Source organism: Streptomyces sp. NPDC052101, from assembly GCF_040680235.1.
Classification (GTDB): Bacteria; Actinomycetota; Actinomycetes; order Streptomycetales; family Streptomycetaceae; genus Streptomyces.
Genome location: NZ_JBFAWH010000003.1, coordinates 109,837 through 164,964 on the forward strand (window position 1 = coordinate 109,837; position 55,128 = coordinate 164,964).

The 55,128-nt window shown below is 70.9% G+C and carries 55 protein-coding genes, 1 tRNA gene, 1 pseudogene and 1 riboswitch (2 of these 58 cut by a window edge); of the genes and pseudogenes, 25 read left to right on the forward strand and 32 right to left on the reverse strand.

Annotation, left to right across the window (positions count from 1 at the left end):
• Both rlmB and AB0L75_RS07725 read left to right on the forward strand, forming a co-directional pair.
• Positions 1–447, forward strand: partial view of a 23S rRNA (guanosine(2251)-2'-O)-methyltransferase RlmB gene (gene rlmB / locus AB0L75_RS07720; protein WP_365176743.1) — the final stretch only. Its footprint begins 495 nt before the window's first position; 447 of the gene's 942 nt are visible here — the last part of the coding sequence; its start codon lies beyond the left edge, outside the window; it ends in the stop codon at positions 445–447.
• Positions 448–576: 129 nt separating this feature from the next.
• Positions 577–2,247: a DoxX family membrane protein gene (locus AB0L75_RS07725; protein ID WP_365176746.1), complete on the forward strand. Its 1,671-nt coding sequence runs from the start codon at positions 577–579 to the stop codon at positions 2,245–2,247.
• Between the two features lie 81 nt (positions 2,248–2,328).
• On the opposite strand, the gene AB0L75_RS07730 is transcribed toward AB0L75_RS07725, so the two are convergent.
• The 3 genes from AB0L75_RS07730 to msiK all read right to left on the reverse strand — a co-directional run bounded on the left by AB0L75_RS07730 (position 2,329) and on the right by msiK (position 4,977).
• Positions 2,329–3,060: a nucleotidyltransferase family protein gene (locus tag AB0L75_RS07730; protein ID WP_365176749.1), complete on the reverse strand. Its 732-nt coding sequence runs from the start codon at positions 3,058–3,060 to the stop codon at positions 2,329–2,331.
• 109 nt (positions 3,061–3,169) lie between these two features.
• Positions 3,170–3,631, reverse strand: coding sequence for a hypothetical protein (locus AB0L75_RS07735; RefSeq protein WP_365176752.1), 462 nt, complete (start codon positions 3,629–3,631; stop codon positions 3,170–3,172).
• 209 nt (positions 3,632–3,840) lie between these two features.
• A complete protein-coding gene (gene msiK / locus AB0L75_RS07740) occupies positions 3,841–4,977 on the reverse strand; it encodes a diacetylchitobiose ABC transporter ATP-binding protein MsiK (protein ID WP_365176755.1) in 1,137 nt (378 codons plus the stop codon).
• A 205-nt stretch (positions 4,978–5,182) separates the two neighbouring features.
• On the opposite strand from msiK, the gene AB0L75_RS07745 reads away from it, so the two are divergent.
• Positions 5,183–5,256 (forward strand) — tRNA-Thr (locus tag AB0L75_RS07745).
• A gap of 78 nt (positions 5,257–5,334) precedes the next feature.
• Here AB0L75_RS07745 and AB0L75_RS07750 read toward each other — a convergent pair.
• From AB0L75_RS07750 to AB0L75_RS07795, 10 genes are all read right to left on the reverse strand, one after another.
• Entirely contained in the window at positions 5,335–6,474 is a 1,140-nt protein-coding gene (locus AB0L75_RS07750) for a site-specific integrase (protein ID WP_365176759.1), read from the reverse strand.
• Positions 6,474–6,674 (reverse strand): helix-turn-helix domain-containing protein, encoded by a 201-nt coding sequence (locus AB0L75_RS07755; RefSeq protein WP_365176762.1) that lies wholly within the window; start codon positions 6,672–6,674, stop codon positions 6,474–6,476. The genes AB0L75_RS07750 and AB0L75_RS07755 overlap by 1 nt, the downstream gene beginning before the upstream one ends.
• 490 nt (positions 6,675–7,164) lie before the next feature.
• A complete protein-coding gene (locus AB0L75_RS07760) occupies positions 7,165–8,640 on the reverse strand; it encodes an ATP-binding protein (protein WP_365176765.1) in 1,476 nt (491 codons plus the stop codon).
• 2 nt (positions 8,641–8,642) lie between these two features.
• A complete protein-coding gene (locus tag AB0L75_RS07765; RefSeq protein WP_365176768.1) occupies positions 8,643–9,497 on the reverse strand; it encodes a bifunctional DNA primase/polymerase in 855 nt (284 codons plus the stop codon).
• A 93-nt stretch (positions 9,498–9,590) separates the two neighbouring features.
• Entirely contained in the window at positions 9,591–11,435 is a 1,845-nt protein-coding gene (locus tag AB0L75_RS07770) for an ATP-binding protein (RefSeq protein WP_365176771.1), read from the reverse strand.
• 320 nt (positions 11,436–11,755) lie between these two features.
• On the reverse strand, positions 11,756–12,127 hold the full coding sequence (locus AB0L75_RS07775; protein WP_365176774.1) for a DUF6251 family protein: 372 nt from the start codon (positions 12,125–12,127) through the stop codon (positions 11,756–11,758).
• Positions 12,097–12,468: an RRQRL motif-containing zinc-binding protein gene (locus AB0L75_RS07780; RefSeq protein WP_365176777.1), complete on the reverse strand. Its 372-nt coding sequence runs from the start codon at positions 12,466–12,468 to the stop codon at positions 12,097–12,099. The genes AB0L75_RS07775 and AB0L75_RS07780 overlap by 31 nt, the downstream gene beginning before the upstream one ends.
• Positions 12,468–13,478, reverse strand: a complete 1,011-nt coding sequence (locus tag AB0L75_RS07785; RefSeq protein ID WP_365176780.1) for a DUF2637 domain-containing protein — start codon at positions 13,476–13,478, stop codon at positions 12,468–12,470. Before AB0L75_RS07785 ends, AB0L75_RS07780 begins: the two co-directional genes overlap by 1 nt.
• Positions 13,475–14,005: a hypothetical protein gene (locus AB0L75_RS07790; protein ID WP_365176783.1), complete on the reverse strand. Its 531-nt coding sequence runs from the start codon at positions 14,003–14,005 to the stop codon at positions 13,475–13,477. The genes AB0L75_RS07785 and AB0L75_RS07790 overlap by 4 nt, the downstream gene beginning before the upstream one ends.
• Positions 14,002–14,265 carry a DUF6284 family protein gene (locus AB0L75_RS07795; RefSeq protein ID WP_365176786.1) on the reverse strand — a complete coding sequence of 88 codons (264 nt, stop codon included), beginning with the start codon at positions 14,263–14,265 and terminating at the stop codon, positions 14,002–14,004. The genes AB0L75_RS07790 and AB0L75_RS07795 overlap by 4 nt, the downstream gene beginning before the upstream one ends.
• 476 nt (positions 14,266–14,741) lie before the next feature.
• Between AB0L75_RS07795 and AB0L75_RS07800 the strand changes: the two genes are divergently transcribed.
• Together AB0L75_RS07800 and AB0L75_RS07805 are read left to right on the forward strand one after the other, a co-directional pair.
• A complete protein-coding gene (locus tag AB0L75_RS07800) occupies positions 14,742–15,515 on the forward strand; it encodes a GntR family transcriptional regulator (protein WP_365176789.1) in 774 nt (257 codons plus the stop codon).
• Positions 15,512–16,072: a GNAT family N-acetyltransferase gene (locus AB0L75_RS07805; protein WP_365176792.1), complete on the forward strand. Its 561-nt coding sequence runs from the start codon at positions 15,512–15,514 to the stop codon at positions 16,070–16,072. Before AB0L75_RS07800 ends, AB0L75_RS07805 begins: the two co-directional genes overlap by 4 nt.
• A 203-nt stretch (positions 16,073–16,275) precedes the next feature.
• Here the strand turns inward: AB0L75_RS07805 and AB0L75_RS07810 are convergent, their stop codons facing one another.
• Complete coding sequence (locus AB0L75_RS07810) at positions 16,276–17,682, reverse strand: FAD-binding oxidoreductase (RefSeq protein ID WP_365176795.1); 1,407 nt, start codon at positions 17,680–17,682, stop codon at positions 16,276–16,278.
• Positions 17,683–17,692: 10 nt separating this feature from the next.
• Positions 17,693–18,346, reverse strand: coding sequence for a rhomboid-like protein (locus AB0L75_RS07815; protein ID WP_365176798.1), 654 nt, complete (start codon positions 18,344–18,346; stop codon positions 17,693–17,695).
• A gap of 34 nt (positions 18,347–18,380) precedes the next feature.
• Between AB0L75_RS07815 and AB0L75_RS07820 the strand changes: the two genes are divergently transcribed.
• Together AB0L75_RS07820 and AB0L75_RS07825 are read left to right on the forward strand one after the other, a co-directional pair.
• Complete coding sequence (locus AB0L75_RS07820) at positions 18,381–19,259, forward strand: aminoglycoside phosphotransferase family protein (protein ID WP_365176801.1); 879 nt, start codon at positions 18,381–18,383, stop codon at positions 19,257–19,259.
• Positions 19,260–19,268: 9 nt separating this feature from the next.
• Positions 19,269–19,748 (forward strand): GNAT family N-acetyltransferase, encoded by a 480-nt coding sequence (locus AB0L75_RS07825; RefSeq protein WP_365176804.1) that lies wholly within the window; start codon positions 19,269–19,271, stop codon positions 19,746–19,748.
• A 32-nt stretch (positions 19,749–19,780) separates the two neighbouring features.
• Here the strand turns inward: AB0L75_RS07825 and AB0L75_RS07830 are convergent, their stop codons facing one another.
• Positions 19,781–20,752, reverse strand: coding sequence for a zinc-binding dehydrogenase (locus AB0L75_RS07830; RefSeq protein ID WP_365178036.1), 972 nt, complete (start codon positions 20,750–20,752; stop codon positions 19,781–19,783).
• 63 nt (positions 20,753–20,815) lie between these two features.
• Entirely contained in the window at positions 20,816–21,976 is a 1,161-nt protein-coding gene (locus AB0L75_RS07835) for an FAD-dependent oxidoreductase (RefSeq protein ID WP_365176807.1), read from the reverse strand.
• 146 nt (positions 21,977–22,122) lie between these two features.
• Here AB0L75_RS07835 and AB0L75_RS07840 point away from each other — a divergent pair, with 146 nt between their 5' ends.
• Positions 22,123–22,815 carry a pentapeptide repeat-containing protein gene (locus AB0L75_RS07840; RefSeq protein WP_365176810.1) on the forward strand — a complete coding sequence of 231 codons (693 nt, stop codon included), beginning with the start codon at positions 22,123–22,125 and terminating at the stop codon, positions 22,813–22,815.
• Between the two features lie 3 nt (positions 22,816–22,818).
• On the opposite strand, the gene AB0L75_RS07845 is transcribed toward AB0L75_RS07840, so the two are convergent.
• Positions 22,819–23,319, reverse strand: a complete 501-nt coding sequence (locus tag AB0L75_RS07845) for a hypothetical protein (protein ID WP_365176813.1) — start codon at positions 23,317–23,319, stop codon at positions 22,819–22,821.
• Between the two features lie 53 nt (positions 23,320–23,372).
• Between AB0L75_RS07845 and AB0L75_RS07850 the strand changes: the two genes are divergently transcribed.
• Complete coding sequence (locus AB0L75_RS07850; RefSeq protein WP_365176816.1) at positions 23,373–24,761, forward strand: M1 family metallopeptidase; 1,389 nt, start codon at positions 23,373–23,375, stop codon at positions 24,759–24,761.
• A gap of 71 nt (positions 24,762–24,832) precedes the next feature.
• Here AB0L75_RS07850 and AB0L75_RS07855 read toward each other — a convergent pair whose 3' ends face one another.
• Together AB0L75_RS07855 and AB0L75_RS07860 are read right to left on the reverse strand one after the other, a co-directional pair.
• Entirely contained in the window at positions 24,833–25,789 is a 957-nt protein-coding gene (locus AB0L75_RS07855; protein WP_365176819.1) for a bifunctional GNAT family N-acetyltransferase/NUDIX hydrolase, read from the reverse strand.
• 194 nt (positions 25,790–25,983) lie between these two features.
• Positions 25,984–26,559, reverse strand: a complete 576-nt coding sequence (locus AB0L75_RS07860) for a TerD family protein (RefSeq protein WP_365176821.1) — start codon at positions 26,557–26,559, stop codon at positions 25,984–25,986.
• A 156-nt stretch (positions 26,560–26,715) separates the two neighbouring features.
• Between AB0L75_RS07860 and arfB the strand changes: the two genes are divergently transcribed.
• Together arfB and AB0L75_RS07870 are read left to right on the forward strand one after the other, a co-directional pair.
• The gene (gene arfB / locus AB0L75_RS07865) at positions 26,716–27,153 is read left to right on the forward strand and encodes an alternative ribosome rescue aminoacyl-tRNA hydrolase ArfB (protein ID WP_365176824.1); all 438 of its coding nucleotides are present in this window, start codon (positions 26,716–26,718) and stop codon (positions 27,151–27,153) included.
• 144 nt (positions 27,154–27,297) lie between these two features.
• A complete protein-coding gene (locus AB0L75_RS07870) occupies positions 27,298–28,167 on the forward strand; it encodes a sigma-70 family RNA polymerase sigma factor (protein ID WP_365176827.1) in 870 nt (289 codons plus the stop codon).
• 43 nt (positions 28,168–28,210) lie between these two features.
• Here the strand turns inward: AB0L75_RS07870 and AB0L75_RS07875 are convergent, their stop codons facing one another.
• Complete coding sequence (locus AB0L75_RS07875) at positions 28,211–28,729, reverse strand: flavin reductase family protein (RefSeq protein ID WP_365176830.1); 519 nt, start codon at positions 28,727–28,729, stop codon at positions 28,211–28,213.
• Between the two features lie 1,280 nt (positions 28,730–30,009).
• On the opposite strand from AB0L75_RS07875, the gene cdgB reads away from it, so the two are divergent.
• Both cdgB and AB0L75_RS07885 read left to right on the forward strand, forming a co-directional pair.
• Positions 30,010–31,665, forward strand: a complete 1,656-nt coding sequence (gene cdgB / locus AB0L75_RS07880) for a diguanylate cyclase CdgB (RefSeq protein WP_365176833.1) — start codon at positions 30,010–30,012, stop codon at positions 31,663–31,665.
• A gap of 117 nt (positions 31,666–31,782) precedes the next feature.
• Positions 31,783–32,715 (forward strand): carbohydrate-binding protein, encoded by a 933-nt coding sequence (locus AB0L75_RS07885; protein WP_365176836.1) that lies wholly within the window; start codon positions 31,783–31,785, stop codon positions 32,713–32,715.
• Here the strand turns inward: AB0L75_RS07885 and AB0L75_RS07890 are convergent.
• The 3 genes from AB0L75_RS07890 to AB0L75_RS07900 all read right to left on the reverse strand — a co-directional run bounded on the left by AB0L75_RS07890 (position 32,712) and on the right by AB0L75_RS07900 (position 35,883).
• A complete protein-coding gene (locus AB0L75_RS07890) occupies positions 32,712–33,641 on the reverse strand; it encodes a 1-phosphofructokinase family hexose kinase (protein WP_365176839.1) in 930 nt (309 codons plus the stop codon). The genes AB0L75_RS07885 and AB0L75_RS07890 overlap by 4 nt on opposite strands.
• Positions 33,642–33,763: 122 nt before the next feature.
• Positions 33,764–34,909: an N-acetylglucosamine-6-phosphate deacetylase gene (nagA, locus tag AB0L75_RS07895; protein WP_365176842.1), complete on the reverse strand. Its 1,146-nt coding sequence runs from the start codon at positions 34,907–34,909 to the stop codon at positions 33,764–33,766.
• Positions 34,909–35,883 carry an ROK family protein gene (locus AB0L75_RS07900; protein ID WP_365178039.1) on the reverse strand — a complete coding sequence of 325 codons (975 nt, stop codon included), beginning with the start codon at positions 35,881–35,883 and terminating at the stop codon, positions 34,909–34,911. The genes nagA and AB0L75_RS07900 overlap by 1 nt, the downstream gene beginning before the upstream one ends.
• A gap of 141 nt (positions 35,884–36,024) precedes the next feature.
• On the opposite strand from AB0L75_RS07900, the gene AB0L75_RS07905 reads away from it, so the two are divergent.
• From AB0L75_RS07905 to otsB, 3 genes are all read left to right on the forward strand, one after another.
• On the forward strand, positions 36,025–37,281 hold the full coding sequence (locus tag AB0L75_RS07905; RefSeq protein WP_365176845.1) for an extracellular solute-binding protein: 1,257 nt from the start codon (positions 36,025–36,027) through the stop codon (positions 37,279–37,281).
• 35 nt (positions 37,282–37,316) lie between these two features.
• Positions 37,317–37,541, forward strand: a complete 225-nt coding sequence (locus tag AB0L75_RS07910) for a DUF3263 domain-containing protein (protein WP_365176848.1) — start codon at positions 37,317–37,319, stop codon at positions 37,539–37,541.
• Between the two features lie 88 nt (positions 37,542–37,629).
• On the forward strand, positions 37,630–38,463 hold the full coding sequence (otsB, locus tag AB0L75_RS07915; RefSeq protein ID WP_365176851.1) for a trehalose-phosphatase: 834 nt from the start codon (positions 37,630–37,632) through the stop codon (positions 38,461–38,463).
• Here otsB and AB0L75_RS07920 read toward each other — a convergent pair.
• Together AB0L75_RS07920 and AB0L75_RS07925 are read right to left on the reverse strand one after the other, a co-directional pair.
• The gene (locus AB0L75_RS07920) at positions 38,451–39,908 is read right to left on the reverse strand and encodes a trehalose-6-phosphate synthase (protein WP_365176854.1); all 1,458 of its coding nucleotides are present in this window, start codon (positions 39,906–39,908) and stop codon (positions 38,451–38,453) included. The two genes, otsB and AB0L75_RS07920, sit on opposite strands and share 13 nt — an antisense overlap.
• Before the next feature lie 93 nt (positions 39,909–40,001).
• The gene (locus AB0L75_RS07925; RefSeq protein WP_365176857.1) at positions 40,002–40,946 is read right to left on the reverse strand and encodes a glucosyl-3-phosphoglycerate synthase; all 945 of its coding nucleotides are present in this window, start codon (positions 40,944–40,946) and stop codon (positions 40,002–40,004) included.
• A 128-nt stretch (positions 40,947–41,074) separates the two neighbouring features.
• A riboswitch (SAM riboswitch) is annotated at positions 41,075–41,239 on the forward strand.
• Positions 41,240–41,256: 17 nt separating this feature from the next.
• Between AB0L75_RS07925 and thrC the strand changes: the two genes are divergently transcribed.
• From thrC to groL, 4 genes are all read left to right on the forward strand, one after another.
• Positions 41,257–42,540: a threonine synthase gene (gene thrC / locus AB0L75_RS07930; protein ID WP_365176860.1), complete on the forward strand. Its 1,284-nt coding sequence runs from the start codon at positions 41,257–41,259 to the stop codon at positions 42,538–42,540.
• Positions 42,541–42,598: 58 nt separating this feature from the next.
• On the forward strand, positions 42,599–42,874 hold the full coding sequence (locus tag AB0L75_RS07935) for a MoaD/ThiS family protein (RefSeq protein WP_365176863.1): 276 nt from the start codon (positions 42,599–42,601) through the stop codon (positions 42,872–42,874).
• 432 nt (positions 42,875–43,306) lie between these two features.
• Positions 43,307–43,513, forward strand: coding sequence for a cold-shock protein (locus tag AB0L75_RS07940; protein WP_019057200.1), 207 nt, complete (start codon positions 43,307–43,309; stop codon positions 43,511–43,513).
• Positions 43,514–43,847: 334 nt separating this feature from the next.
• The gene (gene groL / locus AB0L75_RS07945) at positions 43,848–45,470 is read left to right on the forward strand and encodes a chaperonin GroEL (RefSeq protein WP_365176867.1); all 1,623 of its coding nucleotides are present in this window, start codon (positions 43,848–43,850) and stop codon (positions 45,468–45,470) included.
• Positions 45,471–45,560: 90 nt separating this feature from the next.
• On the opposite strand, the gene AB0L75_RS07950 is transcribed toward groL, so the two are convergent.
• Genes AB0L75_RS07950 through AB0L75_RS07965 form a run of 4 tightly spaced genes read right to left on the reverse strand, consistent with a single transcriptional unit; the run spans position 45,561 to position 47,810 of the window.
• A complete protein-coding gene (locus AB0L75_RS07950; RefSeq protein WP_365178042.1) occupies positions 45,561–45,998 on the reverse strand; it encodes a Uma2 family endonuclease in 438 nt (145 codons plus the stop codon).
• The gene (locus tag AB0L75_RS07955) at positions 45,980–46,201 is read right to left on the reverse strand and encodes a hypothetical protein (protein ID WP_365176870.1); all 222 of its coding nucleotides are present in this window, start codon (positions 46,199–46,201) and stop codon (positions 45,980–45,982) included. Before AB0L75_RS07955 ends, AB0L75_RS07950 begins: the two co-directional genes overlap by 19 nt.
• Before the next feature lie 50 nt (positions 46,202–46,251).
• Positions 46,252–46,929, reverse strand: a complete 678-nt coding sequence (locus AB0L75_RS07960; protein WP_365176873.1) for a Uma2 family endonuclease — start codon at positions 46,927–46,929, stop codon at positions 46,252–46,254.
• Between the two features lie 59 nt (positions 46,930–46,988).
• On the reverse strand, positions 46,989–47,810 hold the full coding sequence (locus AB0L75_RS07965; protein WP_365176876.1) for a hypothetical protein: 822 nt from the start codon (positions 47,808–47,810) through the stop codon (positions 46,989–46,991).
• A 413-nt stretch (positions 47,811–48,223) separates the two neighbouring features.
• On the opposite strand from AB0L75_RS07965, the gene AB0L75_RS07970 reads away from it, so the two are divergent.
• Entirely contained in the window at positions 48,224–48,496 is a 273-nt protein-coding gene (locus tag AB0L75_RS07970; protein ID WP_365176879.1) for an SH3 domain-containing protein, read from the forward strand.
• 93 nt (positions 48,497–48,589) lie between these two features.
• Here AB0L75_RS07970 and AB0L75_RS07975 read toward each other — a convergent pair whose 3' ends face one another.
• Positions 48,590–49,243, reverse strand: coding sequence for a hypothetical protein (locus AB0L75_RS07975; protein WP_365176882.1), 654 nt, complete (start codon positions 49,241–49,243; stop codon positions 48,590–48,592).
• Positions 49,233–49,769: a SigE family RNA polymerase sigma factor gene (locus AB0L75_RS07980; protein ID WP_365176885.1), complete on the reverse strand. Its 537-nt coding sequence runs from the start codon at positions 49,767–49,769 to the stop codon at positions 49,233–49,235. Before AB0L75_RS07980 ends, AB0L75_RS07975 begins: the two co-directional genes overlap by 11 nt.
• Before the next feature lie 113 nt (positions 49,770–49,882).
• Between AB0L75_RS07980 and AB0L75_RS07985 the strand changes: the two genes are divergently transcribed.
• The 4 genes and pseudogenes from AB0L75_RS07985 to AB0L75_RS08000 form a co-directional block, all read left to right on the forward strand.
• Positions 49,883–50,941 (forward strand): sigma factor-like helix-turn-helix DNA-binding protein, encoded by a 1,059-nt coding sequence (locus tag AB0L75_RS07985; RefSeq protein WP_365176887.1) that lies wholly within the window; start codon positions 49,883–49,885, stop codon positions 50,939–50,941.
• Positions 50,938–52,611: a transglycosylase domain-containing protein gene (locus tag AB0L75_RS07990; protein WP_365176890.1), complete on the forward strand. Its 1,674-nt coding sequence runs from the start codon at positions 50,938–50,940 to the stop codon at positions 52,609–52,611. Before AB0L75_RS07985 ends, AB0L75_RS07990 begins: the two co-directional genes overlap by 4 nt.
• 181 nt (positions 52,612–52,792) lie before the next feature.
• Positions 52,793–53,917: an NADH:flavin oxidoreductase gene (locus tag AB0L75_RS07995; protein WP_365176893.1), complete on the forward strand. Its 1,125-nt coding sequence runs from the start codon at positions 52,793–52,795 to the stop codon at positions 53,915–53,917.
• A 73-nt stretch (positions 53,918–53,990) separates the two neighbouring features.
• Positions 53,991–55,128: pseudogene (locus AB0L75_RS08000) on the forward strand (carboxylesterase family protein) (it continues 429 nt past the right edge of the window).

Genomic DNA, 55,128 nt, shown 5'->3' on the forward strand with positions numbered 1-55,128 from the left:
ATCGTCGCGCTGGACGGCGTCACCGACCCGCGCAACCTCGGCGCCGTCGTCCGCTCCGTCTCCGCCTTCGGCGGGCACGGCGTGGTCGTGCCCGAGCGCCGCTCGGCCGGTATGACCGCCGGTGCCTGGAAGACCTCCGCCGGTACGGCCGCCCGCACCCCGGTCGCCCGCGCCACCAACCTCACCCGCGCCCTGGAGGCGTACAAGAAGGCCGGCATCACGGTCGTCGGCCTGGCCGCCGACGGCGAGGCCGAACTCGGCGACCTGGAAGCCCTGGGGGGCCCGGTCGTCATCGTGGTCGGCAGCGAGGGCAAGGGCCTGTCCCGGCTGGTCGGCGAGACCTGCGACGTCCGCGTGCGGATCCCGATGCCGGGTGGCGCGGAGTCGCTGAACGCCGGTGTGGCGGCGGGGATCGTGCTCTATGAGGCGGCGCGCAGGCGCAGCTGAACACCCGTCCGGAACTTCACCCTTACGGGGTAATTCTGGCGCCCATGTGGCGTTCGAGGCCGCTTTGACGGGGTCCGGACACATCCGCCCCGGTCAAAGCAGTGTCCTAACTCCACGTCACTCGGTTAGATGAGTGTGGACACCAGAACACCCCGCACACCCACGGGGGACCGCTCGTCGGGATTCCAGTCAGGGTCCGACGACGCTCCCGCGCTGAGCATGGTGAAGGTGCCGAGCGATCCGGCGCAGGTCATCGTCAACCACCCCAGTTTCCGCGTGCAGCTGGGCCCGTCGGCGAAACGCACCCAATCCCCGCGGATCGCCCGGCATCTGAGCGCCGCCCCGGAAACCGCCCGGATGCCCGTCGTGGGCACGGCGACCCGGCAGGGCGCCGCCCGCCGCCGCCCCGTCGTGTGGAGCGGCAAGTCCGCCCCCGACGACACCGGCGCCCACCGCCTCCTCCAGGCCGTGCGGGGCAGCAGCGTCCGCCACGCCGACGAGCCCGAGCCAGGCGCCACCCAGGTCATCCCACGCGTCGAGACCGGCTACGGCGACACCTACGACGGACTCGACCACACGGTCGAGGCCCCGATCGTGGGCCACCAGCGCACCGCCCCCGACGACACCGACAGCACCCGTCTGCTGCCCCCCATGCGCACGGCGGCCGGCGCCTACGACGAACCCCCCTACCCGGACCCCGGCTTCGAGTCGTACGACGACTACGACGACTACGACGAGTACGCCGACTCCGGTGACCCCGACGCCCCGCGTCCCACCCGCCGCCACGGCGACGACCCGGCCCGGCACGCCTACTACCCCGGCCGCCGGATGAACCTCGGCGTCGTCCTCCTCCCCCTGCGCGTCTTCCTCGGCTTCATCTCGATCTACGCCGGCATGGGCAAGCTGTGCGACCCCGTCTACTTCGACGGCGGCAAGCGTGGCTCGATGGTCAAGTGGCTCAACACCCTGCACCCGTGGGACGTCGCCGAGCCGCTGCGCCAGTTCGCCCTGCACCACCCCGTCGGCTCCGGCCTGGTCATCGCCTTCCTGCAGGTGGTCGTCGGCGTCCTCACGGTCCTCGGCTGCTGGCAGCGCGTGGCCGCCGTGGTCGGCGCCCTGCTCTCCGCCGCCCTGATCGTCACCGTCAGCTGGAAGACGGTCCCCGCCTACGACGCCCCCGACATCATCTACCTCGCCGCCTGGTCCCCGCTGGTCATCGCCGGTGCCCCCGTCTACTCCGTGGACGGCCGCCTCGCCGCCAGCGCCTGGCGGCGCCTCGGCCCCCGCGCCGACATCTGGGACCTGCGCCGCTTCGTCCTGCGCCGCGGTGCCTTGATCACGATCGTCACGGTCGGCCTCACCCTGCTCGTCGGCTCCCTGCTCGGCGGCGCCGTACGCGACTCCAGCCGCGTCGTCGTCCCCGGCCCCGGCGAGGCCCCCCGCAACGACGTCCCCGGCTCCCCGCTGCCGCAGGGACCCGGCCGGCGGCACCAGCACAGCCCCTCGGCCTCCGGCTCGCCCACGGGCGGCGCCACCGCCGGTGCCAGCCCGTCCGGCGCGGCGGCGACCCCCGGTGCCACCCGGTCCGCCGGTGGTACGACCACCACCCCCAGCCAGACCCAGGGCACCATGGGCCAGATCCCGCCCCGTCAGTCCTCCCCGACCGGCGGCGCCCCGAGCACCTCGGCCGGCCCGACGAGCAGCGGCGGTGCTTCGAGTGGCGGCGGCTCGTCCACGGGCGGCTCCGGCGGTTCGTCCTCCTCCGGCCAGACCGGCCTGGTGGGCGGCCTGCTGGGCTGACGCGACGAGACACGAGAGGGCCCCGTACCAGTGGTGGTACGGGGCCCTTTTCGATGGCCGGGAGCGGACCTGCCCGGCCGGCTACCGTCCCAAGGCCGCCAGTTCCTTGGCCGCCTCCGTCAGATCCTTCGCCGTGTCGATGGCCCGCCAATAGGCGCCCTGGGGAATCGGGAACCCGAACAGCCTGCGCTCACGGGCCAGCCCGGGAAACGTCGTCCGCTCATGGTCCCCCCGCTCGGGGAGCATCCCGGCGAACTCGGGCGAGAAGACGTACACACCGGCGTTGATCTCGAAGGTCGACGGGGGAGCCTCGATGAAGTCGGTGATGTGCCCGAACCCGTCGCTCTTCACCGCGCCCCACGGGATCCGCGGCCGGGCCAGGGCCAGCGTCGCGACGGCGTCCCGCTCGGTGTGGAAGTCGGCCATGTCCCGCAGGGAGAAACGGGTCCAGATGTCGCCGTTGGTGGCGTACCAGGGCTGGTCGGGGCGGGGGAGGTGCGCGGCCGCGTACTTGAGGCCGCCGCCCCGGCCGAGGGGCTCGGTCTCCACGACGGTGCTGACCGAGACGGGCAGGTCGGTGGAGTCCAGCCACTTCTGCAGGACGTCGGCGAGATGGCCGCAGGAGACCACCACGTCGGTCACGCCCTCCTCGGCGAGCCAGGTGAGCTGGTGGCCGATGATCGGAGTGCCCGTACCGGGGATCTCGACCATCGGCTTGGGCCGGTCGTCGGTGTAGGGGCGCAGCCGGGAGCCCTGGCCACCGGCCAGGACCACGGCCTGAGTGGGGCGCGACGCGGCGTTGGGATGGGTCATGACCGCACTGTACGCGGCGCCCCGTGCCCCGACGCACCGCGGCGCCGGCGGGCTCGCCGGCCGCAGGTGGACGTCACCTGTGGCCGACGAGCCCGCCGGAGACGAACCGTCAGCTGTGCGCGGCGAGCACGCCGGAGGCGAACGACGTGTCGCACACCGGGCGGGCGAAGGACTGGGCGCGGGAGGCGCCGTACACGCGCACCGCGGCCTGGCCCAGGGCGCGGGCGATGGAGGAGCAGTGCCGGGCCAGCGAGGGGCGTCCGTTGACCGCCTGCTGGAGGTGGGTGAGGACGATCCCCGGGTTCTTCTGCTGGAGTTCGCCCATCAGCTGGTCGCGGAGCACGTCCTGTGGGGCGCGGGAGGTCTTCTTGGCGGACACCGCCGCCGAGGAGACGTCCGAGGCGGCCAGCAGCGAGCTGGAGGGGCTTCCCGTCCAGTTGACCCGGGTGACCGCGAGGGTCCCCGAGAGCACCAGGACGACGGGCAGGACGAGAGCGAGAGTGCGGCCGATCCGGCGGGCGGGGCCGCCCCGGTGGCCGCGTCGTGTTTGCGGGATGGTGGAGTGCTTCACGCGTGTGAGGGTAGCGCGGGGTGATGATTTGGCGACATTTAGTCACCCCTTCGGGGGATGAAAAGGCACATCTTTCTGGGTAAGGGGTTGACGGGCCGCGCCCGAAATGATCGCTGTGCCGGGATATATCCAAGGGTGGACGGCACACGAAAGGGGCCCCGCGGCGCTCGGCGGGACCCCTTTCGTCAACCTCGGCGCAAACGCGCTGCTCAGTCGGAGAGACGCTCACCCGTGGACGTCGAGAACACGTGGATCTCGCCCGGCCGCGGCACCACGTGCAGCGTGGAGCCCTTCTCCGGCACCTGGCGGCCGTTGACGCGGACGACCAGGTCCTTGACCTCGTCGCCGACCTCGGCGGTGCCGTAGACGTAGCCGTCGGCGCCCAGCTCCTCGACCACGTTCACCGAGACGGCGAGACCGGCCGGGGCGTCCGCGCTGTCCTTGGAGAGGGACGCGCCGGCGCCGCCGCCCAGCTCGACCACGTCGAAGTGCTCGGGCCGGACACCGACGGTCACCGTGCGGTCACCCTTGTCGGAGGCGGCCTTCAGGGCCTCCCGGTTGACCGGGACGACGCTGTTGCCGAACTTCACACCGCCGTCGGTGATCGGCACCTCGACCAGGTTCATGGCCGGGGAGCCGATGAAGCCGGCGACGAAGAGGTTCGCGGGCTTGTCGTACATGTTCCGCGGCGAGTCCACCTGCTGGAGCAGGCCGTCCTTGAGGACCGCCACACGGTCGCCCATCGTCATGGCCTCGACCTGGTCGTGGGTGACGTAGACGGTGGTGATGCCGAGACGGCGCTGCAGCGAGGCGATCTGCGTACGGGTGCTGACCCGGAGCTTGGCGTCCAGGTTGGACAGCGGCTCGTCCATGAGGAAGACCTGCGGCTCACGCACGATGGCGCGGCCCATCGCGACCCGCTGGCGCTGACCGCCGGAGAGCGCCTTCGGCTTGCGGTCCAGGTACTCGGTCAGGTCGAGGATCTTCGCGGCCTCCTCGACCTTCTGCCGGATCTCCGCCTTGTTGACGCCGGCGATCTTGAGCGCGAAGCCCATGTTGTCGGCGACCGTCATGTGCGGGTACAGCGCGTAGTTCTGGAACACCATGGCGATGTCCCGGTCCTTCGGCGGCAGGTGGGTGACGTCGCGGTCACCGATGCGGATGGCTCCGCCGTTGACGTCCTCCAGGCCCGCGAGCATCCGCAGCGAGGTGGACTTTCCGCAGCCCGACGGGCCGACCAGGACGAGGAACTCGCCGTCCTCGATCGCGATGTCGAGCGCGTCGACGGCGGGCTTGGTGGAACCCGGGTAGATCCGGGTCGCCTTGTCGAACGTGACAGTGGCCATGGTGATGGGCCCCCTTCTACCGGCAGGAACGTGCCGGACGATCCGTTGTAGGAAGGTGGTTGTGTAGTCCACGCGAGTGAACTGGTTCAGGACCGTACCTGGCGTTCACTCGGTCTGTCAGTACCCGGGCGACTATGAACTTCGCGGAAATTTTCGACAGGGACCGGCTCAGACCTGGGTACACTGCACGGGCGCCCATACGCAGGCCTCCTTAGCTCAGCTGGTCAGAGCGCCGCTCTTGTAAAGCGAAGGTCGTCGGTTCGAATCCGACAGGGGGCTCTTGGCTCTACCTGCGTCAACGCCCTCACGATCCATGATCGTGAGGGCGTTGACGGTAGTTCTTGACGGCAGTTCCCTCTACCGGCGTCGCCTGAGCAGGCGATCCATGTGGCCCATGGCGTCTCGCCGGTCGCCATCGCTCACGTGGGTGTAGACGTTCATCGTCACCGCGATCTGCGAGTGCCCCAGGATCTCCATCACGGTCCTGGGCGCGACCCCGGCCGCGAACAACAGTGACGCGCATCCGTGGCGGGTGTCGTGCAAGCGGATCTGCGGTAGGCCAGCGGAGGACGCGATCCGGAGGAACGACCGGTACAGGTTCCGAGGCTCGATCGGCCGACCGCTGCGCGTGGTGAACACGTGATCGCTCTCGTGCCAGTCGGCACCAGCAGTCGCGCGCCGGTCCGCCTGCCGGAGACGCTGCCACCGGAGCGGCGCCACGCACATCAGGGGAATCGGGATCAGCCGTGCTCTCCGGTTCTTGGTCGTGTCGAGGTACAGCTCTGATCCGCCGCGATGAAGAGTGGTCCGCACGGTGAGCGTGCGCCGGTCGAGGTCCACGTCCTTCCACTGCAACCCGAGGATTTCGCCACGCCGCAGGCCCAGTGCGACAGCGAGGACGAACGCCGCGTACAGCGGGTCGGTCCGCGCGGCTTCCAGGAACGTCAGAGTCTCGTCCAGCGACCAGGGGTGCAACTGGCGCGGCTCGACTCTGGGGGCGGGGACCAACTGGACGACGTTGCGGCTGATCATCTCCTCACGGCAGGCGGCTGCCAGAGCCGTACGCAGCACGCGGTGCGACTCCTTCGCCGTTGCCGCAGACGATTGTTTCGTGACTTCTGAGAGCATCCGGCGGACGTTCGCCGTAGTCAGAGACTCCAGTCGACGGCTGCCAAGCAGGGGTACGAGGTAGAGCCTCACGTGCATCTCGTACTTGATGTAGGTGGTGCGCTTCCGGTTGGGCTTGATGTGCTCCTCCAACCAGTACGGCAGCCACTCCGAGAGCTTCGCCGACCGGGAAGGCGTAGGGATTCCCTGGCGGTCACGGCGAACGAGTTCCTGGCGCTTCTCGTCGCACTCGTCCCAGGTCGAGCCATAGACCGTCTTGCGCTTACGGGTGCCGTCGGGCTGAGGGACGTAGACGCGGGCTTCGAAGCGCCCGTCTTTCCGCTGCCAGATGCTGCCAGCGCCGTTGGGGTTCCTCTTCCGCTGAGTCATCAGGCTGCGTTCTCCTCAAGTCGGTCCTGCATGTAGTGGCGTACGGCGTCGACCGGGATGCGGCGCGCGCGGCCGGATGTGTAGCTCGGGAGCTGCTTGGAGCGGATGAGGTCGTAGACCTTGCTGCGGCTGAGCCTCAGAGCGGTCATGACCTCCGGGACGGTGAGTGCTTGCGGGTCGCTCGGGACGACGGTCAGCACGTTGAGACCTCCGAGAGAGGGCGGGGCCTACGAATGGGGCTGCTTCAAGGGCTCTTCAGGCCTGCGTGTGTCCGAGGTTCGGATTCCTGCGTCATCGCGTCACGCACGTCATGTGCGGCTCTGAACTGCGGTTATGTGGTGACGCGGGCCGCTCGGGGCGTGTCACAGGGCGGGGCGGGGTTCTGTCACCTGTGACGCGGGTGACGCGGGATGACGCAGGTGTCAGCTGTCTGCGTCACGGATCTAGCCCCAGGTCAGGGGCCGTTTTGTGGTCCGTGGTGACGTGGGTGACGCAGCGTCTCTTCTCTTAGGACAATGAGGGGGGTGGTGTCTGTGGTGGTGCGGTGCGGCTCAGGACGTGAAGAAGGAGCCGCCTTGCGGCGCGCCTTGTGCAGCGGCGGCAAGCCGCCGGAACAGCAAGAGGAGCACCGGTCGGGCGGGGGGTGGTGCTCCTCTTGCTTGTTTCGCCGCGGCGCCGTGGTGGCGCGGGTCAGAACGCTGCTTCCTGCTCGTGCGGGGGTGGGACCGGGGGTCGGGTCATTACGATGTAGCGGGCAGAGCTGGTGCGACCCCAGTCGATGAGGACGCCGCGGGCGGCGAGGGTCGGCTGTAGCCGCTTGAGCCGGTCGGAGAGGACCTTGCCGGTGGTGGGCCAGCCCTTGGGCAGGGGACGGCATTCCTCGCCGCTGTAGAGGCTGGTGAGGCAGTGCAGCCACTCGGAGGACGACATGCGGACTTCCGCGCCCGTGTCGAGTCCGGCCGCGTGCTTCAGGACCGTCTGAGCCAGCAGGTCTCCTTCGATGACGTCGTCGTTGAGGTCGTCGAGGCTGGCCCGGTAGGCCTTGAGTGCGCCGAAGCCGGTAGCCGTATCGAGCTGCGCGCACAGGTGCGCGAAGTCGGCCATTCGCAGGTCGGTGGGGGTGTCCGCCTGCGCGGCCCGCACTTTCACTGTCAGGTCCAGCAGGGAGCCGAGAACGACCGGCAGGATCTCCGCGTACTCAGCCCACAGCTCCGCCTCGGTGCGCCGGACCTGGGGCCGCACGAGGCGGAGCGGGAGGAGTCGTTCGGCGAGGTCGGGGCGGATGACGCCGACGTCGATTCCGGTCAGGAGCATGGGGCGCCGGTAGCGGGAGCGGACGACGTCGCCGTCGGTGAAGAGCGCGCGCTTGATGCTCTCGGCGCCGGTGACGATGCAGCACATGAGGTCGGACAGGTCCGGGGGCAGGTGAGAGAGGTTGTCCAGGGCGGTGACCCATCCCGCGGCGACAGCCGTGATCATGTTCTCCTCGTCCTTCGGCGCCCGGCGCAGGTCACCGCTCATCCCTTCGATGATCCGCACCAGCATCCGGCCGCCGGTGGACTTGCCCGCCCCCTGCGGCCCCGTGAGGAACGGGGCGGGCACGGGCACGGACGGTTCCAGGCAGCCGATGAGCCACGCGAGGGCCAGGCACTCAGTCTCGGCGCTGGCGAAGTTGCACAGGCGGAGCAGGAGATCGATGCCCTTGCCTTCGGTGTCCTTGGCTGGCAGCGGCAGTTCGCCGGTGAGCTGGGTGCGCCGCCAGCAGACTTCCTGCGGGTCGGGGGTGAGGATGTCCCAGCCGGTGGGGTGGATACGGACGCACTGGCCATCGTCGCGGCCCAGGTCCAGCCAGGTCGCACCGTCGAAACCGGGCGCAACGCGGATGTGGGTGGGCTGTACGTCCTCGGTCAGCGCGAGTGCTTCGATCAAGTCCAACGCCTCCTTGAGTGCCGTGCCGTTGAACACACCGACCCCGTCCCTGAACAGGCCCACCATGAGTTCCTGACGGTGGCTGCCAGTCGTGCCCTGGGAGCGGATGGGCCGGGCGACAGGGTGGCCGTTCTTCTGCGCGTAGACGGTGCCGTCGATGGTGCGGAAGTACCGGAAGTGCGCCTGTGCGTAGTCGGTGATGATCTGGCGGGCCGGAGTCTTCTCGTCCTCGGACATCGCTACATCCCCAGTGCAGTGCGGGCGTTGGTCCACGCGTCGGTGCAGTGCCGGGCGGTTTCGCCCTTGGCCTGCGCGGCGGTGAACAGGCGCTGCACGTGGGCGTCGGTGAGGCAGCCGCACCGGCCGTGCGTGGACAGCACGGCGAGGAACGTCCGGTAGACGGTCGCGTGGACCCCGCTGGAGGCCTCGGCGATGCGCTGTTCGGCCATGGCGATGCCACGGTCCAGGTAAGTGGGCGTGCGGTGAGGGCACTGCCCGCCTGTAGTCCGCACGGGCACAGTGATGGTCGCAGGTCGGACTGCGAGGGGCTCCTTCACGACCAGCGCGCGCACGACGTCCGGCAGCTGCGCAATGGTGCCGGTGCCGGGACCGAGCCACCGGGCGTACTGCATGGACGACTTGATGTCCACGCCGGGTCGTACGGCGTTGGCGGACTGCATGGCGCCCTTGTAGAGCCAGTGCTCGCCCCGCGTCGTCGGGACGGTCCGGGTAGCGGGCAGGCTCGCGTGGGCCCACGCGATGGCAGCCGGGTTGTCGAGGTCTACGACGGTGAGGTCGGCGCCGCCGGGGTGGTAAGCCACAGCTGCCGCGTCGCGCCACGCCTGCCGCCATGTGGGTGCGTTGATGACGTTCGGGTCGGTGGTGGCTGCGGCCCAGCCGTGGCAGGGGTTCGGGCAGGTGCAGGGTCCGGGGGTCTTCATGTTCGGTCGGCCACCGCAGAGGTTCTTGGCGCAGGCCGGGCAGTTCCCGAACGGGACCTTCCCCACTCGTAACGGCAGTACGGGCACCCCGGAGGCTGCCAAGGAGAGAGCGGTAGCCAGGTGGTCTCGCCGAATGTCGGTCGGTTGGGTCATGCTGGAGTTCTCCAGTTCGCTATGGACGTGCTGGATTGGCGGCGGCCCCGGTTCTTGGCGGAAGGGGGCCGCCGTTGTCGTTCGCTGGAGTGCTCAGGCTGCTTGCTGGCCGGGCAGGAGCCTGCCGTCGGCGGTCCTGTGCAGGGTCCCGCTGGCGGTGAGGGTCTTGATCTCGCGGGAGACGGTGCCTTTGTTGAGGCCGGTCGTGTCGGCCACGTCCTTGGCCGTCCGAGCCCCGTACTGCACGGCGGCGAGCACCTTGTCCCGGTTGGTCGCCGCCCCGGACGCTGCGGGCGTCTCCTTGACCAGGCGCAGCGGCGTGCTCGGCGACGAGCCGCCGGGGGGCTGCGCAGGGGACCAGATGGACTTGGGCAGGGCGCGAACGCCCGCGTCGTCCAGAGTCCAGGTGCGCAGCATGCGCGGCCCGTAGCCCTTGAGGTAGCCGTGTCCCCGGTACTCACGCCCGTCGGGGATCTGGTGCGGCGCGTAGTGCGCGCAGTCGTCCAGCGCCACCTGTGCCTGTGTCGTGCCGGCCACCCGCAGCGAGAACCGAGTGAGGAGGTTCGGTGCGATCAGCTTGTGGACCCCCGGCGCGGACCCGTCGGTGAGCGGGTACTGGGTGGCCCACCACAGGACGACACCGCGCGAGCGGCCCAGCGAGGACAGCTCGATTAGGCGTTGCAGCCGGTCCTTGTCCTTCATGATCAGGGCCAGGATCACTTGCCCCTCGTCCACGACGACGGTGAGCTGACTGCCGTCCCACACGCTGATCCCGCGCTTCTTCATGTCGGCCTTGCGGCGGGTCATCTCCGCGTGCGCCTCGTCCACGCCGTCCGTGATGTCGTCGCGTTCCACGGCGACGCGGCAGACCGGCTCCCAGATGTTGGCCTCTTCGCCCTTGCCGTCGATCAGCAGCAGGTCACCGCGCAGGTGGGCGGTCGCCATCAGCGGACGGAACGACCAGGACTTGCCGGTGCCGGACGCGCCGGACACCAGCAGCCGCTCATCGAACGGGATCAGGACCTCATCCCCGGTCTCGGTGTCCAGACCGAGGCTCATGGCGAGCGGATCGGACGGGATGCGCTCCGGAGTCCACAACGAGGAGACGCCCGCGGCTGCCGACCGGGTCGCCAGGCTCAGGACCGCCCACCCGCCGCGCGAGGCGGACGTGATCCGTATGCGCAGCGCGGTGCGGGCCCCGAGCAGCGCACGAACCGAGTCGACCTTGTCCGTAAGCGTCTTGACCGTCCACGTCCCGTCAAGGCGGATCTCACAGCGGATGCCGCCTGGCTCCATGGCCGGGGGCGTGGTGACCGTGCCCGACAGGCCACGGTCGGGGGCGTGCTCCACCCAGTACGACGGGTCAAGACGCTCCATGAGCTGACGCTCTTCCACCGAGACCGACTCATCCACCGGCACACGCAGCCTGCGCCGCCCGAGCGCGAGGGTTGCCACGTTCGCCCCGATGAGCACGACCGACGTGGCAGCGGGCCACAGCGTCAGGTGCGAGGTGGACATGACCACGGACGTGACGACGCTGGGCACCGAGTGCAGCGAGTGCGCCTGAATCGCCCGAGCCTTCAGGGTGCTGGGGTAGTTCACCCGCGCGGCCTTGAGCTTGGCGCGGGTGTCCCGCTCGTGCCGCGCGGCTGCCTTGCTCGCCACCCGCGCCGCGCGGCGACCGGCCGCGAACGGATTGTTCGACGCGGCGCGCGCGGTGAGCTTCTGCGACTTGGCCGTGGAGAGCGTGGAGCGCGCGGCGTTGTGCTCCTTCTGCGCGGCCATGAGCGCCTTCAAGTGCTCCGGGGTGCGCAGCTTGTCCCTTCGGTCCGCCTCAAGATCCCAGCGGGCCGCGAACGGAACACAGACAGGCGTGAGTGAATCCAACGCGCTGTTGGTGGTGTTGACGGTGGTCGACCATGCTTGCTTCCAGTCCACGAGAGGGTCCTCCAAGACCGTGGATGAGGGCCGGTGCGCCGTCGCGTGGCGTCACCGGCCCGCCCGAGTTGCAGGGGGGGCAGGGCTGTCGGTTGCGTCGACAGCACCGGTTGACCCCCCGCAACCACCTGTGACCTGCGAAGTTGCAGAGTTGAGCGATGGGGAGGGGTAGGGCCCTACGCGCACGCGCGCGTAGAGCGGTCGAAAACAGGGCCGTGCAACCCCCTCGCGGGGCCTTCAACGGCCGTTCACGGCCCAGGGGGTCTGGACCCACATGCGCGGAGGGTCGGACGCCCTGCGGGCCGCCTACGGATTCCGGATCAACGCCCCTTGCGGCTGGGCCTCTTGGCGGCGCCCTTACCGCCGCTCCCGCCGACCGACCGGACCACGGTGACCACACCCCAGGCCAGAACGGCGGCCAGGAAGGCGAGGATCGCAAGGTTGGCGGCGATGGCAGTGAGGACACCGACCAGGAGCGGGCCGAAGTAGACACCGGCCGCGACCGTCCCGGCGCCGACACCGGAACCGAGCGCGATGCGCTGCACCGTGCGGTCCGGCGCGGCCTGGTGGATGTGGACGACCTGCGGGCCGGTGGGCTGCGCGGCCGGGAGGTCGGCGGGGTCGGCGTAGACATGACGACCGTCGGGGAGCTGGACCACGGTCAACTGACGCTGTGCAGGGAGGCGTTCCATGGCGCACCCTCCGGGGCGTTGTCGGGGAAAGCGCAGGTCGAGCACATGCCGAGCGACGACGGGATGACGTACCCCGCGTCCCGGCGGCACTCGGGGCAGGTGCGGCGGGCAGCGTTGGCCCTGGCCAGGGCCGCCCACCGAGCCGTCGTCATCGGTCGGACCGGCTTCGCGCGGTCGATGCGGTAGAGGTAGGCGACCAGCGGACCCCGCCTGCGCCGGGGCCGCTCCACCTGAGCCGCAACCCCCTGACCACCCGGACGCAGCCCGAGGGCGCGGAGCTGGCGGTAGGTGGCGTAGCCGTCCGGGGCGAGCCGCCACCGGTAGACGGGCAGAGCTGCCATCACTGACCCGCAATCGCGAGTTCAGCGCAACGGCCCGAGTCAGGCTCGCGGTGTTCGGCGTAGCGCTGGGAGACCCAGCCGACCGACCAGCCGCACAGCTCCGCCGCCTGACGCACCGGCATACCCGACTCGAACGCGGCGGCCACGATCCGGCGCGCCTCGTCCTCCGGCAGCTTGCTGTCCGCCGGGCCGCGCTCCAACAACGCGGCACGTTCACGGGCCGCGCGCTCCTCGCGTTCACGGCGTTCACGCTCCGCCATTTCGGCGCGCTCGCGCTGCTCGGCTTCGGCCCGCTGCCGGGCCTGCTGTTCAAGCCTCAGCCGCTCTTGTTCACGCTGTTCACGCTCGCGTTCACGGCGTTCACGGATCTCCCGCTCAGCAGCCTCCGCCCGCTGTCGGTCCTCACGCTCCTCGCGCCGCTGCCGCTCCTCCCGCTCAGCCGCCTCACGGGCCAAGCAGGCTTCGTGTTCACGCTGTTCACGCGTCAGCATGGCGGCGTGCTCGCGTTCCTCCCGAGCCTCCGCACGGGCCTGCGCGGCACGCTCGCGGGCCGCCTGCTCCCGCTGTTCCCGTTCGGCTTTCCGCTCGGCTTCCAGGGCGGCCACGGCGTGGGCGATGGCCCGCCGGTAGGCGAGGCTGGTCTCCGCCGTGACGATCAGCAGCAGCGGCGCCACCGCGTGGACAGCCACCCCGACCAGGTCTTTCCTCAGTGCGGAGTCGGCCGTGTTGAGCACGAGCGTCATGAGGCCGGTCATCCAGCGCAGCGTGATGGGCCACCGGCCGCCGTGCCCACCGAGACGGGCCAGCACGTCATCGAGCTTGACCACGATGACGACCGCCGCGTCCACCACGAGCGGCAGGATCGGAGCCGTCCACGCCCACCGGTCGGCGGTGTGGTCGGCCATGAGCGGGGTGACCGTGAGGACGCTGTAGAGCATCGCGCCGAATACGATCAGCCACGTTCCGACGTTCAGCGCCTTCTCCGCTGAACGAACGTGAACAGCGTTCACGCCGCACCTCCGACCGGCTCCGCAACCGGCGTCAGACCACTGCGGAACCCACGCGAGGCGGGGTCGTACGTGAACGTCGCCAGCACCCATTCAGCATCGGCCCAGAACCGCTGTGCGGGACCCCAGGTGCGGTCAGCCGGAACCCCGTGCGTGGCGGTGTCGGCGTACGCGTCCTCACGGCTGCGGTAGACCATACGGACCTCGCCGTAGTGCAGCAGCACGAACACCGCCGCAGCCGGACGACGCGCCTGCAACAGTTCCTCACGCAGCCGACGGATCTCGATGTCCTTCAGCAGAAGCTCTTGCTGCGACGCGGACAACTCCTCCATGGCGCGCAAAAGCATCACGCCCACCTCGCAGGTGTTCGCCTCCGCACGCTCCGCGCGGTCGGTGACGACGTACAGCTCCCGCACGTGCTCGCCGAACGCCTCGTTCGCGGCCCCGCTGGTCTGCCGGGCGTGCTCGCAGGCGGCGCGGGCGTCGCGCTCAAGCCGCTCGATGCGGTTCTGAGTGACGATGCGGATCACGCGGCACCGCCCCTCTGCCCGGACCGGCCGTTGACGTGGTCGCGGTGCGCGGCGAGCACACGCCGACGGGCCCGGCGGATGCGCTGCTCGTCCAGCTCACACGGCGTGCGGTCGATGACGATGATCTGAGCGTCCAGCAACTCCAGCTCGGCGCGGATGACGGGCATCTCCGCGTCGATGGCGTCCAGCTCCGCGTCCGTGGGCTCCATCCACGGCTCGAACGCGGTAACAGCGTCCTGAACAGTCACGATGTGGCTCATTGGGTCTGGTTCCTCTCAGACAGGAACGGCCCGAACAGCGGCCCCGGTGTTCCAGCACCGGGGCCGCGCGCCGTTGAAGTCGGTAGATCCGGCTCCCCTCAGCGCTGCTCGTACGAGACGAGCAGCGGAGGCAACCGGCCGCAGCCATTGAGCTGCGAAAAGGTCGAGTTGCGCTGTACTCGCACGCAGGAACAGAACCCGCGTACGCCGCCCTCTTGCTCGCAGAGGTGGGGCGGCCTTCCTCATCAGCTCTCTGTTGAGTTCTCAAGCCACGGACGCTTCCTTCGTACTCACCCCTGCGGGGGCTTTCCTCCGGGCGCTGTCAGCGCAGGCGGACACACTTAGTGGTGTTGCACCACCTGCTCAGCTTGTTGGTACAAGCTGATGTAGTGATGCTGCACCCACGGACAGTGAGTCGTCAAGCCTTTGGGGGCTGCATGTACCAACAAGTTGCGCGAGTGCGTCATGATGAGGGCATGAACAAGCAGCCGAAGTACCGGCAAGTCGCCGATGTCCTGCGCCGAGAGATCGCCAACGGCATCTTTCCGCCGGGGGCGCGGCTGCCCTCCGAGAACGACCTTCAACAGCGGTTCGACGCGTCCAGGAACACCGTCCGAAACGGGCTAAGCCTGCTGGTCGGTGAGGGTCTGATCTCGTCGAGTCAGGGGCTCGGCTACGAGGTCAGGTCTCATGAGGTGTTCAAGCTGAACGCGTCCAAGTTCGAGAACCTGAACTTCCCGCAGAACGGCGACGCGTACAACACCGACGTCACCAACGCGGGGCGTCGGCCGCACCAGACGTTCCGCGTCGAGATGCTGCCAGCGCCAGAAGAGATCGCCGATCGGCTGAAGGTCACGGCAGGTACGAAGGCGGTATTGCGGTTTTGTCATCGCTATGTGGACGACGTTCCTTGGTCCACTCAGGCCACCTACTATCCGGCGTGGCTGGTCGACAAGTCACCGCGTCTGGCTGAGCCAGGAGACATCGAGGAGGGCACCACGCGGTACCTCGCTGCTCGGGGAATCGAGCAAGTGGGGTACTTCGACGAGATCGACGCGCGGATGCCGACCCCGGAGGAGGCGCGCCTGTTGGAGATAGGGGCGGGGGTACCGGTGCTTCTCTGGACGCGTACGGGCTACTCGGCGGACCGCCCCATCCGATGCACCATCACAACCTTCCGGGGCGACCTTAACCAGATGAACTACGAGATCGGCGACCTGTCCGCGCGAAGCGAGAACGAGCCCCAGTGAGAATCGTCCCAGCTCAACCCCAGGATGTATCCAAGCTGCTGGCCTTCCGAGAGGAGGCAGCAGCTTGGCTTTCCCAGCTCGGTACCGATCAATGGCAACGGCCATATCCGGCGGACAAGCTGTTGGAGACGATCGAGGGGGGGACCGTCTTCATGGTGAAAGACGACGACGCTACCGCGGGAACCATCACTCTCACGCCTGAGGCAGAGGCTGGGCTCTGGACAGATCAGGAACTGACTGAACCTTCCCTGTTCATCAACAAGCTGACGGTGGCCCGTACGCATGCTGGCGAGAACGTCGGCGGGCGCCTGCTCGATTGGGCCGGAGACCGGGCCTACCGTGCGGGGGCCAAGTGGCTCCGCCTGGATGCGTGGACCACGAACGGGGGCTTGCAGGCGTACTACCTTCGTCAGGGGTTCGAGCATGTACGGACGGTCATCGAAGGGGTCGCGGTGAACGGCGGTCCACGGGTCTCGGGGTGGCTCGCCCAGCGTCCCGCGCGTCCGGCGGAACACGGACTCACGGACGAAACCGCAGCTCCGAGCCCCCTAGCCTGACGGCATTCTTTGACGGCAACACCGGTGCACGTTGCCGTACCGGACGAACCTTCCGTGGACTACGCAGTCAAGGTGGGAGAGTCGCGCGCCTGGCTGGTGTGCCGTTGGGGTGAACTTGTAAAGCGAAGGTCGTCGGTTCGAATCCGACAGGGGGCTCCAGCCGCAAGCGGCCCCGGACTCCGTGTCCGGGGCCGTTTCGCGTCTCAGTGCCTTCCCGCCACCCGGTCCGCGACCTTCGCAAGGCGCGAGGACTCAGTGCCGGGCCGGAGGCGTTCTCGCTGGTCGGCCGTGCGGTAGGTGGCGTACATGCCGTGGACGCCGAGCCAGCGGAAGGGTTCCGGTTCCCATCTGCGGACCTTGTGGTCGACCCAGGGCAGGTCGGTCAGCTCGGTGCGGCCGCCCTGTCCGGAGTCCTGCTGGACGAGGTCGCGCAGGGTGCGGGCGGCCAGGTTGGCGGTGGCGACGCCGGAGCCCACATAGCCGCCGGCCCAGCCGAGGCCGGTGGAGCGGTCGAGGCTCGCCGTGGCGCACCAGTCGCGGGGGACGCCGAGGACGCCCGACCAGGCGTGCTCCACCCGCACCCCGGCCAGGGACGGGAAGAAGCGGGTGAGTATCTCGTGCAGGGCCTCGATGGTCGCCTGCTGGGTGCGGCCGTCGTTGTCCGTTCTCGACCCGAAGCGGTAGGGCACGCCGCGGCCGCCGAGGGCGATACGGCCGTCGGCGGTGCGCTGGGCGTACATATAGGCGTGGGCCATGTCGCCGAGGGTCTCGCGGCCTTCCCAGCCGATCGCCGCCCACTGTTCCTCGGTGAGCGGCTCGGTGGCGATCATCGAGGAGTTCATGGGGAGCCAGGTGCGCCGCTGGCCCTTCAGAGCGGCGGTGAAGCCCTCCGTGCAGCGCAGGACGTAGGGGGCGCGGACGGTGCCGTAGGGGGTGACGGCGTGCTTGGGGCGGATCTCGGTCACCGGGGTCGACTCGTGGATCACCACGCCCAGGGCCTCGACGGCGGTCGCGAGGCCCTTGACGAGTTTGACCGGGTGGAGGCGGGCGCCGTGCGGGGTCCAGGTGGAGCCGACCGCGTCGGCGATCCGGATGCGCGCGGCGGTCTCCCGGGCGCCGTACAGTTCCCGGTCCTTCTCGCCGTACGACAGCTCGTGCTCGTGGAAGGCCTTGAGGCGGGCCAGCTGGGCGGGTGTGGTGGCCACTTCGAGGACGCCGCCCTTGTGCACATCTGCGTCGATGCCCTCGGTCTCGGCGGCCGTGATCACCTCGGTGACGGTGTCGTTCATGGCCTTCTGCAGCCGTACGGCGGCCTCGTGGCCGTGCAGCTTCGCGTACCGGTCGCGGCCGGCGATGCCGTTGTAGAGCCAGCCGCCGTTGCGGCCGGAGGCGCCGTAGCCGCAGAACTTCTGCTCCAGAACGGTGATGCGCAGGAAGGGGGCGGCCTTCTTCAGGTAGTACGCCGTCCACAGGCCGGTGTAGCCGCCGCCGACGATGACGACGTCGGCGGTCGCGTCGCCGGGCAGGGGTTCCCGTACGGCCGGCAGGCCGTCGTCCGCGTACCAGTAGGAGATCCCGCCGTTGACGACAGCGGTTGCCGAGCTGCTCATGGCCGGGACGTTAACCCCTGAGGGTGGCCAGTGTCTCCTTCGGATTCCATGCTTTTCCGCGGCCTCTGGCCAGCGGATAGCAGGCGAGGCCGATGAGTACGGAGAGGAAGTGGCCGAGGTCGGTGAAGGTCGGTCCCTCGGTCAGCGGCAGTCCGAAGAAGAGCAGTACGGCCAGCAGGTAGGCGTATCGCCAGGGCGGGGTGATCCGGTAGGTGAGTACGCCGATGACTCCGGCCAGTGCGTAACTCACGCCGATGTCAAGGGTGTTGATGGTGGAGTGGTGGGCCATGCCGTCGCGGATCGCCATCAGGAGGGCCAGTTCGCTGAGGAGTGAGGCCAGGATGTGTGCGAGTCCGCACACCGCGAGCCAGCGGGCCGTGCCGAGCCAGCGTTCGGCCGGTGCGTGGAAAACGCTGTAGAGCACGGCGTAGGGGAGCCAGTGGCCGTTGTCGATCCACATCGCGCTGGCGACGAGGACGCGTACCGGGTTGCGTGACAGCTCATGGATGTTGGTCGAGCGCTGGCGCAGGAAGTGCTGCTCGAACTCCGGCGACATCTGGTGCAGCGCGACGGTCGTCACGAAGAGGACCGCCAGCCATACGTAGGTGCCGGGGGCGCTGCGGATGTACGCCCACACGGCGCTGAGGCCCCGGTTTTTTCGCATGAACCGATTCACGCACGCCGGTATCGTCCGGTGTGTGATTGACATTCCCGGCGACCTCGCCGAGGCGCAGGAGAGGTACAACGGCGCGGCGGGCCGGGCCTTCGTCGCCGGGCTGCCGGATCTCGCGGCCGCCTTCCTGGACCGCTGGCGGTTGCGGCTGGACGGGCCGGCCATGAACGGGGTCAGCGCGCTGGTCCTGCCGGTGGTCCGTGCCGACGGCGGCCCCGCCGTGCTCAAGCTCCAGCTGCCGGACGAGGAGAGCGAGGGCGAGCCCGTCGCGTTGCGGGTGTGGGACGGTGCCGGAGCCGTGCGGCTCCTGGACCATGACCCGGCGACGGGCACGATGCTTCTGGAGCGGCTGGACGCGTCCCGGATGCTGTCCGCCGTGCCGGACACCCGTGCGGCCGTCGTGGTGATCGCGCGGCTGCTGGCCGGGCTGACGTCCCGCGCGGCGCCGCCGGGCATGCGCCGGCTCGGTGACATCGCCGGGGCCATGCTGGAGCGGACTCCTCGGACGCTGGAGCGCATCGCCGACCCGGTGGTCCGTCGTCTGGTCGCGGACTGCGCGGCCGCGGTGCGGGAGGTCGTGGCCGAGCCCGGTGACCGGTTGCTGCACTGGGACCTGCATTTCGAGAACGTTCTCGCGGCCGGGCGTGCCGACTGGCTGGCCATCGATCCCAAGCCGCTGGCCGGCGACCCCGGTTTCGAGCTGTGGCCGGCGCTGTACAACCGTTTCGATGCGGCCGAGGTCCGCCCGCGCTTCGACGCCATGACGGAGGTCCTCGGTCTGGACCGGGAGCGGGCCCGGGCCTGGACGCTGGGCCGGTTTCTGCAGAACGCGTTGTGGGACGTGGAGGACGGCCTGCCGGTCGAGGAACGGCAGTTGGAGATCGCCCGCCGGCTGCGCGGTTAGCCTCGGCGCATGATTCGTACCGCGACACTTGCCGACATCCCCGTCATCCACGCCCTGATCCGTGAGCTGGCCGAGTACGAGAAGGAGCCCGAGCAGGCACGGGCGAGCGAGGACCAGTTGCGGGAGGCGTTGTTCGGGGCGCGGCCGGCCGCTTTCGCGCACATGGCGGTGGACGACGGCAGCGGTGAGCCCGTCGGGTTCGCGCTGTGGTTCCTGAACTTCTCGACGTGGCGCGGGGTGCACGGGATCTATCTGGAGGATCTGTACGTCCGGCCGAGCGCGCGCGGCGGCGGCCACGGGCGCGCGCTGCTGACGGAGCTGGCGCGGATCTGTGCGGAGCGGGGCTATGAGCGCCTGGAGTGGTCGGTGCTGGACTGGAACCGGCCGGCCATCGGTTTCTACGAGGCGCTGGGTGCGCGTCCGCAGGACGAGTGGACGGTGTACCGCCTCACGGACGGGGCGCTGGCGGCACTGGGTTCAGGTCACTGATCCGTGCTGCTGGTCACGTCTGCGCTGTCGCGTCAGGGCTCCAGCACCACCTTTCCGGTCGTACCCCTGTTTTCGAGCGCGCGGTGTGCGGCGGCGGCCTGCGCGAGCGGGAAGCGGGTGACGGCCGGGCGCAGCCGGCCGTGGGCGGCCTCGGCGAGCGCGCGCAGTTCCAGGGCGCGCAGGCCGCCCGCCCTGCGGAGCATCTCCGGGCCGAGCACCGACTCGGAGACGCCCTGGACGACATGGCCCTGGCCCTCGCCGATGCCCTCCGCGGACCAGCCGAAGACCAGGTGCCGCCCGCCGGGGCCGAGCAGGGCGACGGCCTGCCGGGCCACCTCGCCGCCGACGCCGTCGTAGACGAGCGTGGCGTCCCGTTCGCCGAGGTGGGCGCGGACCTTCGCGGGCCAGGCCGGGTCGGTGTAGTCGAGGGCGAGATCGGCGCCGGCCGCCCGGACCCGGGCGGTCTTCGCGGCGCCGCCCGCGAGTCCGACGACGGTGGCGCCGGCGTTCTTGGCGTACTGCACGAGCAGGGTGCCGATGCCGCCCGCGGCGGCCGGTACGACGACCACGTCGTCCGGTCCCGGCTCGGCGAACCCGACGATGCCGAGCGCCGTACGCCCGGTGCCGATCATGGCGACCGCTTCGGCGAAGTCCAGGTTCCGCGGGATCTCGTGCACGCGGTCGACGCCGGTGACGGCGAGTTCGGCGTAGCCTCCGGGCGCGAAGCCGAGGTGGGCCACGACCCGCCGGCCCAGCCACAGTCTCTCGACACCGTCGCCGAGCGCGTCCACGACCCCGGCGACCTCCCGGCCGGGCACGGTGGGCAGGGCGGGCCGCTCGGGCAGCGGGCCCTGGTGCCCCGCGCGCAGGGCGGCGTCGAGCAGGTGCACCCCGGCCGCGGCGACCGCGATCCGCACCTGGCCCGGGCCGGGCACCGGGTCCTCGGTCCGCTCGTAGGTCAGGTTCTCGGCGGGGCCGAAGGCGTACAGACGGACGGCGTGCATGCGCTCCCCCTGGAGGACGACGGTCGTGCGCGCGGCTGTCGCGTGCACGCCCACCCTCCGACCTCAAGCATGCTTGAGGTCAAGCGCGGGCCGGCCGAGGATCAGGGACACCGCCGTGACCGCGCTGTTGAAGGACACCTCCGACAGCACACCCGGCGCCGCCACCGAGTCGCCCGCGAGATAGACCCCGTCGCCCTGGTCGACGGCGGGCCGGTCCCGCCAGCTGCTGCCCGGCAGGTCCACGGCCCCGGTACGGCCGTCCGCCACGGCCTCCCGCCGCCAGGTCAGCCGCTCCCGCCAGTCCCGGAATCCCAGGTCGAGCAGCTCCTCGGCGCGGGCCAGCCCGTCGGCGCGGGTCTGGCCGGGCCCGATCGGGAGCTGCGCCTGGATCAGCTGCTCCCCGGCCGGCGCGAGGGACCGGTCCGGCGCCGTGCAGCGCTCGATCCAGCCGGTGGCGTCGAGGTCGGACAGGATGAACGGGTCGCCGCGGCGGGCCTTCACGGCGAGGTCGAGCAGGACGGTACGGCCGCTCGGCCAGGTCAGCGAGGTGTCGCCGAGCAGCCGGCGGGCGGCGGGCAGTGAGGTGGCGACGACGACGGGTGTGTCGGTGGGCAGCTCGCCGACGCGGGAGCACGTCTCGACCCTGACGCCCAGGTTCCAGGCCCGTGCGGCCATCCGGTCGATCAGCGGACCCCAGCCGCCGACCAGGTAGTGCGCCTCCGGCGGCAGCTTGGTGGCCCGGCGCAGGCGTTCCTGCACGAACGCGGCGGACAGGGCCCCCGGGTCGTGGTGGAAGAGGGCGACGGCGGCGTAGTGCGCGGCGGCGCGGGCGCCCTCCTCGCCTGCGACACCGGTCGCCCAGCTCAGGAAGTCGGCGTCGACGGGGGCCTGCCGGACGCCGGGGCGCAGCAGCTTCAGCATCCCGAAGGGCGGGGTGCGGCGCAGGGTGCCGTGGTGGCGCAGTCGCAGCCGGGCCGCGTCCAGGGGCGGGATCGGGGCGAGCGGGCCGATGAGGCCGCGCTGCTTGAGCCAGGCCCAGTGCGGGCCGCCGTTGTAGAGGGCGTGCGGGCCCTCGTTGGTGCGGTACGGCCCTTCGGCGGTCCGGGCGCGGCCGCCCAGGGTGTGGTGGGCCTCGTGCAGGGTGACGTCGGCGCCTGCCTCGGCGGCGGTGATCGCGGCGGTGAGTCCGGCGAAGCCGCCGCCGATGACGGTGATGTGCTGCATGGGCTGGGCTCTCCCTCGGTTCGGTTGCCCTGCCGCGTGGCCGCGGCTGGTTCGTGACTACGACCGTGGGGCGGGCCCGGAATGTGACATCCCCTGGGTTTTCCCAGGTCAGGGCGGTTGTCAGTGGTGGGGTGCAGCATGGGGGCATGGCGAGGAGAGCGACGGGCGGCCGTGCGGCGGGCCGGGCAGGGACGAAGGGCGCGCGACGGCCGGAGCTGCGGCTGCCGCCCCTGGAGCCGTGGTCCGAGCGGGAGTTGCGGCCGGACGGGGACTACGACGGGCTGGACTTCCGGGATGCCGACCTGACCGGGCAGGACGGCGTGGGCGCCCGGTTCATGGACTGCGCGCTGACGGGCTGCGCGCTGGACGGTACGGCGCTGGGCCGGGCCAGAGTGCTGGACTCGGTCCTGACAGGGCTGCGCGGAGTGGGCACGCATCTCGCCGAGTCCACGTTCCGGGACGTCGAGCTGATCGACGCCCGGCTGGGCGGCACGCAGCTGCACGGCGCCGTCCTGGAGCGGGTCGTGGTGCGCGGCGGCAAGATCGACTGTCTGAACCTGCGGGAGGCCCGCCTGAAGGACGTCGTGTTCGAGTCCTGCGTCCTGGTCGAGCCGGACTTCGCGGGCGCGAGCCTGGAGCGGGTGGAGTTCGTCGACTGCGCGCTGAGAGAGGCCGACTTCGGCAGCGCCACGCTGACGGACGTGGACCTGCGCGGGGCCGCTCCGCTGGAGATCGTGCGGGGGCTGGACCGGCTGTCGGGGGCGGTGATCAGCACGGGGCAACTGCTGGATCTCGCACCGGCGTTGGCGGCGGAGCTGGGGATCCGGGTGGAGGGCTGACCGTCAGGGGAGGCGGGGAAAGCGGGCCTGCAGTGTCCAGACGGCCGGGTTCTCCGACAGGTCCTCGTGCAGGTCGGTGAGGTCGGCGATCAGGTCGTGCAGGAAGTCGCGGGCCTCGCGGCGCAGTTCGGTGTGGGAGAAGGACAGCGGGGACTCCTCGGCCGGCGCCCAGTCGGCGGTGATGTCCACCCAGCCGAAGCGGCGCTCGAAGAGCATCCGGTCCGTGGACTCGGTGAAGTCCAGTTCCGCCCGCTGCGGCCGGGCGGCGCGGGAGCCCATCGGGTCCCGGTCCAGGCGCTCCACGATGTCGCACAGCGCCCATGCGAAGTCCAGCACCGGCACCCATCCCCAGGCTGTGGACAGCTCCCGGTCCGTCTTGGTGTCCGCGAGATACACGTCACCGCAGAACAGGTCGTGGCGCAGCGCATGGACGTCCGCGCGGCGGTAGTCGGTCTGCGGGGGGTCCGGGAACCGATTGGAGAGGGCGTAGCCGATGTCGAGCACGTAAGAGATGGTGACACGCGTGTGCGGAAACCCCGACACATAAGATCACTGACATGTCCAGATCGGTACGCCTTGTCCCGGCCACCGCGGCCCTGCTCGCCCTCGCCCTCACCGCGTGCGACGGCGGTGTGCACGGCACCCCGGGCAGCTCCGGCGTACACGACCCGTACTTCCCGAAGGCCGGCAACGGCGGCTATGACGTCGGGCACTACGACCTCACCCTGGACTACACCCCCGCCGGCCGCCGTCTCACCGGCACGGCCGTCATCACCGCCCGCGCCACCCAGGATCTGTCCGCCTTCAATCTCGACCTCGCCGGGCTGCACGTCGACTCGGTCACCGTCGAGGGCAAGCAGGCCCTCTTCGAGCGGGCCGGGCAGGAGCTGACCGTGCGCCCGCACGACGACCTGAGCAAGGGCGAGACGTTCAGCACCACCGTCCGCTACTCGGGCACCCCGCAGACCCTCACCGACCCCGACGGCTCGAAGGAGGGCTGGCTGCCCACCGCCGACGGCGCCGTGGGCCTCGGCGAACCCGTCGGCTCCATGGCCTGGTTCCCCAGCAACAACCACCCCTCCGACAAGGCGTCCTACGACGTGACCGTCACCGTCCCCAAGGGCTTCCAGGCCGTCTCCAACGGGGAGTTGGCGGACCAGTCCACCAAGGACGGCCGCACGGCCTACCACTGGCACACCGCCCAGCCCATGGCGAGCTATCTCGCCACGGTCGCCATCGGCCACTTCGACATCAGACGCACGACCGGCCCGCACGGACTGCCGATCCTCACCGCTGTCGACGCCACCCAGGCGGAGGACAGCAAGGAGACGCTGGCGAAGATCCCCGACATCATCGCCTGGGAGGAGATCAACTTCGGCCCGTACCCGTTCTCCTCCGCCGGCGCGATCGTCACCCGCCCGGGCGACGAGGGCTACGCCCTGGAGACCCAGAACCGGCCCGTCTTCCCCGCCGACGAGTTCGAGACCACCACCGTCGTGCACGAACTCGCCCACCAGTGGTACGGCGACTCGGTCACCCCCAAGTCCTGGCAGGACATGTGGCTCAACGAGGGCTTCGCCACCTATGCGGAGTGGCTGTACCAGGAGGACCACGGCGGCAAGAGCGCCCAGCAGACCTTCCAGGACCTCTACGACGGCGACAACGAGGCCATCTGGGCCTACCCGCCGGCGAAACCCACGAGCGCCGCCCATATCTCCGACAGCCCCGTCTACCAGCGTGGCGCGATGGTCCTGCAGAAGATCCGGCAGAAGGTCGGCGACGACACCTTCTACGACATCATCCAGGGCTGGGCCGCCGCCCGCCGCCACGGCAGCGCGAACACCGCCGACTTCACCGCGTACGTGGAGAAGAAGGACCCGAACCACGACTTCAGCGAGATCTGGAAGGACTGGCTGTACGGAGACGGCAAGCCGGCCCATCCCTGACCGCGGGCACGGGCCGTGCCGGGCAGCGGGGGAGCACCCGGCCGGCGACGCCGTTCACGCCCGCCGCGCGCTCAGCTCTCCCACGCGTCCAGCAGCCGCGAGAGCGCCGGTGGCCAGACCGGCTCGGGTGCGGCGGCCAGTTCCCGTCTCGTCCACCAGCGCCGGCCGAGGATGCCTTCGGCGCCATGGGTCGCGGTCGGCTGCGGGCCGGCGGGGTCCCGGCGCGGGCCGCGGGTGACGTAGACATGCTCATGCTGGCGGACGGGAACGCCGCTGTGGGTGAAGTCGTGCTCCCAGGTGCACAGCAGCGGGCCCGGTTCCAGGTCGGTCCAGCCGGTCTCCTCGGCCAGCTCCCGCAGGGCGCCCTCGCGCGGGGACTCGCCGGCCTCCAGGCCACCGCCGGGCAGGGCCCAGTGGACGCCGACCTCGACGTTGTCGTACCGGAGGAGCAGCACCGCGCCCTTTGGGTCCACGACGGCGATCCGGGCCGCCTTCCGCGGTGTGCGCGACGCCTCGCCCAGCGCCTTGCGCAGCACGGCACAGGGGCGGCCGTGCGCCCGGTCGGGGCGGTGGTCGATCGTCTCGTAGCCGAGGGCGGTCCAGAAGGCCAGGGCCTTGGGGTTGTTGGCGAGGACCGCGAGCCGCACGGCGCTGCGGCGGCCCTGTGCGCGGAACCGGTCCTCGACGAGCCGGGCGAGGGCACGGCCGTGCCCCTTCCCGTGCTCGGCCGCGTCCACCATCAGCAGCCCGATCCATGGGTCCGGGTCGGCGGGGTCGGGATGATGGGCCAGCGTGCCCGCGAGTCCGACGAGGCGTCCCTGCTCCGTGCGGGCGAGCAGCACCTCGGCGCCCGGCACGGCCAGGTCCTCGGCCAGCGTGGCCGCGACCTGCTCGGGACGTACGTCGTCCGGGTCGGGGAAGTCGCCGCTGAGCCGGTGGAACTCGCGGTTGGACGCGTAGAGCGCGGTGAGTTCGGCCAGCAGTGGGGGCGGCAGGTCCCGGCCGGGGGACAGGGGTTCGAGGATCACGGGGGCAAGCTATCCGCGAGACGCTGTCGCCCTCCCCCGGTTTTCTACGGCGTTTCTGCCGCTTTTCTGCCGCCGCGGCCCCGCAAGCCCCGGGCGCGGTGGGCCACAAGCCCCTGGCCGTGGCCCACCGCAGCCGGCGGCTGCGGCTCACCTGAGCCAGGGGCTTGTGCGGCCGAAGCCCGGCGCAGCGCGTGTCAGACGTTCACACCGAAGTCCTGGGCGATGCCGACCAGGCCCGAGGCGTAACCCTGGCCCACGGCGCGGAACTTCCACTCCGCGCCGTTGCGGTACAGCTCGCCGAAGACCATGGCCGTCTCGGTGGCGGCGTCCTCGGAGAGGTCGTAGCGGGCGATCTCGGCGCCGCCGGCCTGGTTCACGATGCGGATGTAGGCGTTGCGGACCTGGCCGAAGTTCTGGCCGCGGTTCTCGGCGTCGTAGATGGAGACCGGGAAGACGACCTTGTCGATGTCGGCCGGGAGGGCGGCCAGGTTGACGTTGATCGCCTCGTCGTCGCCCTCGCCCTGGCCGGTGGTGTTGTCACCGGTGTGGACGATGGAGTTGTCGGGGGTCTGCTTGTTGTTGAAGAAGACGAAGTGCGCGTCCGAGTAGACCTTGCCCTGCGGGTTGACCGCGATGGCGGAGGCGTCCAGGTCGAAGTCCGTGCCGGTGGTGGTGCGGACGTCCCAGCCGAGGCCCACGGTGACGGCGGTCAGGCCCGGAGCCTCCTTGGTGAGCGAGACGTTGCCACCCTTGGACAGGCTTACAGCCATGTTGGGAGTCCCTTCCCTTGAATATCTGTGTAGCTGTGCCGATGAAGCTACCGTCACCGGGGAGAACGTCGAGAGGGGTCCCGGTGGTTCCTGATCCCTTTACCTTTTTTACCAATCCGGAAATCCAGGTGACGGGAACCGGCCACGACCGGGAACATGGAACGCATGTCTGGTCCTTACGTCATCCGTGGCTCCGTCTCGCTTCCCGAGGCCGAGCTGATGTGGCGTTTCTCCAGGTCGTCCGGGCCCGGCGGACAACACGTCAACACCAGCGACTCGCAGGTGGAGCTGCGCTTCGACCTCGCCCGCACCGAGGCGTTGCCTCCGGTGTGGAAGGAGCGGGCCCTTGAGCGGCTCGCGGGCCGGCTCGTCGACGGCGTGGTGTCCGTCCGGGCCTCCGAGCACCGCTCCCAGTGGCGCAACCGCGAGGCCGCCGCCGTACGCCTCGCCGCCCTCCTCGCCGAGGCCAGCGCGCCCCCGCCGAAGCCGCGCAGAGCGACCCGGATCCCGCGCGGCATCAACGAACGCCGGCTGCGCGAGAAGAAGCAGCGGGCACAGACCAAGCGGGGCCGCTCCGGCCAGGACTGGGCGTGACCGGGGATGACTGGTGATGGCCGGGGGGACCGGGGGTGACCGGGGCATGCCCCGACGCGCCGGTGGCCCGTCACACATCCGGCCCGTCGTTCGTCAGTGAGGCAGAGGACCACTGAGGGCGACAGAAGAAGCCGGAGACCCCCGATGAACGACACCGAGCGCGACCGCGACGACGATCTCCTTCTCCTCGCCGAGCGGTTCGAGGCGTACCGGGGACACCTGGGGGCCGTCGCCTACCGGATGCTGGGCTCGGCCGCGGAGGCCGAGGACGCGGTGCAGGAGGCGTGGTTCCGGCTCAGCCGGTCCGACGCCCGTGCGGTGGGCAACCTCGGCGGCTGGCTGACGACCGTGGTCGGCCGGGTCTGCCTCGACATGCTCCGCTCCCGCCGCTCCCGGGGCGAGCAGCCGCTGGACACCTGGCATCCGGGACCCTCCGCCGAACCGGACCCGGTTCAGGACGCCGTGCTCGCGGACTCGGTCGGGGCGGCCCTGCTCGTGGTCCTCGACACGCTCTCGCCGGCCGAGCGGCTGGCGTTCGTGCTGCACGATCTGTTCGGGGTGCCGTTCGAGGAGATCGGCGGTGTCCTCGGGCGCACCCCGGCCGCCGCGCGGCAGCTGGCCAGCCGGGCGCGTCGGCGGGTGCGGGGGGCCGATGCGCCCAAGGCCGATCTGGTCCGGCAGCGGGAGGTCGTCGACGCGTTTCTGGCGGCCGCGCGGGACGGTGACTTCGACGGGCTGCTGGCCGTGCTCGACCCGGACGTGGTGGCGCGCGGCGAAGCCGGTGCGACGGTCGGCGCGGCCGCGGTCGCCTCCGGCGCGAAGAGCTTCGCCCATCTCGCGCGCGTGGCGCGGCCCGCGCTGGTGGACGGCGCGACCGGGCTGGTCGTGTACGCCGACGGTCGCGTCGAGCGCGTCCTGACGTTCACCTTCGTCGCCGACCGCATCACGTCCATCGACATCCTGACGAACCCGACGGACCTGTCCGCGCTCACCATCGAGCCCGCACAGCCCTGACGCGGCTACGGCCCGCCTTGACGGCTGACGGCGCGTGGAGGGCTCAGCCCAACTGCCGGTACCGGCCGCGGAAGTACGTCAGCGGGCCGCCCCCCACGCTCGGGACGTGCGCGGTCAGGACGCGGCCGATGACGAGGGTGTGGTCGCCCGCCGTCACCCGCTGCTCGGTGCGGCACTCCAGCGTGGCCAGCGCGCCGCCGACCAGCGGGGCGCCGGTGGCCTCGCCGCGGACGTAGGGGATGTCCTCGAAGAGCAGCCGGTCGCTGATCCGGCCCTTCATCGCGAAGCGGCCCGCGATGTGCCGCTGGCTCTCGGCGAGCACCGACACCGCCCACAGGGGCTGTTCGTCGAGGAGGTCGTCCATGCGGGAGCCCTCGCGCAGGCTGACCAGGACCAGCGGGGGGTCGAGGGAGACCGACATGAAGGCGGTGGCGGTCATGCCCACGTCCTCCATACCCGGCGCGGCCGGGTCGTCCGGGTCCAGCGGCGGCTCCTGCGCGGTCACCAGGACGACCCCGGCGGCCAGTCGGGACATCGCGGCCCTGAACTCGTCGTTGCTCACCCCCTCAGCATGCCCGGAAGCGGCGGTGGCAGGGGGTGAGGGAGTCTTCAGCACGCCCGAAACGCTAGTCTCCGCCCCGCACGCACCACATCGGCCCTTCGCCCGAGCCAAGTCCTAGGACCACGGCCCGAGCCCCCCGCCCCGACGTACCCCAGCCCCCACACGCCTCCGGTCCGCTGGCGTGATCCCCGGACGCCTGGCCCGCCTCGACGCGCCCCGCCCCACGCCTTCGGCCCGCCTCGGCGCAGCCCCTGACGGGTGACCCGCCCCGAACCGCCCCCGCCCGACGCCTCCGGCCTCCGTCGATGCCACCCCCTACGAGTAGCGCGCCTCGGCGGTGATCTCCGCGTGGCTCCGGCCCGTTTGGAGGTGGCCCCGATGCGCCCCGCCCCACGCCTTCGGCCCGCCTCGGCGCAGCCCCTGACGGGTGACCCGCCCCGAACCGCCCCCGCCCCACGCCTCCGGCCCGTTCCGACGCCACCCCCCCCCACACGCCTCCGGCCAGCTTCGATGCCACCCGCGCACGCCTCCGGCCCGCCTCGACGCCGCCCCGACGGGGGGGGGGGGGTGACCCGCCCCGAAGCGCCCCCGCCACGCCTCCGGCCTGCGTCGAGGCCACCCCCGACGAGTAGCGCGCCTCGGCGGTGATCTCCGCGTGCCTCCGGCCCGTTCGGAAGTGGCCCCGGCACGCCTCCCGTACGCCCCTGACGCACCGGCGTGATCCTCGGACGCTTGACCCGCCCCGGTGCGCCCCCGCCCCACGCCTTCGACCCGCTCCGACGCCACCACCCCCACACGTCTCTGGCCCGCCTCGACGCCTCCCCCCCGGCGACGATCCCCGCATGCCTCCGGCGTGTTCGGAGGCGCCCCCGCCACCCCTCCCGTACGCCCCCGACGCACCGGCGTGATCTCCGGACGCCGGAATCCGCCCCGACGCGCCCCCATTCGCCTCCGGCGCGCTCCAACGCGCTCCTGGCGCGCCCCCAGGCCCACCAGCGGAACCGCCCGCCCACCCCCAGCACCAGCGGCGCGCTCAGGCATGCCCCATGGCGCGACAACTCCGTGCACCATCTGCGCACGGCCGCAAAGCTTGCGTTCAGGAAACGCACAGGCCAATCGCAGAAACTCCACTCAATTGTTCACGTTCTCCTGTGACTTGAGTCACAAGGGGCAGGAATTGTTGACCCTGTGTACCGAGTGGGCAGCGCGCTGTGATTCAGTGGCGGGAGGCTGTTAAGAGCACCCTTGATTCGCTGCGAGGTCTCGGGGGGAGGGCGAACATGGAGACCGAGTCGGAGCCGTATGTCCGTCTTGCGTCCCTGCGGCAGCTGCACCAGGTCATGGCCGACATGAACACGGCACGCAGCCTGGCGGACACGCTGCAGACCGTCTCCGACGGTGCCGTGAACGCTCTCGGATACGAGATGGCGTGCGTGAACCTCGTACGCCCCGACGGCGATCTCGTCGTCGCCGCGTTCTCCGGGAACTCCGCCGCCGAGGCCCTGATCACCGGCCGGGTCGGCTCCCGCGAGTCCTGGGAACGGCGGCTGACCATGGGCGACCGCTGGGGCGACCTCATCTTCATACCGCACACCGAGGGCTGGGTGCTGGACGACGACGACGTCCCCCAGTGGTACACCGACGGCCCCGCCCCGCGCTTCGAGGACGAGTGGCACCCCTCCGACCGCCTCTTCGCCCCCATGTACACGCCCGGCGTGCAGGGCGGCTCCTGCGGCGAACTGCTCGGGGTCATCTCCGTCGACCGGCCGCGCAACGGCCGTCACCCCGGCGCCTGGGGCCGCGAGGCCCTCCAGATGTACGCCTTCCAGGCCGCCATCGCGATCAGCAACGCCCGGCTGCGGGCCAACATGCAGCGCGCCCTGGTCCGCCTGGAGCGCGACCAGCAGGCCCTGCGCGCCAGCGAGGAATCCTTCCGGCAGGCCTTCGAGTACGCCCCCTCCGGCATGGCGATAGCCGAGATGGGCGGTGACCAGCACGGCCGGATCCTCAGGACCAACGACGCCCTGTGCCGCCTCCTCGGCCGCCCCGCCTCCGCGATGCGCCGCTACTCCTTCTCCGACCTCGTCCACCCGGAGGACATCGGCACCCTGCTGCGAACGTCGGCGGAGGGCGGCCGCGCGGAGTTGCGTCTGGGCCGCCGGGACGGCTCCTATGTCTGGGTGTCCCTGCGCAACTCCGTCGTGGCGGACGCCGCCGACGGCCCCCGCTTCCTCCTGACCCACGTCGAGGACATAGAGGAGCGCAAGCGCCGCGAGCTGCAGCTCGCCCACCGCGCCTCCCACGACTCGCTCACCGGCCTGCCCAACTCCGCCGAACTGCGCTCGCGCCTCGCGGCCCGGCTGTGCCGGCGCCCGGCCCAGGCCGGCGACCTGGAGTCCCTGGACGCGGCCTACGGCCACCCCGCCTTCGACGCCCCCGCGGGCCACGGCTTCGACTTCCGGCCGGGCGCGGAGTCGTACGACACCTTCGACCACCACGTCCACACGATCGCCCCCGAGGACGACCGCGACGACGGCACCAAGGGCCTCGCGGTCCTCTTCTGCGACCTCGACGGCTTCAAGTCGATCAACGACCGCTTCGGGCACAACGCGGGCGACGCGGTCCTCATCGAGGTGGCCCGGCGGCTGTCCCGCGGGGTCCGCGACGGCGACACGGTGGCCCGGCTCGGCGGCGACGAGTTCGTGATCCTCGCCGACGGCCTCGGCCGGGCCGACGCCCAGGACCTCGCCGTACGGCTGCGCAACGAGATCATCCAGCCGATCCGGGCCGAGGGCCGGGCCGTCCGGGTGGGCGCCAGCTTCGGCATCGGGTGGGCGCACTGCGGCATGACGGCGGACGAAGTGTTGAAGTCAGCCGACGAGCGTATGTACGTAGAGAAACGATCTCGTCCCAAACAGCACCGGCGCGCCGGGTGATCCGCAGGTCAGGGACTTGATGCGATTCGAGTAACCCGTTTGGCTCTGTCAGAGCGGGTAGGCTCGCCCTTCCAGACCTGTATCGCATCCACCCGCACCCGCTGAGGAGACCTAGGGATGACGCCCGGCGAAAACGGCCCGAGCACGCCCGAGGACGACGACCCGTTCGGCTATCTGTATGCCGACGGCCAGGCCAGAGGCGCCCAGCCGCCCTCCGGCGGTTACGGCTACCCGGGCTCGGTCAGCAGGGTGCGCGCGGTCGGCGAGCGTCAGTACGGCCAGCAGCCGCAGTACGGCCAGCCGACGATTCCGCAGCAGCAGGGCGCCTACGGCCAGCCGAACGCCCACTACCAGGCCCCGGAGACGCTGCCCGGCGGCGCCCCGACCAGCCGCCAGCCGGTGCAGCCCGCACCCGGCCGCCGCGGCCCCAACACCAAGGGCCTGCTGATCGGCGCGATCGCCGTGGTCGCCGCGGTCGTCATAGGCATCAGCGTCGCCATGCTCAACGGCAACGACGACAAGAAGACCGACAACCAGGCCAACACCACCCCGACCCAGTCCCAGAGCCACAGCCCCAGTCCGTCGGGGAGCAGCTCGGCGGCGAGCGGCGAGCTGAAGACCGACGCGGCCGCCAGCGGCATCCAGCTGGTCGGCGGCGCGACGAAGGCCTCGGACGTCAAGGGTGCGCAGAGTTCCGACGGCTCCTACGTGGGCGGCCTGAACCAGGTCGGCTCCTCCATCACCTGGACCGTCGGCAACGTCCCCTCGGGCGGTGTCTACACCCTGTTCGCGCACTTCAGCGTGCCCGGTCAGGACCAGAAGATGACGGTCAGCATCAACGGCAAGCCCTTCGCCACCGGGCTGCCGCTGAAGAACTACGCGCACGCCAAGGACGGCGACTTCGTCAACGGCTGGACCACGACCTACGTGTGGCCCACGCTCGACAAGGGCTCCAACACGATCTCTGTCTCCTGCCAGCCCGGTGACCAGTGCAACGCGCTGATCGACCAGTTCTGGCTCCAGCAGGGGCAGCACACGCTGAAGGGCTAAGCCGCGCTCACCACCCCGGCCACCACCACCCGCCCCCGCAGCTCCTCGTACTCCGCCGGGTCGAACTCGCCGGCGGCCGGGGCCCGTACCGTCGCCGCGGACAACGCGACCGCGCGGGCCAGCCGTTCCGGCCAGGGGAGTCGCTCGACAAGCCCCGACAGTAGGCCCGCGACGGCCGAGTCGCCCGCGCCGGTCGGGTTGCCGTGGATGCGGGCCGGCGGGGCGGCGCGCCAGCGGCCCTGCGGGGTGGCGGCGAGCAGGCCGTCCGCGCCGAGGGAGGCGACGACCGCGTGGGCGCCGCGGCGGCGGGCGTCCTGGGTGGCGCGCAACGGCTCATGGGAGCCAGTCAGTTCGGCCAGTTCGTCGGCGTTGGGTTTGATGAGGTCGGGGCGGGCGGCGACCCCGCGGCGCAGGGGTTCGCCGCTGGTGTCCAGCAACACGAAAACGCCGTGGGCGCGGGCCGCGCGGACCAGGTTCGCGTACGCCCCCACCGGCACGCCCGGCGGCAGGCTGCCGCACAGGGCCACCGCCGAGGCGCCGGGCACCAGTTCCTCGTAGCGGTCCAGGAACGCGCCCCACTCGGTCGGCGCGATCTGCGGGCCCGGCTCGTTCAACTGGGTGGTGTCACCCGAGAGTTCGTCGACGATCGCGATCGTGCGGCGGGTCGCCCCTGCGACCGGGACCAGCGCGTCCGTCAGCCCGGGGGTGCCGGACAGCCGGTCGCGTATCGCACGCCCGGTCGCGCCGCCCACGAACCCCGTGACCGTCGTCTCGTGCCCCAGTGCGGCCAGCACCCGGGCCACGTTCACGCCCTTGCCGCCGGGGCGCTCGATGACCTCTGTGACCCGATGCGAGGTGTGCGGCCGTAGCGACCGCACGCGATAGGTGAGGTCGAGAGCGGTGTTCAGCGTGACCGTGAGGATCACCCGGGCCGGCCTCCCTCGAAGTCCATACGCCCGGCATCGGTTTCCGGGGCCTCGATCATGCCAAAGAGACGGCGGCCGGCCCAGTCAGGGGTCGGCCGCCGTTCAGGGAAAAGACGGGCAGATCAGGCCAGTTGGGGCGGGGCGATCACCCACTCGCCCTGCCGCATGACGGCCTTGAGGTCGAATGCGGCGTCCAGCAGGACCAGGTCGGCGTCCTTGCCGGGTTCCAGGGAGCCGATGCGGTCGGCCATGCCCAGCAGACGGGCCGGGTTGGCCGACAGGGCGGCCACCGCGTCCTCCACCGGCAGCCGGTCGACCGTCACCGCCCGCTTGAACGCCCGGTCCAGGGTGAGCGTGGAGCCCGCGATCGAGCCGCCCTCCACCAGCCGGGCCACCCCCTCGCTGACCTCGACCTCCAGTGGGCCGAGCATGTAGCGGCCGTCGCCGATCCCGGCCGCGTCCATCGCGTCCGTGATGAAGGCGACGCGGGAGGCGCCCGCGTGGTGGAACGCCAGCTCCAGGGCGGCGGGGTGCAGGTGCGTGCCGTCGTTGATCAGCTCGACCGTCACCCGCTCGTCCTCCAGCAGGGCCGCGATCGGGCCGGGGGAGCGGTGGCCGAGGGTGGGCATCGCGTTGAAGAGGTGGGTGGCGACCGTGGCGCCCGCGTCGATGGCCTCGATCGTCTGCTCGTAGGTGGCGTCCGTGTGGCCGATCGCGGCGATCACGCCGTGCTCGGCGAGCAGCCGTACCGAGTCGATGCCGCCCGGCAGCTCGGTCGCGAGCGTGACCATCTTCGCCTTGCCGCGCGCCGCGTCGATCAGCTTGCGCACCTCGGCCGGCTCCGGGTCGCGCAGCAGTTCCTCGGAGTGCGCGCCCTTGCGGCACGGCGAGATGAACGGCCCCTCGAAGTGGATGCCCGCGATGTCGCCCTGCTCGGACAGCTCGCTCAGCAGCCCGGCCTGCCGCACCAGCAGGTCCATCTCGTCGGTGACGGTGGAGGCGACGAGGGTGGTGGTGCCGTGCAGGCGGTGCGTACGGATGGCCTTCAGTACGTCGTCCGCCGTACCGGAGAAGGAGGCTCCGCCGCCGCCGTGGTTGTGGATGTCGACGAAGCCGGGCACCAGCCAGTGGCCGGTGACGTCGATCACCTCGGCGTTCTCGGCGGTCGTGGCCGCGATCTTCGTACCCTCGACGGACACGCGGCCGTCGTCCACCACTGCGCCGGGCAGCACCACCCGAGCACCTGTGAGAACCAAGCTGGGAGCCATCAGGCGGTTACCTCCGAGGGGTCGGTGGAGTCGGGGTCGGGATCGGGGTCAGGGTCGGTGGAGTCGAGCAGGTCGCGGGCCAGCAGGCCCGCGCCCAGGCAGCCGGCCGTGTCACCCAGGGCCGCAGGGACGATGGCCGGCAGTTTCTGGAAGGTGACCCGCCGCCGGACGGCGTCCCGCAGGGGCTGGAACAACACTTCCCCCGCCTCCGCGAGACCGCCACCGATGATCAGGGTGCGCGGGTCCAGCAGGGTGAGCGCGGTGACCAGCCCGTCCGCGAGCGCGTCCACCGCCTCCTGCCATACCCGGACGGCGTTCGGGTCGCCGGACGCGACGGCCTCGGCGCAGTCGGCGGCGTCCGCGTCCGGGTCTCCCGAGGCCGCCGCCCAGGTCTCGCTGACGGCGGACGCGGAGGCGTACCGCTCCAGGCAGCCGCGCTGCCCGCAGGGGCAGGAGACCCCGCCGGGTCGTACGACGACGTGCCCGATCTCGCCCGCGAAGCCGTGCGCGCCCGCCTCCACCCGGCCGTCGATGCCGATGGCGCCCGCGATGCCGGTGCCGAGCGGCACGAACAGGAAGCGGTCGGCGCCCTTGCCCGCGCCGATCCGGCCCTCGGCGAGGCCGCCGGTGCGCACGTCGTGGCCGAGGGCGACGGGGATGCCGAGCCGCTGCGTGAGCAGCGCGCGCAGCGGTACGTCTCGCCAGCCGAGGTTGGCCGCGTAGGAGGCGACGCCCTGCTCCTCGTCGACGATGCCGGGGACCGCGATGCCCGCGGCGACGGCTGGTGCGCCGTACCGCTCGGCACCGTACGCGCGCAGCTCGGCGGCGAAGTCGAGGATCGTTCCGACCACCGCGTCCGGTCCACGCTCGCGTCCGGTGGCGCGGCGGGCGCGGTGGAGCAGCTCGCCGCCGTCGCCGACCAGCGCGGCCTTCATCCCGGTACCGCCCACGTCCAGGGCGATGACATGTCTCACCACGGCCCTAGTGTGGCCCGGCCACCCGCGAGAGGTCTAGTCCACTCGCGTGGTGTAGACCTTATGTGTCCATATATTGAACGGTCAGACAGCAGGGTTGGAGCTTTGACGGTGCGTCGGCGTACGGCAGGAACGATCGCGGTGGTGTCCGCACTGGGCATGACGGCGGTCCTCGGCGGCTGCGGGAGTACGGGCTCCTCCGACGTGACACTGAGACTGGTCGCCGCCGACTACGGCGACTCCCCGGCCAACAGCTCCAAGAAGTACTGGGACACCCTGGTCAAGGCGTACGAGTCCAAGCACCCCGGTGTGAAGATCGACGTCAGCGTGTACTCCTGGAACGACGTCGACGCCAAGGTCAAGGACATGGTCGCCGCGGGCCACGCCCCCGACCTGGCCCAGATCGGCGCCTACGCCGACTACGCGTCCGCCGGCAAGCTCTACCCGGCCTCCGACCTGCTCTCCATCCGCACCCAGGCCGACTTCCTCTCCCAGCTCTCCGAAGCCGGCCAGTGGAACCACACGCAGTACGGCATCCCCTTCGCCGGCTCCACGCGCGTGCTCTTCTACAACAAGACCCTGTTCGCCAAGGCCGGCATCACCACCCCGCCCACCAGCTGGGACGACCTGGCCGCCGACGCCAAGGCGCTCAAGGACAAGGGCGTGCAGTACCCCTTCGCGCTGCCCCTCGGCCCAGAGGAGGCCCAGGCCGAGACCATGCAGTGGCTGCTCAGCGGCGGCAGCGGCGGCACGGGCTACACCGACGACGTCGGCACGTACACCATCGACTCCGCGCAGAACGTCGACACCTTCACCTGGCTCAAGGACGACCTCGTCGGCAAGGGCCTGACGGGGCCCGTCGCGCCCGGCAAGCTCAACCGCGCGGACGCCTTCGCCGCGTTCGCCGACGGCCAGGTCGGCATGCTCAACGGGCACCCCACGCTGATCCAGCAGGCCGAGAAGAAGGGCGTGAAGTTCGGCATGGTGCCGACTCCGGGACCCCACGGCAAGACCAGGGCCTCCATGGGCGTCACCGACTGGATGATGGCCTTCAAGCAGAACGGGCACGCCGAGCAGATAGGCGACTTCCTGAACTTCGTCTACAGCGAGAAGAACGTCCTCGACTTCTCCCGCGAGTACGGTCTGCTGCCGGTCACCGGCTCAGCCTCCAACGCCATGAGCGAATCGGACTCGGCCCCCGACAGCGCCCTGCACCCCTTCCTCGACCAGCTGCCCACCTCCGAGCTGTACCCCGTCGGCAAGACCTCCTGGGCGGCGGTCAGCGCGGCCGTGAAGCAGAACATCGGCCGTGCCGTCGACCCCGCCGGCAGCCCCGCCGGCGTCCTGTCCCGCCTCCAGTCGACGGCGACCGCGGCGGACAGCAGCAGCAAGAGCTGACCGGGCTGTCAGTGCCCGGCGTTACTGTGGCTGCCATGGAACTCGGCCGTCGCGAACAAGCCATCCTCGCGCTGGAGCGCCGGAGCTTCTCCGGCCCCGGCGCGAAGGAGAGGGCGATACGCGAGGAACTGGACCTCGCCCCGGTCCGCTACTACCAGCTGCTGAACGCGTTGCTGGACGACGAGAGAGCCCTGGCGCATGATCCGGTGACGGTGAACCGCCTGCGCAGGGTACGGGAGTCCCGCCGCTCGGAACGCTGACTTCCCGAGTGGGAAAACGGGGCCCACGGGCGGAGCCCTTCGCGGAGCCCCAGGAGTGAGCCCGGCCGAGTCTGGATACTGTCGCGGTATGGACCCTCTGCCGACCCCGCAGACCCAGCCCGGCCGAGACGGACTCGCCGCATTCCTGGCGAAGCCGAGCGCAGCGCTCGTCGGACTCGACTTCGACGGCACACTGGCCCCCATCGTCGCCGACCCCGAACAGGCCCGCGCCCACCCCGAGGCCGTACCCGCCCTCGCCGCCCTCGCCCCGAAGGTCGCCTCCGTCGCCGTGATCACCGGCCGCCCCGCCGGAGTCGCGGTCCGCTACGGCGGCTTCGCCGGCGTCGCCGGACTGGAGCACCTCACCGTCCTCGGCCACTACGGCGCCGAGCGCTGGGACGCGGTCACCGGCACCGTCACCGCCCCGGCCCCGCACCCCGGCGTCGCGGCCGCCCGCGCCGAACTGCCGGGCGTCCTGGACCGCGCCGGAGCCTGGCACGGCACCTGGATCGAGGAGAAGGGCCGGGCGGTCGCGGTCCACACCCGCCGCGCCGACGACCCGCAGGCCGCGTTCGAGGCCCTGCGCGGCCCCCTCACCGACCTCGCCACCCGGCACGGCCTGATCGTCGAGCCCGGCCGCATGGTCCTGGAACTGCGCCCGCCGGGCATGGACAAGGGCGTGGCACTCGGCGCGTACGTCCGCAAGATCGGCGCCGAGTCGGTCCTCTACGCCGGCGACGACCTCGGCGACCTCCGCGCCTTCGACGCCGTCGACGAACTCCGCTCCGACGGCGTCCCGGGCCTGCTGGTCTGCAGCGGCAGCGCGGAGGTCGCGGAACTGGCGGAGCGCGCGGACCTGGTGGTGGACGGCCCGGCCGGCGTGGTGGATCTGCTGCGGGCGCTGGCGGCTCAGCTGGACTGAGCCTCCAGGGCGTGCAGTTGGTCCAGGAACCATCGGGCGGGCGGTAGCGCGGTGGCCGCGGCGGACAGCCGCTTCGAGCGTTCCGTCCGCTCGCCCTCCGGCATGCTCAGCGCGGAGTGCAGCGCCCGCGCCGTCCCCTCGATGTCGTACGGGTTCACCACGAGGGCGTCGGCGCCCAGGTCCTCGTACGCCCCCGCCTCCCGGGACAGCACCAGCGCGCAGCCCCGGTCGGAGACGACCGGTACCTCCTTGGCGACCAGGTTCATGCCGTCCCGGATGGGGTTGACCAGGGCGACGTCGGCCAGGCGGTAGGCGGCCAGCGAGCGCGCGAAGTCGTCCTTGACGTGCAGCACGACCGGGGTCCAACCGGGCGTCCCATAGGCCGAGTTGATCTCCTCGGCCACCCGCTGCACCGCGGCCGTGTAGTCGCGGTAGACGGCGAGGTCCTGCCGCGACGGATACGCGAACGCGACATGCACCACCCGCTCGCGCCACTCGGGGTGCTCGTCCAGCAGCTGCCGGTACGCCAGCAGACCGCGCACGATGTTCTTGGACAGCTCGGTGCGGTCGACGCGCACGATGGCCCTGCGGCCCTCGCCGATCTCCGCCCGCAGGGCCGCCATCCGTTCCTCGACGTCCGGCTCGTGGGCCCGGGCGCGCAGGAAGTCCGCGTCCGCGCCGAGGCCGTGCACGCCGATCCGGGTGTCCGAGGGCGCCTTGGGCCCCAGCACCGCGTGACAGCACTCCGCGAAGGCGTCCGCCCAGCGCCGGGTCAGGAAGGCCGCCCGGTCCGCGCCCAGGATGCCGTTCAGCAGCGCGGCCGCGATGTCGTCGGGCAGCAGCCGGAAGTAGTCCGGCGGCGCCCACGGGGTGTGCGAGAAGTGGCCGATCCGCAGGTCGGGGCGGAGTTCGCGGAGCATCCCGGGCACCAGGCACAGGTGGTAGTCCTGCACCAGCACCGCCGCCCCGTCGGCCGCCTCCTCGGCCAGCGCCTCGGCGAACGCCCGGTTGTAGGCCTCGTACGACGCCCACTGCCGCCGGAACTCCGCGTCGAAGACCGGCTCCAGCGGGGTCTGGTAGAGCATGTGGTGGATGAACCAGAGCACCGAGTTGGCGATGCCGTTGTAGGCGTCCGCGTGCACGCGTGCGTCGATGTCGAGCATCCGCACCCGCTGCCCGCCGGTGTCCTCGGCCGGCAGCAGCCCGCCGGCCGCCCGCCGTACGGCCGCCCGGTCGCCGTCGCCGAGCGCCGCGCACACCCACACCGAGCCGGCGTCCGGCCCGATGGCGGACAGCCCCGAGACCAGCCCGCCGCCGCCCCGCTTGGCGCGCAGTGAGCCGGACCCCTCGGCCCCTTCGTCGTCGTACACCGTGTACGAAACCGGGCCGCGGTTGGACGCGACCAGAACCCGAGCCTTCTCGGCAGCACCCTGCGTGGAAGCCATGGTCGAAAACCTAGCCCGGCCCGGAAACGCTCAAACGTACGGACGGGCGCGGCGTACGGACGTATACGACCGGATCACGCGTGTACAACCGGATCACGCCACCTTGCGCTCGGCGTACTCCGCGATCTCCAGCATCGGCGGGCGCTCCTCGGTGTCCACCGAGTAGGTGCGCGGCTCGAAGCCGTCCTCGCCCCGTTCGAACTGGGTCAGCGTGGGGCGCACCAGGTGGCCGCGGGCCAGCCGGAGCTGGGCCGTGCGGTAGATCGCCGCGGCCATCCGCCCCAGCGCCTGTCCGTCCTGGTGGCGGTGGATGCGCACACCCACGTCCACCTGGGCCAGCGCGTCCAGCCCCACCAGGTGCAGTGCGTCCACCAGCATGCCCAGCTCCACGCCGTAGCCGACGGGGAAGGGGAGCTGTTCCAGCAGGCTGCGGCGGGCCGCGTACTCGCCGCCCAGCGGCTGGACGAAACCGGCCAGCCGCGGCCAGTGCATGTTCAGCAGCGGGCGGGCCATCAGCTCGGTGACCCGGCCGCCCTGCCCCGCCGTCCCGGCGAGCGGGCGGTCGTACATGGCCTTGACCAGGTCGACGCCCGGCTCGGTGAGCAGCGGGCCGACGATCCCGGAGACGAAGTCGGAGGAGAACTCCCGCAGGTCGGCGTCGACGAAGCAGAGGATGTCCCCGCCGGTGACCAGCAGGGACCGCCAGAGCACTTCACCCTTTCCGGGGACGGCCGGGATGCGGGGCAGGATCTCGTCGCGGTGAACGACCCGCGCGCCCGCGGCGGCGGCGACCTCGGAGGTACGGTCGGTGGAGCCGGAGTCCACGACGACGATCTCGTCGACGAGCGGAACCTGCTCCACGAGGTCGTGCCGGATGATCGCGACGATGTCGCCGACGGTCTCCTCCTCGTTGAGCGCGGGCAGCACGACACTGACGGTCTGGCCCGTGCGCTGCTTGGCGGACAGGATCCGGTGGAGCGGGCGATCGGCCACGGACCAGGAGCGGGTGGCCAGCCAGCGCTCGACTTCTTCCAGCACGGTCTGCGGCTCCTCACGTGTCTCGCGGTTCGGACGACTATCTCAACTGTCCAGGCCTTCGGTTACAGTCTTGAACAACGCCGATGACCATCGCATGTCGGGGGTCGCGTGCGTCCACAATCGAATACCGCTCATCCAGAGGGGCAGAGGGAAACGGCCCGATGAAGCCCCGGCAACCCTCCAGTCGGTTCTCGTAGATCAGCCTGATCAGGTGTGATCGCTCAGCGAGGCTCCCGGCTAGGGAAGGTGCCAAATCCGTCTCATGGCGAGATGCGCCATGAGGAAGATGAGGAGAAAGGGCCTCGCCTCCATGGCTGTGCAGACAGTTGCAACCACCAGCGATTCCACCGTCGACCTCGGTCCCGCCGCGGCCCTGAGCTGCCGGGAGTGCGGTCACCGCGTCCCGCTCGGCCCCCTGTTCGCCTGCGCGGAGTGTTTCGGCCCGCTGGAGATCGCCTACGACTTCTCCGGCTACGACACCGAAGAGCTGCGCCGCCGTATCGAGGCCGGTCCCGCGAACATCTGGCGGTACGCCCCGCTGCTGCCCGTCCCCGCGGACGTGGCCGGCAAGCCGAACCTGAACCCGGGCTGGACCCCACTCGTCAAGGCCGACAACCTCGCCCGCGAGCTGGGCGTGACCGGCGGCCTGTATGTGAAGGACGACTCCGGCAACCCGACGCACTCCTTCAAGGACCGCGTGGTCGCCCAGGCCCTGGAGGCCGCCCGCGCCTTCGGCTTCACCACCCTGTCCTGCTCCTCCACCGGCAACCTCGCCGGTGCCGTCGGCGCCGCCGCTGCCCGGGCCGGCTTCCGCTCCTGCGTGTTCATCCCGCACGACCTGGAGCAGGGCAAGGTCGTCATGGCCGCGGTCTACGGCGGCGAGCTGGTCGGCATCGAGGGCAACTACGACGATGTGAACCGCTTCTGCTCCGAGCTGATCGGCGACCCGGCCGGCGAGGGCTGGGGCTTCGTCAACGTCAACCTGCGGCCGTACTACGCGGAGGGCTCCAAGACCCTCGCGTACGAGATCTGCGAGCAGCTCGGCTGGCGGCTGCCGGACCAGATCGTGGTCCCGATCGCCTCCGGCTCCCAGCTCACCAAGATCGACAAGGGTCTGAAGGAGCTGATCGAGCTGGGTCTGGTTGAGGACAGGCCCTACAAGGTCTTCGGCGCGCAGGCCGAGGGCTGCTCGCCGGTGTCCACGGCCTTCAAGGCGGGCCACGACGTGGTCCGCCCCCAGAAGCCCAACACCATCGCCAAGTCCCTCGCCATCGGCAACCCCGCCGACGGCCCCTACGTCCTGGACATCGCGCGCCGCACCGGCGGCGCCGTGGAGGACGTGACGGACGCGGAAGTCGTCGACGCGATCAGGCTGCTCGCCAGGACCGAGGGCATCTTCGCGGAGACGGCGGGCGGTGTGACCGTCGGCGTCACCCGCAAGCTGGTCAAGGACGGCGTCCTGGACCCGACGAAGACCACGGTGGTTCTCAACACCGGCGACGGCCTCAAGACGCTGGACGCGGTGGCGGGTACAGGGCTCACCGCGACCATCCGTCCCAGCCTGGAGTCGTTCCGCGAGGCGGGGCTCGTCTAGCCGCAGATCCAACACAGCCCTGCGCCCCTAGGGCGTCACCCTGACCGGAGGTTTCATCGTGAGCGTGACCGTTCGCATCCCGACCATCCTGCGCACCTACACGGGCGGGCAGGCCGAAGTGGCCGCCGAAGGGGCCACCCTCGCCGAGGTCATCGAGGACCTGGAGAAGAACCACACCGGGATCGCCGCCCGCGTCCTGGACGACCAGGGCAAGCTGCGCCGGTTCGTCAACGTCTACGTCAACGACGACGACGTCCGCTTCGAGCAGGGCCTGCAGACCGAGACCCCGGACGGCGCCGGTGTCTCCATCATTCCGGCGGTCGCCGGCGGCTGATCGTTACCTTGGGTAACTTCAGTTACTCATTGTTCATTGAATTGCCTCCTCCGTGAGAGAAGCGGAGGGGGCAATTCTGCGTGATTGAGCGCGGTACAGTTGGGGAACCCGGTCTCGGCCTTCGGGTCAGGACCCCTGGAATCACGCTGTACGCCCGACAAGAAGTAGCCAAAGTGCGCGGGTTCTATGCGGCTTTTGTGTCGTTTGCGTGCCCCGACTTGCCCTGAAGTCGGGTGAATTCTCCCCACATTCCGGACCGTTCCCGTCCAGAATTCTCGTCCGATTGACCTGTTGCAGACGGCAGTTGGACAGATACATTCAGCCGCGGTCGACGCGTTCCGGCGCACGCCCCCGACCGATTTGGGGGGTGAGGTCTGACCCGGATCCGCGAAGTGTGGATCTGTGCAAGGGCCAGTAATAGGGGAGTTAGGCATGGCTCAGGGCACCGTCAAGTGGTTCAACGCGGAGAAGGGGTACGGCTTCATCGCGGTCGACGGTGGTGCGGATGTTTTCGTCCACTACAGCGCGATCCAGATGGACGGTTACCGCACCCTGGAAGAGGGGCAGCGGGTCGACTTCGAGATCTCGCAGGGCCAGAAGGGCCCGCAGGCGGACATGGTCCGGCTGGCGACCAGCTGAAGCACGCGTCGACTGACAACGACGTTCTTCTGTTCATTGTCGAAGGGCCCGTACCTCCTGGGTGCGGGCCCTTCGGCATGCCCGGCACCCCCCGGCGCCCCCTGTTCGCGCGCGGCTGAGCGCCCCCTCCGGCATGCCCGAGGCGCTTGCACTCGGGGGTGCCGAGTGCTAATCATTGGCGTTAGCACTCTGAAGGTGAGAGTGACAAAGAAGGACCGGGTCGGTGAGGCCCGCAGGCCACGTGGGGCAAGGAACCACAGGCCGGCGAGCCGTCCGTCGCGGGCGCGGGCGCGGTCCGAAGGAATCACCCCCAGTCCTGGAGGGACCACTTCACATGGCCAAGATCATCGCGTTCGACGAGGAGGCGCGGCGCGGCCTCGAGCGCGGCATGAACCAGCTCGCGGACGCCGTCAAGGTGACGCTCGGCCCCAAGGGTCGCAACGTCGTCCTCGAGAAGAAGTGGGGCGCCCCCACGATCACCAACGATGGTGTCTCCATCGCCAAGGAGATCGAGCTCGAGGACCCGTACGAGAAGATCGGCGCCGAGCTGGTCAAGGAAGTCGCGAAGAAGACGGACGACGTCGCCGGTGATGGCACGACGACCGCGACCGTCCTGGCCCAGGCCCTGGTCAAGGAAGGCCTGCGCAACGTCGCGGCCGGCGCCAACCCGATGGCTCTGAAGCGCGGTATCGAGAAGGCCGTCGAGGCCGTCTCCGCCGCCCTGCTGGAGCAGGCGAAGGACGTCGAGACCAAGGAGCAGATCGCCTCCACCGCGTCCATCTCCGCCGCCGACACCCAGATCGGCGAGCTGATCGCCGAGGCCATGGACAAGGTCGGCAAGGAAGGCGTCATCACCGTCGAGGAGAGCAACACCTTCGGTCTGGAGCTTGAGCTCACCGAGGGCATGCGCTTCGACAAGGGCTACATCTCCGCCTACTTCGCGACCGACATGGAGCGCATGGAGGCGTCGCTCGAGGACCCGTACATCCTCATCGCCAACTCCAAGATCGCCTCGGTCAAGGACCTGCTCCCGCTGCTGGAGAAGGTCATGCAGTCGGGCAAGCCGCTGCTGATCATCGCCGAGGACGTCGAGGGCGAGGCCCTGTCGACCCTGGTCGTCAACAAGATCCGCGGCACCTTCAAGTCCGTCGCCGTCAAGGCCCCGGGCTTCGGCGACCGCCGCAAGGCCATGCTCGGCGACATCGCCATCCTCACGGGCGGCGAGGTCATCTCCGAGGAGGTCGGCCTCAAGCTGGAGAACGCGACCCTGGACCTCCTGGGCCGCGCCCGCAAGGTCGTCATCACCAAGGACGAGACCACCATCGTCGACGGCGCCGGCTCCTCGGAGCAGGTGGGCGGCCGGGTCAACCAGATCCGCGCCGAGATCGAGAACAGCGACTCGGACTACGACCGCGAGAAGCTGCAGGAGCGCCTGGCGAAGCTCGCCGGCGGTGTCGCGGTCATCAAGGCCGGTGCCGCCACCGAGGTGGAGCTGAAGGAGCGCAAGCACCGCATCGAGGACGCCGTCCGCAACGCGAAGGCGGCCGTCGAGGAGGGCATCGTCGCCGGTGGTGGCGTGGCCCTGCTGCAGGCCTCCTCGGTCTTCGAGAAGCTGGACCTGGAGGGTGACGAGGCGACCGGCGCCAACGCCGTGAAGCTCGCGCTGGAGGCCCCGCTGAAGCAGATCGCCGTCAACGGTGGTCTCGAGGGTGGCGTCGTCGTGGAGAAGGTGCGCAACCTGGCCGTCGGCCACGGTCTGAACGCCGCCACGGGCGAGTACGTCGACATGATCGCCGAGGGCATCATCGACCCGGCGAAGGTGACCCGTTCCGCGCTGCAGAACGCCGCCTCCATCGCCGCGCTGTTCCTCACCACCGAGGCCGTCATCGCCGACAAGCCGGAGAAGGCCGCCGCGGCCGCTCCGGGCGGCATGCCGGGCGGTGACATGGACTTCTGATCGACCTGACGGTTGATCGCCTGTCCTACGGACCGAGGGCGGTACGTCCAGCTTCTGGCTGGGGGTGCCGCCCTTGGGCGTTTACTGAGGTCAGTCGGCGTACTCCTTGAGTTCCTCGGTGTCCAGGGTGATGCTCACCGGCGGCGGGAGGTCGACGGTGGCGCCCCAGGGGTGGGAGAAGGACTGCTGGTAGCGGCCGTCCTTCGGTTCGCTGTAGACGGTGACTGCGCTGTTGTCGCGGTCGATGAGGAGGTAGACGGGGATCTCGGCCGTTGCGTAGCCGATCGGCTTGTCGATGCGGTCGCGCTGGTTGGTGTCGCGGTCGCCGACTGTGATCTCCAGGACCATCAGGATGCCGTCGGGGTCGGACCATTCGCCGTGCCCTTTGAAATGGCCGCGCCGCGCGAAGGCTCCGTCCGTGCGGGCTCGTCCATTGCGGTCGGCCTGCGTCTTGACACCAGAGAAGGGGTAGAGGCCATGGCCAGGACGCTGGAGGAGGCACTGGCGCGTCAGCCACGTGGAATGCAGGAGTGGTTGCCGTCCTGAGGGGCTTTGACCTCTAGTTTTCCGTTGAGGTACTCAAGCCGGACGGTCTCCGGCGCCCGGCGCTCCAGCTCCTCGAAGTCCTCGACGCTGAGCGGATCCCTGGTGCGGACACGCCCGTCGACGAATTCCAGCTGCACGTTCGGCGGGGCCGCTTCGGCAAGATCCTCGAAGTCCTCGGTGGGCATCGGCAAGCGTCTTGTGGCGCAGGGGGTCATGGCGTTGCTTGTGTCCACGGTCAGTCGGCGTAGTCCTTGAGGTCCTCGGTGTCGAGGGTGACGTCGACCGGGCAGGGGAGTGCGACGGTGGCGCCCCAAGGGTAGGACGGGGACTGTTGGTAGCGGCCGTCCTCGGGTTCGCTGTAGACGACGAGCGTGTCGTTGTCGCGGTCGATCAGCAGGTAGATGGGGATTCCGGCTTCGGCGTAACCACGGACCTTGTCGATGCGGTCGCGTCGGTCGGTGTCACGGTCGCGAGAGGTGACTTCCACGACCATGAGGACGCCGTCGGGGTTCGCCCAGTCTCCCTCCTGGGCGATGAAGTGGTTGAACGGGGTCAGCGCACCGTCTGCGCAGGCGTGGCCCTTGCGGTAGGCCCCGACCTTGAGCTGCTGTTCGGGGTACAGGGCCAGCTCGGGACGTAGCTGCATGAACAGCCGGAGGAGCCACATCACGATGCCCCGGTGACGCTGGTCAGGCATCGGCTTGACCTCTAGCCTTCCGTCGATGAGTTCGAGCTTGACGCCCTCTGGAGCCTTACGGGCAAGCTCCTCGAAGTCCTCGACCGTGATGCGGTCGCCCTTCACGTACAGCCGCCCGTTGATGAATTCGAGCTGCACGTTTTTCGGGGCCCTGCGGGCAAGCTCCTCGAAGTCCTCGACGGACATCTGCGGGCGATGGGCGGTGCTGGGGGTCATGGTGTCGCCTCCTCCCCTCCATCGTGCCCCGGGGTGGTGTCGTCGGACCGTAGGAGCGGTCATGTGGGTGTCCTTTCGCTTCGTCGTCGTACGGACATGGCAGCCCGGATCTCTCCTGCGCGGGTGCGGACTGCGAGGGCGGGCAGGGGCGTACTGGGGTGCGCGGGGGCGCGTCCGCCTCGGCAGCCGCTGCACACGCCCCCAGGTAGTGCTTCCGGCCGCCCCGGCACCCCGCACTCCGCGCACTCCAGGACCCGGCGCGGTGGGCGTGGGGCTACCGGCTCGGGCGGGAGTTTGTCGGTCAAGCGGCGGCGGAGCAGGGCCGCTGGGCTGTGTACGGGGGTCGGCAGGCCTGCGGTCAGTGCGGTCCGGAGTGTTTCCTCCGTGGCTCCGCGTGCGAACCACTCCTCCACCAGCGGGGCGAGTGCGGCGCAGTCGGCGGCGGAGAGGGACAGGACCGGGGCCGTACGACCCAGGGCGGCGAGGAGGATGTGGGCGCGGGAGCGGGTGGGGCCGGGCCGTTCGGGCGGTTCCTCCGGTACGTCGCCGCGTGTGAACGCCGCCCACCAGGTGTCGTCGCGTGCGGCACGGGAGAACCACGTTCGGGTGATCCAGCGAGAGCCGCCGTCTTCCGTCTCCAGCCGCTCCCTTCCTCGCCGTAAGTGCCCTGCCGCCTGGAGCCGGTTGAGGGCCGTGCGAAGCGCGCACTGGCCGTACGGGAGCTGCTTGGCCAGCGTTTTCACCGAGATGTCGGCGCCGTCGGGGAGACGGTCGACGTACGCGGCGATGGCCGCTTCGCGGGGCGGGAGGTGTGCGAAGTCGTGGTTGGTGCGGGGGCGTTGGTCCGATGCCGAGCGCTTGCCGTAACCCGGATTGGCCATCGGGTGGGGGGGAGGCGTGCGCGGACAGGGGGGCAGCACTAAGCTTGGCGTCAGCCACGTGATCGGGGGTCCGTCCGGTCTCGTAGTCAGACCCCCGCAGGTGTTGCTAGCACCTTGCGGGGGTTGTTCGTTATGCGGGCACGCTAAGGCCTCGTGACTGTCTGTCGCAAGTCGGTCGCGCCAAGTCAACTCACAGGGCGGGAGGGTGGGTTGAGGCCCGCCTCTCATTCCATGCAAAGAGCGCTCGGAGCTGGTGGCTTGAGCTTCGGGGTGTTGGTGCCGGGCGCCCGCCGCCCGCTCTCTTTCAAGATCATGAACATGCTATGTTCCCTTCCGGCCAAGATCATCTGACTTGGTTTCACATGGTTTGTTCTGGAGGAACTGTGTCCTTCGCAGTACGGGGGAAGCGCGGCATGGCACTGACCGGCCTCGCGGTCGCCGCCGCCATCGGTGGCGCGACGCTGGCCACGACGCCGGCCTACGCCGACGACGTCTACGGCCACTGCACCACGGACGGCGTCCGTCTCCGCTCTGAGCCGAGCACCTCCGGTGCGGTGCTCGGTCTCTGCTACACCGGCGAGCGCCTGGCGCACCGGGACGTGTCCGGTGACGGTCAGTGGGACCTGGTCTACGACGTCGACAGCGGCGTCAGCGGATGGATGTACCACGGCTACTACAGCTGGTGACATGTCCCGCTGAGGTACCGATGAAGATCTAGGGAAGGGCCGCCCGCCGGTATGGCAGGGCGGCCTCTTCTCGTTGTGGCGCGAACAGCGCGCCTAGGCCCTCGGTGCGACCGCCGACAGCGTGTCGCCCGGGGTCAGCCTGTTGTAGAGCCAGACGGCGTCCTTGGTGTCGAGGCCGATCCAGCTGCCGGATCGGGCGGCACAGGCGAGGGAGCCGACGTAGAAGCTGTTCCGGTCGGTGTCGTGGAGTTCGACCACGTACGGTTCCGCCACCTTGCAGGAGTCCTTGGCGAGTTGACCGGCGGAGTCCCGTGTGAGGTCGATCTTCGCGGAGACGGTCAGCGGGCCGGCGGAGACGAGGGTCGGAAAACCCGAGGTGATGGGCATGACCCGGCCGTCGATCGTCAGGGTCTGCTTGCCCAGGTTCACCGTTCCGGTGACCGGGCTCGGGGTCGGGGTCGGGGGCGGGGCGGGATAAGAGGGGGAGGCGGAGGGGGACGGCAGGCGGGGAGTGGTGGCGGGCGGGGTCTGACGGTGTGCCGGAGTGCCACCCGTGTTCATGGCCAGGGCGAATGCCGCCAGGGCGAGGGTCGCGGCGCCCGCGCCGAGGGCCGTGCGACGGCGGCGGCCCCGGCGGGCGCCGAGGCGGCGGATCCCGGAGGCGGCGACGGGTGGCGGGGTCTCGTTCGCCGTGGCCAACTCGCGGAGCCTGGTGCTCAGTTCATCGGTGCTGAGGTCATCCGACACGGCCGCCCTCCTTCCGTACCGGCTCATGGGCCCTGCGTACCGGCTCGCCGGCCTCGTCCGTGCCCAGCTGCTTCGCCAGGGCCGCCCGGCCCCGGGACAGCCGGGCCTTGACCGTGCCCACGGGCGCGCCGGTCTCGGAGGCTACCTGCTCGACGCTCAGGTCGCACAGATGGTGCAGGACGATCGCCAACCGCTGAGCCTGGGGCAATTCGCGCAACGCGGCCACCAGCGCGGTGTGTTCGGGGCCGGGGCCGGGGGTCGACTCGGGCGGGGTGTGCCGCCGTACCAGTTCCAGCCAGCGCCTGGCGCGCCGCCAGCGGCTGACCGCCAGCCGTACGGCGACCGTGCGGATCCAGGCCTCGGGGGCGCTGTCGGCCAGGAAGGACTTCCGCCGGTCCCAGGCGCGTACGAACGCCTCCTGCACCACGTCCTGGGCCTCGCCGTGGTCTCCGGTGAAGGCGTAGAGCTGCCCGGTCAGGCGGGGGAACGCGGCCGCGTAGAAAGCGTCGAACTCGTCCTCGGTCATGCCCTCCGCGTCTTTCGTTTCCGGTGCAACCCGCCTGCCCCGCCCGTGCGTACAGGTCCCGTGCGCCGCGTGTGCGGCGTCCATCGAAACACATGTGACCCAAGGAGTAGACGATGCGGACGGGTGCCGGGATCCATCATGACTTCGCTGCCTACGCGCGCACCTGCTGGCCCCGGCTCCTCGTCACCGCGTGGCTGCTCACCGGGGATCTCGCCGAGGCGGACGATCTGGCGAGGCGGACGCTGATACGGGTGTACGCGCGCTGGCGCCGCGTTCCGCGCAACGACGTGGACTTCCATGTACGGCGTCACCTCGTGCGGAGCTGGCTGCCGGGGTGGTGGTGGCCGCTCGGTCGGCGTGCCGCCCGGCAGCGGGCCGTGCTGGTGCTGCGGTACGGGGAGGGGCTGCCGGACGCACAGATCGGTCAGTTGCTCGGCATCTCCAAGGGCGCGGTGCGCCACCTCGCCAAGCGCGGGGTGAAGGCGGCCCTGGGCGAGGAACAGCGGCTGCGCGAGGGCTATGCCGCGGTGGCCGGTGACGTGGTTCCCGGCCCGCTCGCGCTGGACGCGGTGACCGCGCGGGGCCGGGTGCGGCGGCGGCGCCGGGCCGCGGTGGTCGCCGGTGGCTGTGCGGTGGTGGTGCTGGTGGCCGGGGGCTTCTCCGTCGTGGGTCGGTTCGCCGGGGCCGGCCGCGGCGCGTCGTCCGCTGCGGCGGCGGGCCGGGAGGCGGGGTCCGTACGGATCGTGGCACCGGGGGAGCGGGTGCGGGCCGCGCCCGGCGTGGAGATGTGGCTGACCGCGGACGGCAGCCACTGGTCGACGCCGGAACAGGCCAACCAGTTCCGCGGGTCGGACACCTACCCGCGCCACAAGCCGGGGGTGTCCGTGCAGGTGGAGCCGGTGAAGGGCGGGTACTTCCTGTCCGGCCCGTACTACGGCCTCACCGGGGACCCGGGACGTGTGGAGCTGAGCACCGGCCACGGCCAGGTCGCCGCCAAGGTGCTCACCCTGGCGGGCAGCCCCGGCTGGGGCGTCTGGTACGCGAGCACGCCGCTGTCCGCGCAGGACACCAAGACGCTCATCGTCGAGGGCATGGGCGGTGAGGGCGTCAGGGTGTACGACGCCGCGGGCGCCGTCGTGGCCCGGCTGCGCAGCGGGGGGTGGCGGGCATGACCACGGAACTCAAGGAAGAGCCCAAGAAGGAGCCCGAAGGGGCGCCTGGGAAGGCCGCCGAGCCCGCGCGTCCACGCCGGATCCCGCTCCGCGTCCGCCTGCGCCGCAACCGGGGCCGTATCGCGCGTCGGCTGCTGGCCGCCTTCCTGGCCCTGATCGCCCTGCTGTGCGGGGCGGTCGTCGTCGCGTACAAGCTCACCGTCATCCCCGAGCCGCACCCGGACACCGTCGTCCAGAGCACCGTCTTCCTCGACGAGAAGGGCGCCTACCTGGGCCGCCGGGGGCCGGTCGACCGTCAGGACGTACCGCTGTCGCAGGTTCCGCGGTATGTGCAGGACGCGGTGATCGCCGCCGAGAACCGTTCCTTCCGTACCGACTCCGGAGTCTCCCCGAAGGCCCTCGTCCGTGCCGTCGCGGCGGCGCTGACCGGCGGCGAACGGCAGGGCGGCTCCACGATCACCCAGCAGTACGTCAAGAACGCGCTGCTCAGCCCCGAGCAGTCGCTGTCGCGCAAGGCGCGTGAGGCGCTGATCGCGGTCAAGCTGGACCGCACCCGCTCCAAGGACGAGATCCTTCAGGGCTACCTCAACACCGTGTACTTCGGCCGGGGCGCCGCCGGCGTCCAGGCCGCCGCGCGCAACTACTTCGACGTCGACACCTTGGACCTCACGGTCTCGCAGGGCGCGGCCCTGGCCGCCATCATCAACCTCCCCTCGTACTACGAGAAGGCGGGCTCGGACCCGAAGGTGACGGCGACGCTCCAGAAGCGCTGGGCGTGGGTGCTGGACGCGATGGCGGCGAGCGGGAACATCACGGCGAAGCAGCGGGCCGAGGCGCGTTTCCCCGCGTTCCGCTTCTATCCGCCGGGGGCCACCGAGGGGCAGCGGCAGTACCTGATCGACGCCGCGGCGAAGGAGGCCGCCGACCGGCTCGGCATCACCGAGGACCAGTTGGCCAGCGGCGGCTACACCGTGCGCACCACCTTCGACCTGGCCCTGCAGGACTCCACGGCGGAACAGGCCAAGGGGCAGAAGGCTGCCAAGGGGATACGGCTGCACACCGCCGTCGTCGGCATCGAGCCCGGCGACGGTGCGGTGCGGGTGCTGTACGGGGGGTCGGACTACGCCCGGCAGCCCTTCAACGACGCGGTGAGCGGGGCGGTGGAGGCGGGCTCGGCGCTGGAGCCGCTGACCGGGCTCCGGTTCGGCGCGCCGCTCACCGCACTGGCGAGGACGACGGCGCCGACCCCGCTGAAGCTCGCGTCGGCGTACGCGGCGGTCGCGGCCGACGGCATGTACGCCGCGCCGTACACCGTCGCTCGCATCACCCGCGGCGGCCGGACCGTCTACTCCGCGCACCGCGACCGCCACCGGGTCCTGCCCGAGCAGGCGGCCCGCGCGGTGGCCGCGCCGGTCCGGGGCGGCTTCCCGGCCACCCCGGTCGCGGGCCCACCGGCGAAGCTGTTCACGGCGGGCGCGGGCGGCGGCATCACGCGGCGCACGGTGTGGACCGTGGCCTACGACGCCCGGCTCACCCTGACCGTCGCGCTCTTCGCCGACAAGCCGGGCAAGAAGAAGGACACGACGGTGCCCGCGCAGCTGCCGACGGATCCCTCACCGACGGCGTTCACGGAACAGACGGCGACGCAGCTCTGGGGGCGGGTGAGGTGACCGGCCTCGTCGCGGTGCCACCGGGGAGTGTGAGCGGTGTCACGTGACGGGCTTCGTCGGGGGCGGAATGTGTGACAGCGCATAGGCGATTACTTAAGGAGCTGCAACAATGCGTGTTCACATACCGACCGGTTAACAGTTGCTGGCTGGTTCACCCCCGCCACTTACGAGGAGCCCCCACGTGACCGTCACGACGCCCGCCTCCCGCGCGGCCCAGATACTGTCCCGCCCGATCGCGCTCAACGGTCTCACCGTTCCCAACCGGATCGTGATGGCTCCGATGACCCGGATGTTCTCCCCGGGCGGCGTCCCCGGTGAGGACGTGCGCTCCTACTACGCGCGCCGCGCCGCCGCCGGTGTCGGCCTGATCGTCACCGAGGGCACCTACGTCGGCCACGAGTCGGCGGGCCAGAGCGACCGCGTCCCCCGTTTCCACGGCGAGGAGCAGCTCGCGGGCTGGGCGAAGGTCGCCGAGGACGTGCACGCGGCCGGCGGCACCATCGTCCCGCAGCTGTGGCACATCGGCATGGTCCGCAAGGACGGCGAGGCCCCCTACCCGGACGCCCCGGCGATGGGCCCGTCCGGCCTGGTCACCGCGGGTGCCGAGGCCACCGGCAAAGCCATGACGCAGGCCGACCTGGACGCCGTCATCGGCGCGTTCGCCCAGGCCGCGGCCGACGCCGAGCGCATCGGCTTCGACGGCGTGGAGCTGCACGGCGCCCACGGCTACCTCCTCGACCAGTTCCTCTGGGAGGGCACCAACCGCCGTACCGACGCCTACGGCGGCGACCCGGTGGCCCGTGCCAAGTTCTCCGCCGAGATCGTCGCGGCGGTCCGTGCGGCCGTCTCCCCGGAATTCCCGGTGATCTTCCGCTACTCGCAGTGGAAGCAGCAGGACTACGCCGCCCGGCTCGCCGAGACCCCCGAGGAGCTGGAGGCCATCCTGGCCCCGCTCGCCGCGGCCGGCGTCGACGTCTTCCACGCCTCCACCCGCCGCTACTGGCTGCCGGAGTTCGACGGCTCGGACCTGAACCTGGCCGGCTGGACGAAGAAGATCACCGGCAAGCAGGTCATCACCGTCGGCTCGGTCGGCCTCGACGGGGACTTCGTCAACGCGTTCAAGGGCGAGGGCTCCCCGGTGCAGGGCATCGACAACCTCCTCGACCGGCTGGAGGCCGAGGAGTTCGACATGGTCGCCGTCGGCCGTGCGCTGCTCCAGGACCCGCAGTGGGCGGCCAAGGTGCTCGCCGACCGCTTCGACGAGCTGGAGCCGTACGACGCCGCCGCGGTGAAGACCCTCAGCTGACGGCCGCGACCGGGCACTTGTGGTCGTCGTCGTGCGTTCCCCTGATGATCAGTGAGCCAGCGAGGAGCGAGCGATGACGACCAGCGAGACCCAGGCCCCGGACACCGAAGGCCCCGTGGTGCGCACCGCCTCCGGCGCGGTGCGCGGCCTGCGCGAGCAGGGCCTGTCGGTGTTCCGGGGCATTCCCTTCGCCGCACCCCCCGTCGGCCCGGCCCGCTTCCAGGCCCCGCGCCCGCCCCGCCCCTGGGACGGCGTCCGCGAGGCCTACGCCTTCGGGCCCCCGCCCCCGCAGGAGTCCGGCTTCCTGGGCCGCACGGCCCGGCTTCCTGGGCCGCACGGCCCGGCTCCCGGCCGCGCAGGACGACGACTGGCTCACGGTCAACGTCTGGACACCGGACCCCGACCCGTCCGCCGCCCGCCCGGTGATGGTGTGGATCTACGGCGGCGCGTTCAAGACGGGCCACTCCGGCCAGCCGGGGTACGACGCGCAGCACCTCGCCCGCGCGGGCGACATGGTGATCGTCACCCTCAACTACCGCGTGGGCATGGAGGGCTTCGCCCTCTGGGCGGGCGCCCCGGCCAACCGCGGCCTGCTGGACCAGGTGGCGGCCCTCGCATGGGTCCAGGAGAACATCGCCGCGTTCGGCGGCGACCCCGGCCAGGTCACGGTCTTCGGCGAGTCGGCGGGCGCGGGCTCCATCACCTCACTGCTGGCGATGCCCAGAGCACGGGGCCTGTTCCGGCGCGCGGTGACGCAGAGCCTGCCCGGCACGTTCTTCTCCGCCGACCTGGCCCGCGACCTGGCGACGGCCCTGGCGGCCGAGGCGGGCCGCGAACCGACGGCGGCCGACCTCGCGGCAGTGGACCCGCAGCGGCTCACCGAGGCAGGCGCGGCGCTGGGCATCAAGATGGCCCGCCGCACCGCCCGTTGGGGCCAGGTGGCCCCGACCACCGTCCCCTTCGCCCCGGTCGTCGACGGCGAGATCCTCCCCGAAACCCCCTGGCAGGCCCTCGCCTCCGGCGCGGCCCGCGACATCGACCTCCTCATCGGGCACAACCGCGACGAATACCGTCTGTTCCTGGTCATGTCGGGCAAGTACGGCGAGATCACGGACGACCTGGCGACGGCGGCCCTGCGGATGTACGCGCCGGGCGGCGAGACGGGCGAGAAGGCCTACCGCACGGCCTTCCCGGACGCCTCCGCCGAGCAG

Bases quoted from the DNA above. Each gene is read 5' to 3' on its own strand.
- msiK (WP_365176755.1), bottom strand. From the start codon at position 4,977: ATGGCCACTGTCACGTTCGACAAGGCGACCCGGATCTACCCGGGTTCC.
- AB0L75_RS07870 (WP_365176827.1), top strand. From the start codon at position 27,298: ATGAACGACACCGAGCGCGACCGCGACGACGATCTCCTTCTCCTCGCC.
- AB0L75_RS07840 (WP_365176810.1), top strand. From the start codon at position 22,123: ATGGCGAGGAGAGCGACGGGCGGCCGTGCGGCGGGCCGGGCAGGGACG.
- AB0L75_RS07835 (WP_365176807.1), bottom strand. From the start codon at position 21,976: ATGCAGCACATCACCGTCATCGGCGGCGGCTTCGCCGGACTCACCGCC.
- AB0L75_RS07990 (WP_365176890.1), top strand. From the start codon at position 50,938: ATGACCACGGAACTCAAGGAAGAGCCCAAGAAGGAGCCCGAAGGGGCG.
- AB0L75_RS07730 (WP_365176749.1), bottom strand. From the start codon at position 3,060: ATGACCCATCCCAACGCCGCGTCGCGCCCCACTCAGGCCGTGGTCCTG.
- AB0L75_RS07795 (WP_365176786.1), bottom strand. From the start codon at position 14,265: ATGAGCCACATCGTGACTGTTCAGGACGCTGTTACCGCGTTCGAGCCG.
- AB0L75_RS07800 (WP_365176789.1), top strand. From the start codon at position 14,742: ATGAACAAGCAGCCGAAGTACCGGCAAGTCGCCGATGTCCTGCGCCGA.
- AB0L75_RS07750 (WP_365176759.1), bottom strand. From the start codon at position 6,474: ATGACTCAGCGGAAGAGGAACCCCAACGGCGCTGGCAGCATCTGGCAG.
- AB0L75_RS07860 (WP_365176821.1), bottom strand. From the start codon at position 26,559: ATGGCTGTAAGCCTGTCCAAGGGTGGCAACGTCTCGCTCACCAAGGAG.
- cdgB (WP_365176833.1), top strand. From the start codon at position 30,010: ATGGAGACCGAGTCGGAGCCGTATGTCCGTCTTGCGTCCCTGCGGCAG.
- AB0L75_RS07955 (WP_365176870.1), bottom strand. From the start codon at position 46,201: ATGCCCACCGAGGACTTCGAGGATCTTGCCGAAGCGGCCCCGCCGAAC.
- AB0L75_RS07775 (WP_365176774.1), bottom strand. From the start codon at position 12,127: ATGGAACGCCTCCCTGCACAGCGTCAGTTGACCGTGGTCCAGCTCCCC.
- nagA (WP_365176842.1), bottom strand. From the start codon at position 34,909: ATGGCTCCCAGCTTGGTTCTCACAGGTGCTCGGGTGGTGCTGCCCGGC.
- AB0L75_RS07760 (WP_365176765.1), bottom strand. From the start codon at position 8,640: ATGTCCGAGGACGAGAAGACTCCGGCCCGCCAGATCATCACCGACTAC.
- AB0L75_RS07885 (WP_365176836.1), top strand. From the start codon at position 31,783: ATGACGCCCGGCGAAAACGGCCCGAGCACGCCCGAGGACGACGACCCG.
- AB0L75_RS07965 (WP_365176876.1), bottom strand. From the start codon at position 47,810: ATGGCCAATCCGGGTTACGGCAAGCGCTCGGCATCGGACCAACGCCCC.
- AB0L75_RS07980 (WP_365176885.1), bottom strand. From the start codon at position 49,769: ATGACCGAGGACGAGTTCGACGCTTTCTACGCGGCCGCGTTCCCCCGC.
- AB0L75_RS07985 (WP_365176887.1), top strand. From the start codon at position 49,883: ATGCGGACGGGTGCCGGGATCCATCATGACTTCGCTGCCTACGCGCGC.
- AB0L75_RS07940 (WP_019057200.1), top strand. From the start codon at position 43,307: ATGGCTCAGGGCACCGTCAAGTGGTTCAACGCGGAGAAGGGGTACGGC.
- groL (WP_365176867.1), top strand. From the start codon at position 43,848: ATGGCCAAGATCATCGCGTTCGACGAGGAGGCGCGGCGCGGCCTCGAG.
- AB0L75_RS07850 (WP_365176816.1), top strand. From the start codon at position 23,373: ATGTCCAGATCGGTACGCCTTGTCCCGGCCACCGCGGCCCTGCTCGCC.
- AB0L75_RS07815 (WP_365176798.1), bottom strand. From the start codon at position 18,346: ATGCGAAAAAACCGGGGCCTCAGCGCCGTGTGGGCGTACATCCGCAGC.
- AB0L75_RS07970 (WP_365176879.1), top strand. From the start codon at position 48,224: ATGGCACTGACCGGCCTCGCGGTCGCCGCCGCCATCGGTGGCGCGACG.
- AB0L75_RS07780 (WP_365176777.1), bottom strand. From the start codon at position 12,468: ATGGCAGCTCTGCCCGTCTACCGGTGGCGGCTCGCCCCGGACGGCTAC.
- arfB (WP_365176824.1), top strand. From the start codon at position 26,716: ATGGAACGCATGTCTGGTCCTTACGTCATCCGTGGCTCCGTCTCGCTT.
- AB0L75_RS07725 (WP_365176746.1), top strand. From the start codon at position 577: ATGAGTGTGGACACCAGAACACCCCGCACACCCACGGGGGACCGCTCG.
- thrC (WP_365176860.1), top strand. From the start codon at position 41,257: ATGGCTGTGCAGACAGTTGCAACCACCAGCGATTCCACCGTCGACCTC.
- AB0L75_RS07920 (WP_365176854.1), bottom strand. From the start codon at position 39,908: ATGGCTTCCACGCAGGGTGCTGCCGAGAAGGCTCGGGTTCTGGTCGCG.
- AB0L75_RS07765 (WP_365176768.1), bottom strand. From the start codon at position 9,497: ATGACCCAACCGACCGACATTCGGCGAGACCACCTGGCTACCGCTCTC.
- AB0L75_RS07825 (WP_365176804.1), top strand. From the start codon at position 19,269: ATGATTCGTACCGCGACACTTGCCGACATCCCCGTCATCCACGCCCTG.
- AB0L75_RS07910 (WP_365176848.1), top strand. From the start codon at position 37,317: ATGGAACTCGGCCGTCGCGAACAAGCCATCCTCGCGCTGGAGCGCCGG.
- AB0L75_RS07810 (WP_365176795.1), bottom strand. From the start codon at position 17,682: ATGAGCAGCTCGGCAACCGCTGTCGTCAACGGCGGGATCTCCTACTGG.
- otsB (WP_365176851.1), top strand. From the start codon at position 37,630: ATGGACCCTCTGCCGACCCCGCAGACCCAGCCCGGCCGAGACGGACTC.
- AB0L75_RS07830 (WP_365178036.1), bottom strand. From the start codon at position 20,752: ATGCACGCCGTCCGTCTGTACGCCTTCGGCCCCGCCGAGAACCTGACC.
- AB0L75_RS07960 (WP_365176873.1), bottom strand. From the start codon at position 46,929: ATGACCCCCAGCACCGCCCATCGCCCGCAGATGTCCGTCGAGGACTTC.